This is a genomic window from Bradyrhizobium sp. 1, assembly GCF_023073315.1.
In the GTDB taxonomy this organism is placed as follows: Bacteria; Pseudomonadota; Alphaproteobacteria; order Rhizobiales; family Xanthobacteraceae; genus Bradyrhizobium.
Genome location: NZ_JADPJH010000014.1, coordinates 555,674 through 611,032, shown reverse-complemented (window position 1 = coordinate 611,032; position 55,359 = coordinate 555,674). Strand labels below are relative to the sequence as shown.

The following is a 55,359-nucleotide window of genomic DNA, read 5'->3' as shown; positions in this document are numbered from 1 at the left end:
TTTCGGCTGCCGCGGCTGTCGCCGTGGCCGGCCCGGCTGGTGGTGGCGCTGCCGCCGCTCCGGCTGAAGAGAAGACCGAGTTCACGGTCGTTCTGGCCGCCGCCGGCGACAAGAAGATCGAAGTCATCAAGGAAGTCCGCGCCATCACCGGCCTGGGCCTGAAGGAAGCAAAGGACCTCGTCGAGGGCGCGCCGAAGCCTGTCAAGGAAGGCGTGAACAAGGACGAAGCCGAGAAGCTCAAGGCCCAGCTCGAGAAGGCTGGCGCCAAGGTCGAACTCAAGTAAGCAACGCTTACTGGCGGGATCCCGGGCGAGCCTCAGGCGAAGCCCGGGATCTTGGTCCACCCCTCGAAAGGGCGGGCCGGATGCAAAAGGCGTGCGACGGAACGTACCGACGCAGGCCGAACACAAAAAAGTGTTGGGATTGGAGGGTTTACCCCTCGAATCTGCACTATTGTCGCCCCATATCGGTTCGGCAGCACGAAAGCGCGGTGGGCAGGGATGTCGTATTTCCCTGTAAGCCGTTGGGAGAGCAGGCTATTTCGGGCTTTTGCAGTCCGTGACAACGATCGTAGAGACGGGCGGGCGTGCCCATGCGCCCCGCGCGTCGTTTTGCGTTTTGAAGGTCTGAAGAACAGATTCAGGACATGACGGCCTGAAACTGAGTTTCTGACCCCCAAAGCGGGTTCGAAAAAATTCAACCCGGGGAGCGGCGGCAGCCGCGTTCCGGACGGCGCGCCCGGAGCGGGCGACGAAATGAGAGGCCACGATGGCGCAGCAGACATTCACCGGTCGCAAACGCGTTCGCAAGTTCTTCGGACACATCAAGGAAGTGGCCGAGATGCCGAACCTCATCGAGGTTCAGAAGGCGTCCTATGACCAGTTCCTGATGGTCGACGAACCCCAGGGTGGCCGTCTCGACGAGGGTCTGCAGGCGGTGTTCCGCTCGGTCTTCCCGATCTCCGACTTCTCGGGCACCTCGATGCTGGAATTCGTCCGCTACGAGTTCGAGCAGCCGAAATACGACGTCGACGAGTGCCGCCAGCGCGGCATGACCTTCGCTGCGCCCCTCAAGGTGACGCTGCGCCTCATCGTGTTCGATATCGACGAGGAAACCGGCGCGAAGTCGGTGAAGGACATCAAGGAGCAGGACGTCTACATGGGCGACATCCCGCTCATGACGATGAACGGCACCTTCATCGTCAACGGCACCGAGCGCGTCATCGTTTCGCAGATGCACCGTTCGCCCGGCGTGTTCTTCGACCACGACAAGGGCAAGACCCATTCCTCGGGCAAGCTGCTGTTCGCCGCCCGCGTGATCCCGTATCGCGGCTCCTGGCTCGACATCGAGTTCGACGCCAAGGATATCGTCTATGCGCGTATCGACCGTCGCCGCAAGCTTCCGGTGACGTCGCTGATGTTCGCCCTCGGCCTCGACGGCGAGGCGATCCTGTCCACGTTCTATAAGAAGATCCAGTACAAGCGGACCAAGGAAGGCTGGCGTGTTCCGTTCGACGCCAACCGTTTCCGCGGCTACTCGACCGTCAACGATCTGATCGACGCCGATACCGGCAAGGTCGTGCTCGAGGCCGGCAAGAAGCTCACCGTCCGCGGTGCGCGTCAGATGCAGGAGAAGGGCCTGAAGGCGCTGCGCCTGTCCGATGCGGAACTCGTCGGCAACTACATCGCCGAGGACCTCGTCAATCCGAAGACCGGCGAGATCCACGCCGAGGCCGGCGAAGAGATCACCGACAAGTCCATGAAGGCCCTCAACGAGCAGGGCTACAAGGAATTGCCGATGCTCGACATCGACCACGTCAATGTCGGCCCCTACATCCGCAACACGCTCTCGGCCGACAAGAACATGACGCGTGAAGACGCGCTGTTCGACATCTACCGCGTGATGCGCCCGGGCGAGCCGCCGACGCTGGATTCGGCACAGGCGATGTTCCAGTCGCTGTTCTTCGACGCCGAGCGTTACGACCTGTCCGCAGTCGGCCGCGTCAAGATGAACATGCGCCTCGACCTCGATGCGCCCGACACCCAGCGCACGCTGCGCAAGGAAGACATCCTCTCCGTCATCAAGACGCTGGTGGATCTGCGCGACGGCAAGGGCGAGATCGACGACATCGACCATCTCGGCAACCGCCGTGTGCGTTCGGTCGGCGAGCTCATGGAGAACCAGTACCGCATCGGCCTCCTGCGTATGGAGCGCGCGATCAAGGAGCGCATGTCCTCGGTCGACATCGACACGGTCATGCCGCAGGACCTGATCAACGCCAAGCCGGCGGCTGCCGCCGTGCGCGAGTTCTTCGGCTCCTCGCAGCTCTCGCAGTTCATGGACCAGACCAACCCGCTCAGCGAGATCACCCACAAGCGTCGTCTCTCGGCGCTTGGACCGGGCGGTCTGACCCGCGAGCGCGCCGGCTTCGAAGTCCGCGACGTGCATCCGACCCATTACGGCCGCATCTGCCCGATCGAGACGCCGGAAGGTCCGAACATCGGCCTGATCAACTCGCTCGCGACCTTCGCGCGCGTGAACAAGTACGGCTTCGTCGAGACGCCGTACCGCAAGGTCAAAGACGGCCGCGTCACCGACGAGGTCGTGTACCTCTCGGCGATGGAAGAGGGCCGCTACACGGTCGCGCAGGCCAACGTGCCGCTCGACCCGAAGGGCCGCTTCACCGAAGACCTCGTGGTCTGCCGCCATGCCGGCGAAGTCTTGCCGGTGACGCCGGACAAGGTCGACTACATGGACGTGTCGCCGAAGCAGCTCGTCTCCGTCGCCGCGGCGCTGATCCCGTTCCTCGAGAACGACGACGCCAACCGCGCGCTGATGGGCTCGAACATGCAGCGCCAGGCGGTGCCGCTGGTTCGCGCCGAGGCGCCGTTCGTCGGCACCGGTATGGAAGGCGTCGTTGCCCGTGACTCGGGCGCCGCGATCGCGGCGCGCCGTTCGGGCGTGATCGACCAGATCGACGCGACCCGCGTCGTCATCCGCGCCACGGAAGATCTCGATCCGACCAAGTCGGGCGTCGATATCTACCGCCTCATGAAGTATCAGCGCTCCAACCAGTCGACCTGCATCAACCAGCGTCCGCTGGTGAAGGTCGGCGACATCGTCAAGAAGGGCGACATCATCGCCGACGGTCCGTCGACCGATCTCGGTGAACTCGCGCTCGGCCGCAACGTGCTCGTCGCGTTCATGCCGTGGAACGGCTACAACTTCGAAGACTCGATCCTGCTCTCCGAGCGGATCGTGAAGGAAGACGTCTTCACCTCGATCCATATCGAGGAATTCGAGGTGATGGCCCGCGACACCAAGCTCGGACCTGAGGAAATCACCCGCGACATTCCGAACGTCTCGGAAGAAGCGCTGAAGAACCTCGACGAAGCCGGTATCGTCTACATCGGCGCGGAAGTGCGCGCCGGCGACATCCTGGTCGGCAAGATCACGCCGAAGGGCGAAAGCCCGATGACGCCGGAAGAAAAGCTTCTGCGCGCCATCTTCGGCGAAAAGGCCTCCGACGTTCGCGACACTTCGCTGCGCGTTCCTCCGGGCGTGCAGGGCACGATCGTGGAAGTCCGCGTGTTCAACCGTCACGGCGTCGACAAGGACGAGCGTGCGTTGGCGATCGAGCGGGAAGAGATCGAGCGTCTGGCCAAGGACCGCGACGACGAGCAGGCGATCCTGGACCGCAACGTCTACAACCGTCTTGCCGAGCTGCTCGAAGGGCGGCAGGGCATTGCCGGTCCGAAGGGCTTCAAGAAGGACACCAAGATCACCCGTGCGGTGCTCGAGGAGTACCCGAAGTCGCAGTGGTGGCTGTTCGCTTCGCCGAACGACAAGCTGATGGCCGAGATCGAGGCCATGCGGAAGCAGTACGACGAGTCGAAGAAGGGGCTCGAGCAGCGCTTCCTCGACAAGGTCGAGAAGCTTCAGCGCGGTGACGAATTGCCGCCCGGCGTGATGAAGATGGTCAAGGTCTTCGTCGCGGTGAAGCGCAAGATCCAGCCCGGCGACAAGATGGCCGGCCGCCACGGCAACAAGGGCGTGGTGTCGAAGATCGTGCCGATCGAGGACATGCCGTTCCTCGAAGACGGTACGCACGCCGACATCGTGCTCAATCCGCTGGGCGTGCCCTCGCGCATGAACGTCGGACAGATCCTCGAGACCCATCTCGGCTGGGCATGCGCCGGCCTCGGCAAGCGTATCGGCCAGACGGTCGATGCTTATTTGGCGAAGCAGGACATCAGGCCGCTGAAGGAAACCTTGAAGAAGGTCTACGGCGAGGACGAGACGATCAAGTCGCTCAACGACAACGAGTTGATCGAGCTCGGTCATAACCTCAGCCGCGGCGTGCCGATCGCGACGCCGGTGTTCGACGGCGCGAAGGAAGCCGACATCGAGGAGATGCTGAAGCTTGCCGGTCTCGACGCTTCGGGGCAGTCGACCGTCTATGACGGCCGCACCGGTGATGCGTTCGATCGCAAGGTGACAGTGGGCTACATCTACATGCTCAAGCTGCACCATCTCGTGGACGACAAGATCCACGCGCGTTCGATCGGTCCGTACTCGCTCGTCACCCAGCAGCCGCTGGGCGGCAAGGCGCAGTTCGGCGGCCAGCGCTTCGGCGAAATGGAAGTGTGGGCGCTCGAGGCTTACGGCGCGGCGTACACGCTCCAGGAGATGCTGACCGTGAAGTCGGACGACGTCGCCGGCCGTACCAAGGTGTACGAGGCGATCGTGCGTGGCGACGACACCTTCGAGGCCGGTATTCCGGAATCGTTCAACGTGCTGGTCAAGGAAATGCGCTCGCTCGGCCTCAACGTCGATCTGCACAATTCCAAGGTCGGGCCGGGGACGGCGGAAGCGGCCGAGTAACGCGACCTATCATGCCCGGCCTTGACGGCCGGGCATCGGCGCCCCACCCGAGGCCTTGAGGGCAGGGCGCCCCGCTTAAGTGATTTTCGAATTTGCTGCCGGAGGCGACCGGCACGCGAGGAGAAGACGATGAACCAAGAAATTATGAATCTCTTCAACCCGACGACGCCGGCTCAGGTCTTCGACCAGATCCGGATTTCGATCGCGAGCCCCGAGAAGATTCTGTCCTGGTCGTACGGCGAGATCAAGAAGCCGGAAACCATCAACTACCGTACCTTCAAGCCCGAGCGCGACGGCCTGTTCTGCGCCCGCATCTTCGGGCCGATCAAGGACTACGAGTGCTTGTGCGGCAAGTACAAGCGCATGAAGTACAAGGGCATCATCTGCGAGAAGTGCTCGGTCGAGGTCACGCTGTCGCGCGTCCGGCGCGAGCGCATGGGCCATATCGAGCTCGCCGCCCCCGTCGCCCACATCTGGTTCCTGAAGTCGCTGCCCTCGCGCATCGGCCTTCTGCTGGATATGACGCTGAAGGATCTCGAGCGAATCCTCTACTTCGAATATTACGTCGTTCTCGAGCCGGGCCTGACCGCGCTGAAGGACCGTCAGCTGCTGTCGGAAGACGAGTATCTGAGGGCGCAGGACGAGTACGGCCAGGATTCTTTCACCGCCATGATCGGCGCGGAAGCGATCCGCGAGCTGCTCAAGGGCATGGACCTCGAAAAGCTCGAGCTGACCTTGCGTGCGGAGATGCAGGAGACCGACTCCGACATCAAGCACAAGAAGCTCGCCAAGCGCCTGAAGATCGTGGAAGCGTTCCGCCACTCCGGCAACAAGCCGGAATGGATGATCATGACCGTGGTTCCGGTGATTCCGCCGGACTTGCGTCCGCTGGTGCCGCTGGACGGCGGCCGCTTCGCGACCTCGGATCTCAACGACCTCTACCGCCGCGTCATCAACCGCAACAACCGCTTGAAGCGGCTGATGGAGCTGCGCGCGCCCGACATCATCATCCGCAACGAGAAGCGAATGCTTCAGGAAGCGGTCGATGCGCTGTTCGACAACGGCCGCCGCGGCCGCGTCATCACGGGTGCCAACAAGCGCCCGCTGAAGTCGCTCGCCGACATGCTCAAGGGCAAGCAGGGCCGGTTCCGTCAGAACCTGCTCGGCAAGCGCGTCGACTATTCCGGCCGTTCCGTGATCGTGGTCGGTCCCGAGCTGCGCCTGCATCAGTGCGGCCTGCCGAAGAAGATGGCGCTCGAGCTGTTCAAGCCGTTCATCTATTCGCGGCTTGACGCCAAGGGCCTGTCCACCACCGTGAAGCAGGCCAAGAAGCTGGTCGAGAAGGAGCGGCCCGAGGTCTGGGACATCCTGGACGAGGTGATCCGCGAGCATCCGGTGCTGCTCAACCGCGCACCGACGCTGCATCGTCTCGGCATCCAGGCGTTCGAGCCCGTGCTGATCGAGGGCAAGGCGATCCAGCTCCACCCGCTGGTCTGCGCCGCGTTCAACGCCGACTTCGACGGCGACCAGATGGCCGTGCACGTTCCGCTGTCGCTCGAAGCGCAGCTGGAAGCGCGCGTCCTGATGATGTCGACCAACAACATCCTGCATCCGGCGAACGGCCAGCCGATCATCGTGCCGTCGCAGGACATCGTGCTCGGTCTCTATTACGTCTCGATCATGCGCGAAGGCCTGCCCGGCGAGGGCAAGCTGTTCGGCACGATGGCCGAACTCGAGCACGCCCTGCACGCGAAGGTCATCCACCTCCACACCAAGATCAAGTATCGGTGGCAGGGCATGGATGAGACCGGCAAGGTCTCGACGCGCTGGATCGAGACCACCGCGGGCCGCGTCATGCTCGGCAATCTGCTGCCGAAGAACCCGCGTATCTCGTACGAGATCATCAACAAGCTGATGACCAAGCGCGAGATCTCCGGCGTCATCGACCAAGTCTACCGCCACTGCGGCCAGAAGGAGACGGTGATCTTCTGCGACCGCATCATGGCGCTCGGCTTCTACAACGCGTTCAAGGCCGGCATCTCGTTCGGCAAGGACGACATGGTCGTGCCGCACTCCAAGTGGAAGATCGTCGACACCACCCGTACGCTGGCGAAGGATTTCGAGCAGCAGTACAATGACGGTCTGATCACCCATGGCGAGAAGTACAACAAGGTTGTCGACGCCTGGTCGAAGGCGACCGAAGAAATCGCCAAGGCGATGATGAAGGAAATCTCCGCCACCAAGAGGACGGCGAGCGGAGCGGAAGCCGAGGTCAACTCGATCTACATGATGGCTCACTCCGGTGCCCGCGGTTCGCCGGCCCAGATGCGCCAGCTCGCCGGCATGCGCGGCCTGATGGCCAAGCCGTCGGGCGAGATCATCGAGACCCCGATCATCTCGAACTTCAAGGAAGGCCTCTCGGTGCTCGAGTACTTCAACTCGACCCACGGCGCCCGCAAGGGCCTCGCGGACACCGCGTTGAAGACCGCGAACTCCGGCTACCTGACCCGTCGTCTCGTCGACGTCGCGCAGGACTGCATCATCACGCAGAGCGACTGCGGCACCAAGCTCGGCATCAAGATGCGCGCCATCGTCGATGCCGGCACCGTGGTCGCTTCGCTCGGTTCGCGCATCCTCGGACGCACGGCCTGCGACGACATCCGTGACAGCTCGGGCAAGGTGATTATCAAGCGCGATACGCTGATGGAAGAGAGCCATCTGGATGCCATCCATCAGGGTGGCGTGCAGGAGGTGAAGATCCGCTCGGCACTGACCTGCGAGCTCGTCAACGGCATCTGCGGCATGTGCTACGGCCGCGATCTCGCCCGCGGCACGCCGGTCAACCACGGTGAAGCCGTCGGCGTCATCGCGGCGCAGTCGATCGGCGAGCCGGGCACCCAGCTGACCATGCGCACCTTCCACATCGGCGGTGCGGCGCAGCTCAACGAGCAGTCGTTCGTCGAATCCAACTTCGACGGCAAGATCGTGATCCGGAACAAGGCCATCGCCCGCAACAGCGAAGGCCATCTGGTCGCGATGGTGCGCAACATGGTGATCGCGATCGTCGATGCCGACGGCACCGAGCGTGCGACGCACCGTATCCAGTACGGCTCGCGCCTGCATGTCGACGAGGGCGACACGGTCAAGCGCGGACAGCGCATCGTCGAGTGGGACCCGTACTCCCGTCCGCTTCTCACCGAAGTGGAAGGCACCATCGGCTTCGAGGACCTGATCGAGGGCCTGTCGATCACGGAAACGCTGGACGAAGCCACCGGTATCGCCAAGCGCGTGGTCATCGACTGGCGCTCGACGCGCGGCGGCGGGGACCTGCGTCCCGCCATCGTGGTCAAGGGCAAGGACGGCAAGGTACTCAAGCTCGCCCGTGGCGGCGATGCCCGCTACATGCTGTCGGTCGACGGCATTCTGTCGGTCGACATCGGAGCCAAGGTCCAGGCCGGCGACATCCTCGCCCGCGTCTCGACCGAAAGCGCCAAGACGCGTGACATCACCGGCGGTCTGCCGCGGGTGGCGGAGCTGTTCGAGGCACGGCGTCCGAAGGATGCGGCGATCATCGCCGAAATCTCGGGCACCATCCGGTTCGGGCGCGACTACAAGAACAAGCGTCGCATCGCGATCGAGCCGATGGACAAGACCGAAGAGGCGCGCGAGTACCTCATCCCGAAGGGCAAGCACATCCACCTTCAGGACGGCGACGTCGTCGAAAAGGGCGACTTCATCGTGGAAGGCAACCCGGCGCCGCACGACATCCTTGCGGTCAAGGGCATCGAGGAGCTCGCGGCCTATCTGGTCAACGAGATCCAGGAGGTCTACCGGCTCCAGGGCGTGCTCATCAACGACAAGCACATCGAGGTGATCGTCCGTCAGATGCTCCAGAAGGTGGAAGTCACCGACCAGGGCGACACGGACATGATCTCGGGCGAGCAGATCGACAAGATCGAGTTCGACCAGATCAACGCGAAAGCCAAGGAAGAGGGCAAGAAGATCGCAACGGCGACGCCGGTTCTGCTCGGTATCACCAAGGCGAGCCTCCAGACCCGCTCCTTCTTCTCGGCGGCCTCGTTCCAGGAGACCACCCGCGTCCTCACGGAAGCGGCGGTCAACGGCAAGGTCGATCCGCTCGAAGGCCTCAAGGAGAACGTCATCGTCGGCCGGCTGATCCCGGCGGGCACCGGCGCCTCCATGGCCAAGATCCGCGAAGTCGCCGTGAAGCGCGACAAGATGATCCTCGACGAGCGCGAGAAGCAGTCGGCCGTCGTGTCGCCCGCGCCGGAAGCTGAACTTCCTGCGCTCCCGCCTGCGGAATAATGGTTCATCCGTAGGACTACGAGGGATAACGAAAAGGCCGGCGAAAGCCGGCCTTTTTGCTGCTTTGTTTCCCTGTTGCGGTGCGGGATCAACCTTTGTTCATCTTCCCTTCAGCCGCAAAAGCGCTTCTGCTAGGGGAGCTTAGACCGGTGGATCCCGTGACGGGGGCAGGGCCGGAGACCACGGAACTTACATGCTTGATCTCGCAATCGTAGGCGGCGGCCCCGGCGGGCTGATGAGCGCTTGGTATCTGAAGAAGAAGCTCGGCGATCTCTGCCGCATCACCATCTATGAGGCGTCGGACCGGCTTGGCGGCAAGATCGTCACGCGCAAATTCGATTCGGCGCCCGCGATGTACGAGGCCGGCGTCGCCGAGATCTACGATTACTCGATGACCGGGCCGGATCCGCTGCGCGAGCTGATCCAGCATTTCGGACTTCAGACCATTCCGATGGACGCCGAGCAGGTGCAGTTCGGCGGCGAGCTCCTCAACGACGTCGCCGGCATGCGCCGCAGATACGGCGCCAAGACCGCGGCCGCGATCGAGGCGTTCCGCAAGCGCTGCGCCGAGGCGATGACGCCGATGGAATATTACGAAGGCGTCGGCGCGCACGACAACGAGAACCCCTGGGCCTACAAGACCGCCGAGCAGGTGCTCGACGAGGAGGTCGAGGACGAGACCGCCAAGCGTTTCTTCAAGGTGATGGCGCGCTCGGATATCGCGACCGAGACCCACAACACCAACGGCCTCAACGCGCTCAAGAACTACCTGATGGATGTCGACGGCTATATCGGCCTCTATTCCATCCAGAACGGCAACGAGCAGCTGATCGAGTGCCTCCAGTCGGAGGTCAATGCCGACATCCAGCTCAATCATCGCGTGCTCACCGTCGGCAAGGCGCCGACCGGCCGCTACCAGCTCAAGATGATGAACGGCAAGGGGCCGGAGACGCGCGACTTCGATCTCGTGCTGATGTGCCTGCCGCATTCCTGGCTTGCCACCGTCGGCTGGGAGGGCGAGCAACTCCGCAAGTCGATGGTCAAGCACGTCTCGTATTTCGACCGTCCTGCGCACTATTTGCGGGTCTCGATCCTGTTCGACTCGCCATTCTGGGGCGAGAAGATCGCCGGCGCCTGGTTCATGTCGGAGGCTTTCGGCGGCTGTTGCGTCTACAACGAGGGCGCGCGCCACGACGTCGGCAAGCACGGCGTCCTGAACTGGCTGATTCCCGGCTCCGATGCGCTGGCCTTCGCCAACCTGTTGGACCAGGAGCTGATCGACGCCGCGCTGAAATCGCTGCCGGCCTCGCTCGGCGATGCGCGCGCACATTTCGTGGAAGGCAAGATCCACCGCTGGCTGTCGTCAGTGAACGCGGTTCCGGGCGGCCTGCCCGTGCGCGACGTCATGACCAACCATCGGCCCGAGCCGAAGGAACATCCCGGCATCGTGGTGGTCGGCGACTATCTGTTCGACTCGACGCTGAACGGTCTGCTCGATTCCTCGGATGCGGCAACCGACATCATCCTGACCGAGATGATGCGTCTGCGCCGCGAGCAGGAGGAGGGCAAGCCGGCCTCCGACAAGATCGACCGCGATTATTTCGAGAATTATCGCGGCCTCGGTCCCTACAGCGAGGCGTGGAAGCACTTCACTGACCCCGACTATCTCACCAAGCTGATCGGCATCGTCTGGGGCAAGGCCAAGGGCGCCAAGCTGCTGGTCGCGGGCTCCGCCAGCGGCGAGCTGGTCGGCGCGCTGCGCCAGCGCGGCATCGATGCCTTCGGCATCGAGAACAATCGCGCCATCCACGCCAAGACGCCGAAGGCGCTGAAGAAGTACAACAAGCTCGGCTCGATCACCGACATGCCGTTCAAGGACAGCAGCTTCGACTTCGTGTTCGAGACCAGCCTCTGCCATCTTTCCCCGAAGCAGGTGGTCCGCGCGATCCGCGAGCTCAACCGCGTGGTCAAGACCGGCCTCGTGTTCGGCTCGATCACCTCGGACATGGCATCGGTGGTGATCGACCGCTACGACCTGCTGCGCGGAGTCAAGAAGCTCGGCACCTGGTGGGAATGGTCCGAATTGTTTTTCGGCAACGGCTTCGATCTGTCGATGCACCGCAAGGACTGCACTGATGCGCTCTGGGAGGCGACGCTCGCCGCCAATAAGGGCCCGGGGCAGTGGTATGCCGACGCCGACAGTCTGCGTTATTCGTTCTTCGACAAGGTCGAAGACGAGGACGACGACTAGCCCAGAGGATCGGACCGGCATCGCCAATTGCTTTGCCGAATTCATTCTGATCGCATAGAATCAGTGCAATAGCGGTTACCGCTCTTTCCTGCTCTCTCTGCGGTCATGCCGGCCGTCAGCATCGGTTGGTTTCATGTCGTCCAAGCCTCCTTCTCCCGACAAACAGAAGCTCGCTGCGGAAGAGGCGGCCGAGCGCGACGACAAGCTTGTCTCCGCCAAGCCGGCCCTCGAAGACGACGAGGACGATGAAGACGAGGATGATGACGAGCTGGAGCTCGACGATGATGATGATGAGGAGGATCTCGTCGTCTTTACCGCGCGCGAGGCCGCCGGCGCGCTCGCGACCATCCTGGGTTTCGTCAAACCCTTCCTCGTCAATTACAAGCGGATGCTGTCTTTCGTGGCGTTCGGCGTCGTGGTCGAGACGCTGTTCAACGTCATCATGCCGCTCAGCCTGAAGTATTTGATCGACGACGCGCTCGGCGAGGAAGACTTCCAGGCGCTGTACAAGATCCTCGGCGTGCTTGCGGCCGCCGGCATCTTCACCTCGATCGTCGCGGTCTGGTACGAGCGCTGGGACGCGCGGCTCGCTGCCTGCATCATCTCCGACGTCCGCAAGCGCCTGTTCGAGCACGTCCAGGACCTGCCGACGGCCTATTTCGGCCGCACCAAGCGCGGCGAGATCCTGTCGCGCTTCTCGGTCGACCAGGCTGCCTTCGAGGGCTCGGTCAAGACTTTCGCCAACAGCGCGGCGCTGCCGTTCCTGGAGTTGATCGCCGGCATCATCCTGATGGTGTTCTTGAACTGGCAGCTCGCGGCGGTCGCGCTGCTGGTGTTCCCGATCACGCTGATCGGCCCGCGCATCCTCACCCCGAAGGCGGTGCAGGCCAATTACGAGCAGAAGCAGAACGAAAGCGCGCTGCTCGGCATGGTGCAGGAGAACGTGGCCGCACAGGCGGTGATCAAGGCGTTCAGCCTGCAGCGCAAGATGTTCGGCTTCTTCGCGTTCCGCAACGACGAGACGCGCCGCAAGATCGCGTCAGCCGCGTTCCTCTCGACCATGGTGGAGCGGACGGTCACCATCTCGGTCTTGATGCTGCACCTCGTGGTGCTCGCGATCGGCGCCTATCTGGCGACCAAGGGCCAGATCACCATCGGCACCTTCGTCACCTTCGAGAGCGCGTTCTGGGAGGTCTCCTACAACATCGCCCATGTGATGCACTTCATCCCGGTGTCGATCTCCTCGGCCGCCGCGATCCGCCACATGCAGGAACTGCTGGACGAGCCGACGCGCGGCGCCGACCGTACCGGCGCGCCGGATCTGCCGCGCGTCACCAATGACATCACCTTCGACCATGTCACCTTCCAGTACGAAGGCAGCCAGACGCCGGTGCTGGACAATCTCAGCCTCAAGCTCAATGTCGGCAAGCGCATCGCCATCGTCGGCCCCTCGGGGTCCGGCAAGAGCACGCTGCTCAACCTGATCCTGCGGCTCTACGTGCCCGACGAGGGCCGCGTCACCATCGACGGCGTGGACGTGCGCAAGGTGACGCTGGATTCGCTGCGCCGGAGCATGGCGGTCGTGTTCCAGGAGAACATGCTGTTCAACATGTCGATCCGCGAGAACATCCGGCTCGGCAAGGAAGGCGCGACCGACGCGGAGGTGGAGGAGGCCGCCAAGAAGGCCGAGATCCACCGCTACATCATGAGCCTGCCGCAGCGCTACGACACGCCGGTCGGAGAGCGCGGCGACACGCTCTCCGGCGGCCAGCGCCAGCGCATCGCGATCGCGCGCGCCGTCATCCGTAACCCGTCCGTGCTGCTGCTGGACGAAGCCACCTCGGCGCTGGACCAGACCACGGAAGCCGCGATCAACCGCACGCTGCTCAAGGTCGCCAAGGGCCGCACCATGATCTGGTCGACCCATCGCCTGAGCTCGGTGGTCGAGATGGACGAGATCATCGTGATTTCAGGGGGCAGGGCGATCGAGCGCGGCTCGCACGCCGAGCTGCTGGCCAAGAACGGCACCTACCGCAAGCTGTGGAACGACCAGACTCACCAGCCGCACGGTGCGGTGGCTCAGGCCGACGACGACAGCGACGATGACGACGAGGATGAAGACGACCTCGAGGATGACGAGGATGACGAGGAGGAGTGACCGAGGAAGTTCGGCTCCAGATGGAGCGCTCCTCCAAACGGCCGCAGCAGTCCCTGAACCGACCAGGCGATGAGGCGCGCCCAGCGCTGCGCCGTCCAGTAGGGGGCCGTGCTGATTGAGACTGAGCGGAAGTCGAACGCCTTCGCTGCGGACCATTCGTCGCAATCCCGCTTGACCGGGTCGGCATAGAACGTGGCGAGCTTGTCCGTATCCATCCCGTCGGAAGCGAGCCATTGCGGGATGTAGACGTTGCAGAGCCGCTCGACGTCGGTGAAGACCTTGTCGCAGCCGGTGCCGGCGGCAGGGCAGGAGGTTGAGAAGGCATCGCCCACCAGCACCAGGCCCGGCTGGCCGCTTGCGTCATTCACGTAGAGATCGACCGGGCGGATCTTGAGCTCGCCGGGAATGTCGAATGCACCGGTGATGCGTTTGAGCCGGGGCAGGGCGGCGTTCAGCGTCTCGGCCGGTGCGCGGCGCAAATCGCGCAGCCAGGGATCGTCGAAGCCGCGATAAACGAACAGATTCGCCCGCATCCGCGTCCCGACCGGAAACAGCGTGATGTAGGGGATGCGGTCGCTCGGCCGCTCCGAGAAATAGGTCAGCGCCGGGAAGTCGAACGAATTCCGCCCGGCCGGCACCACGTCGAATCCGATCGAGATCGAATGGCAGGTGCTGACGATTTTTCGCGTGATTCCCAGCTGGTGTCGCAAGCCGACATTGAGGCCGTTGGCGAGCACGACCAGGCGTGCGGAGATCGTCTCCTCATTGGAGAGCACGACCTTCTGCCGCTCCGGGCTGGTCTCGACCGCGACGGCCTTGGCGCAGATGCGTTCGACGGCCTCAGGGATTTCGTCGCGGACGGCGTTCACCAGCGAATCATAGAGGATGTTGAACTGCCTGCTCGGCGCCTTGTCGAGCAAATGGCCGAATCGCGCGATCCAGTTTTCGCCGGCGAAGGTCGCCCGCCGCAGCACCGATTCTCCGATTCCCGTCCTCAGGAATCGCTCGATTTGGGTGTGACCGCTGAGTTTTTCGACTCGAAAGTCCGCCGGATAGCTCTCATGCGGATCGACCAGTACCGTCGAAATGCCGGCGCGGCCGAGCATTGCGGCGGCGGTCGAGCCGGACAATCCCCCGCCGATAATGGCAATGTCGGTGTACCGCATGACGCAAATCTCTGCCGAAGGTGGGCAGATTGACGCATCAACAGGAAAAAAAGCCTTAGTAAGCCTTATAAAAGTATATTTCGTCCGGGTATAAATAGGTCGCTGGGATAGCGGAACAGGCCGGGCGTTGCCATATCGGGAAGGCGCGGCAAGTGCGGTAAACATCGATTTGGGCAGGTGCCAGAAGCGTTTCTGACTGTCGTTTCGCCTTGACTTGATCGACTCTCACTTATAGAAAGCGCCTCACTTACACGACAGGCGGTGAGCATTGCCAACGTCGGAACGGGCCACCCGTTGATCTCGAGGGATTAGATCCCCAAAGGTCGCTAAAGCGGGCACCAACCTCGACGAATGCCGCTCAAACGCTGTCGATTATAGCTAGGCAATGCCAGTGCGATTTTAGATCTCTTGAGCTCGTTCTCATGAGGTCGAATTCGGATGCATGACCTCGGTACGCGAGCCGCAGCCTTACGCTGATTGGCCTCGATATCGCGGTCCTCTGTGGCGTCGTAACGCTTTCCGCTCGGTGATGGAGCGGCTGGCGCAATTTCGCTTTGTGCGGATTGTTCCGTGCGGGCGGCCTCGTCGGGCGGGTGGCTCGAAAGAATTTGCGGTTCCGTCAACGGGGCCGCGGCAAGACAGCGGATCCGAAAGGGTTCGCCGCAGAACAAAGGGTAAGGCCAGGATGCCGACGATCAACCAGCTGATCGCTCAACCGCGTGAAGTGCAGAAGTCGCGCAAGAAGGTGCCGGCGCTGCAGCAGTCGCCGCAGAAGCGTGGTGTTTGCACCCGCGTCTACACGACGACCCCGAAGAAGCCGAACTCGGCGCTTCGTAAGGTCGCCAAGGTGCGCCTGACCAACGGCTTCGAGGTGATCGGCTACATCCCGGGTGAGGGCCATAACCTTCAGGAGCACTCGGTGGTCATGATCCGCGGCGGCCGCGTCAAGGATTTGCCCGGCGTGCGCTACCACATCCTCCGCGGCGTTCTGGATACCCAGGGCGTCAAGAACCGTAAGCAGCGTCGTTCGAAGTACGGCGCGAAGCGTCCGAAGTAAGCGGGAACCAGCTCCATGTCTCGTCGCCACTCAGCGGAAAAGCGCGAAGTTCTCCCGGATCCGAAGTTCGGGAACATCATCGTCACGAAGTTCATGAACTCGGTGATGTACGCCGGCAAGAAGTCGGTCGCCGAAGGCATCGTCTACGGTGCGTTCGGTATCATCGAAGCCAAGACCAAGCAGAGCCCGCTCGGCGTGTTCGAGCAGGCACTCGAGAACGTCATGCCGACGATCGAAGTGCGCTCCCGCCGCGTCGGCGGCGCGACCTACCAGGTCCCGGTCGAAGTTCGCACGGTGCGCCGTCAGGCCCTGGGCATCCGTTGGTTGATCTCGGCTGCGCGCGAGCGCAACGAGAAGACGATGACCGAGCGGCTCTCCGCGGAGCTCCTGGACGCATCGAACAACCGTGGCAACGCCGTCAAGAAGCGTGAAGACGTGCACCGGATGGCGGAAGCCAATCGAGCCTTCTCGCACTATCGCTGGTAACGGCGAAACACGGAATCTAAGGAACACTCCATGCCCCGCGTTCATGCCATAGAGAATTACCGCAACTTCGGTATCATGGCGCATATCGATGCCGGCAAGACCACGACCACCGAGCGCATCCTCTATTACACCGGCAAGAGCCACAAGATCGGCGAAGTGCACGAAGGTGCCGCGACGATGGACTGGATGGAGCAGGAGCAGGAGCGCGGCATCACGATTACGTCGGCCGCGACCACCGCGTTCTGGGAAGGCAAGCGTCTCAACATCATCGACACCCCCGGCCACGTCGACTTCACCATTGAAGTCGAACGCAGCTTGCGCGTGCTCGACGGCGCCGTGTGCGTGCTTGACTCCAACCAGGGCGTCGAGCCCCAGACCGAGACCGTCTGGCGTCAGGGCGACAAGTACAAGGTTCCGCGCATCGTCTTCGCCAACAAGATGGATAAGACCGGCGCCGACTTCTACAAGTGCATGCAGGACATTATCGATCGCCTCGGCGCAAAGCCGATCGCGATCCAGCTTCCGATCGGCTCCGAGAACAATTTCAAGGGCCTGGTCGATCTCGTCCGTATGAAGGGCGTTGTCTGGGAAGAAGAGAAGCTCGACGCCAAGTTCGTCGACATCGATATTCCCGAGGATATGGTCGAGAAGGCCAAGGAATATCGCGAGAAGCTGCTGGAAGCCGCCGTCGAACTCGACGACGAAGTTCTTGCCGCTTATCTCGATGGCAAGGAGCCCGATGAGGCGACGCTGAAGCGCTTGATCCGCAAGGCCGTGCTGACTGGTGCGTTCTTCCCGGTATTGTGCGGCTCGGCCTTCAAGAACAAGGGCGTGCAGCCCTTGCTCGACGCGGTCGTGGATTATCTGCCGTCGCCGGTCGACGTGCCCGCCATCAAGGGCGTCGATGAAGACGGCAACGAGATCGTTCGTCTGCCGGACGACAAGGAGCCGCTGGCTCTGTTGGCGTTCAAGATCATGGACGACCCGTTCGTCGGTACCATCACCTTCTGCCGTATCTACTCCGGCACGCTGCTGTCGGGGACCGGCGTCATCAATTCGACGCGCGACCGCAAGGAGCGCATCGGCCGCATGTTGCTGATGCATGCGAACAACCGCGAAGACATCAAGGAAGCCTATGCCGGCGACATCGTCGCGCTGGCTGGCCTGAAGGAAGCGCGCACCGGTGACACGCTGTGCGATCCCGACAAGGCGGTGATCCTCGAAAAGATGGAATTCCCCGAACCGGTCATCGAGATCGCGATCGAGCCGAAGTCCAAGGCCGACCAGGAAAAGCTGGGTGTGGCGCTGGCGAAGCTCGCCGCGGAGGATCCGTCCTTCCGCGTGTCGACCGACCAGGAGTCCGGCCAGACCATCCTCAAGGGCATGGGCGAGCTCCATCTCGACATCAAGGTCGACATCCTCCGCCGTACCTACAAGGTCGACGCCAACATCGGCGCGCCGCAGGTTGCGTTCCGTGAGCGCGTCACCAAGAGGGCCGAGGTCAAGTACACCCACAAGAAGCAGACCGGCGGTACTGGTCAGTTCGCTGAAGTGTCGATCGTGGTCGAGCCGAACGAGCCCGGCAAGGGCTACGAGTTCGAATCCAAGGTCGTCGGCGGGGCGGTGCCGAAGGAATACATCCCCGGCGTCGAAAAGGGCCTCAACAGCGTCATGGGCGCCGGCGTCGTCGCGGGCTTCCCCGTGGTCGACGTCAAGGTCTCGCTGGTCGACGGCAAGTATCACGACGTCGACTCGTCGGCGCTCGCCTTCGAAATCGCTTCGCGCGCTGCATTCCGCGAAGCCCTTCAGAAGGGCAAGTCCGTCCTGCTCGAGCCGATCATGAAGGTCGAAGTGGTGACCCCGGAAGACTACACCGGCTCGGTCATCGGCGACCTGAATTCCCGGCGCGGTCAGATCCAGGGTCAGGACATGCGCGGCAACGCCAACGTCATCAACGCGATGGTGCCGCTTATGAACATGTTCGGTTACGTGAATAACCTGCGCTCGATGAGCCAGGGTCGCGCGACCTTCACGATGCAGTTCGATCACTACGCAGAAGCGCCGGCGAACGTGTCGGCGGAAGTCCAAAAGAAGTTTGCCTGATTGTCGTCGGTCTCGAACTGACGATTGAACGGAGAGTCAAATGGCCAAAGCAAAGTTTGAACGTAACAAGCCCCACTGCAACATCGGCACCATCGGTCACGTCGACCATGGCAAGACGTCGCTGACCGCAGCGATCACCAAGATCCTCGCCGAAACCGGTGGTGCGACGTTCACGGCGTACGACCAGATCGACAAGGCGCCGGAAGAGAAGGCGCGCGGCATCACCATCTCGACCGCTCACGTCGAGTACGAGACCAAGAACCGCCACTACGCCCACGTCGACTGCCCGGGCCATGCCGACTACGTGAAGAACATGATCACCGGCGCCGCTCAGATGGATGGCGGAATCCTGGTCGTGTCGGCTGCTGACGGCCCGATGCCGCAGACCCGCGAGCACATCCTGCTCGCCCGCCAGGTCGGCGTGCCCGCGCTGGTCGTGTTCCTCAACAAGTGCGACATGGTCGACGATCCGGAGCTGCTCGAACTGGTCGAGCTCGAAGTTCGCGAGCTGCTCTCGAAGTACGAATTCCCGGGCGACAAGATTCCGATCATCAAGGGTTCGGCGCTCGCCGCCCTCGAAGATTCCGACAAGAAGCTCGGCCACGACGCCATCCTCGAGCTGATGAAGGCCGTCGACGAGTACATTCCGCAGCCGGAGCGTCCGATCGACCAGCCCTTCCTGATGCCGGTTGAAGACGTGTTCTCGATCTCGGGCCGCGGCACCGTCGTCACCGGCCGTGTCGAGCGCGGCATCGTCAAGGTCGGCGAGGAAATCGAGATCGTCGGTCTCCGTGCCACCCAGAAGACGACCGTCACCGGCGTCGAAATGTTCCGCAAGCTGCTCGATCAGGGTCAGGCCGGCGACAACATCGGTGCGCTGCTCCGCGGCACCAAGCGCGAGGACGTCGAGCGCGGCCAGGTTCTGGCCAAGCCGGGTTCGGTCAAGCCGCACACCAAGTTCAAGGCTGAGGCCTACATCCTCACCAAGGAAGAGGGCGGCCGCCACACCCCGTTCTTCACCAACTACCGTCCGCAGTTCTACTTCCGCACCACCGACGTGACCGGTGTCGTGCATCTGCCGGAAGGTACCGAGATGGTGATGCCGGGCGACAACATCGCGATGGAAGTGCACCTGATCGTGCCGATCGCGATGGAAGAGAAGCTCCGCTTCGCGATCCGCGAAGGTGGCCGCACCGTCGGCGCCGGCGTCGTCGCCTCGATCATCGAGTAACAAGCGAATAGGGAATGGCGAGTAGCGAGTGGACTAGAAACCATTCGCTATTCGCTACTCGCCACCCACCAAGAAAGACACGGCAATGAACGGCCAAAACATTCGTATCCGTCTCAAGGCGTTCGACCATCGTATCCTCGATACGTCGACCCGCGAGATCGTGAACACGGCGAAGCGCACCGGTGCGCAGGTTCGCGGACCCATTCCGCTGCCCACCCGCATCGAGAAGTTCACCGTCAACCGTTCGCCGCACGTCGACAAGAAGAGCCGCGAGCAGTTCGAGATGCGCACTCACAAGCGCCTGCTCGACATCGTCGATCCGACCCCGCAGACCGTCGATGCTTTGATGAAGCTCGATTTGGCCGCCGGTGTCGACGTCGAGATCAAGCTCTAAGATTTTTGGATCACGTTCGCGACTTGCGGACAGAAAGAACAGGAAGCACGCCGATGCGCTCCGGAGTGATCGCACAAAAGGTCGGGATGACGCGGGTCTTTACAGAGGCCGGCGAACATATCCCCGTGACCGTGCTGAAGCTCGGCAATTGCCAGGTCTTAGGCCACCGCACTGAAGAGAAGAATGGTTACGTCGCGCTCCAGCTTGGTTCTGGCAGCCGCAAGACCGTTTACATGCCCAAGGCGGAGCGCGGCCAGTTCGCGGTCGCCAAGGTCGAGCCGAAGCGGCAGGTCGAGGAATTCCGCGTCTCCGCGGATGCCATGATCCCGGTTGGCGCCGAGATCTTGGCCGACCACTTCGTCGTCGGCCAGTTCGTCGACGTCACCGGCACCTCGGTCGGTAAGGGCTTTGCCGGCGGCATGAAGCGCTGGAACTTCGGCGGTCTGCGCGCCACCCACGGTGTGTCGGTATCGCATCGTTCGATCGGTTCGACCGGTGGCCGTCAGGACCCCGGCAAGACCTGGAAGAACAAGAAGATGCCCGGCCACATGGGTGTCGACCGCATCACCACGCTCAACCTCCGCGTCGTTCAGCTCGATGTCGAGCGCGGGCTGATCCTCGTCGAAGGCGCCGTTCCCGGCTCCAAGGGCGGCTGGATTCGTGTGCGCGACGCGGTCAAGAAGCCGCTGCCGAAGGAAGCTCCGAAGCCCGGCAAGTTCAAGGTTGCTGGCGAAGCGGACGCTGCTCCGGCTGCGCAGGAGGCGTGAGATGGAATTGAAGGTCACCACCCTCGAAGGTAAGGAAGCCGGCTCCGTCCAGCTCTCCGACACCATTTTCGGTCTCGAGCCGCGCCAGGACATCATTGCACGTTGCGTGCAGTGGCAGCTCAACAAGCGCCAGGCCGGTACCCACAAGGCCAAGGGCCGCGCCGAGATCTGGCGCACCGGCAAGAAGATGTACAAGCAGAAGGGCACCGGCGGTGCTCGTCACGGCTCGGCCCGCGTGCCGCAGTTCCGTGGCGGCGGTCGTGCCTTCGGTCCGGTGGTGCGTTCGCACGAAACCGGCCTGCCGAAGAAGGTCCGCGCGCTTGCTCTCAAGCATGCGCTGTCGGCCAAGGCTAAGGACGGCGATCTCATCGTGATCGACAAGGCCGCGCTGGAAGCCGCCAAGACCAAGGCGCTGCTCGGTCACTTCTCGGGCCTCGGCTTGACCAACGCGCTGATCATCGATGGTGCCGAGCTCAACAACGGCTTTGCCGCTGCTGCCCGCAACATCCCGAACATGGACGTGCTGCCGATCCAGGGCATCAACGTCTATGACATCCTGCGCCGTCGGAAGCTTGTTCTGACCAAGGCCGCCATCGATGCGCTGGAGGCGCGCTTCAAATGACGAAGAACATCGAGCCTCGCCACTACGACGTGATCCTGTCGCCGGTCGTGACCGAAAAGGCCACGATCGCCTCGGAGCACAACAAGGTGCTGTTCAAGGTGGCCGCGAAGGCGACCAAGCCGCAGATCAAGGAAGCGATCGAGAAGCTGTTCGACGTCAAGGTCAAGAGCGTCAACACGCTGGTCCGCAAGGGCAAGACCAAGATCTTCCGCGGCAATCTCGGCTCGCAGTCGAACTCCAAGCGCGCGATCGTGACTCTCGAAGAGGGTCACCGGATCGACGTGACCACCGGTCTGTAAGGTCGTACGACGATGGCACTGAAGACATTCAATCCTACGACGCCGGGCCAGCGCCAGCTGGTCATGGTCGATCGTTCGGCGCTCTACAAGGGCAAGCCGGTCAAGGCGCTCACCGAAGGCAAGCATTCCTCGGGCGGTCGCAACAACACCGGTCGCATCACCGTGCGGTTCCGTGGCGGTGGTCACAAGCGGACGCTGCGCACCGTCGATTTCAAGCGTGAGAAGATCGACGTTCCCGCGACCGTCGAGCGGCTGGAATACGATCCGAACCGCAGCGGCTTCATCGCGCTGATCAAGTATCAGGACGGCGAGCAGGCCTACATCCTGGCGCCGCAGCGCCTGGCCGTGGGTGACACCATCGTCGCCGGCAACTACGTCGACGTGAAGCCGGGCAACGTCATGCCGCTCGGCAACATGCCGGTCGGCACGATCATCCACAACATCGAGCTCAAGATCGGGAAGGGCGGCCAGCTCGCCCGTTCCGCGGGTACCTATGCCCAGCTCGTCGGTCGCGACCAGGACTACGTGATCATCCGCCTGAATTCGGGCGAGCAGCGCCTGGTGCACGGCCGTTGCCGTGGCACGATCGGCGCGGTGTCGAACCCGGATCACATGAACACCTCGATCGGCAAGGCCGGCCGCAATCGCTGGCTGGGCCGCAAGCCGCACAACCGCGGCGTTTCGATGAACCCGATCGACCATCCGCACGGCGGTGGTGAAGGTCGGACCTCGGGCGGTCGCCACCCGGTCACTCCGTGGGGCAAGCCGACCAAGGGCAAGAAGACCCGCTCCAACAAGTCGACCAACAAATTCATTCTCCTAAGCCGCCACAAGCGGAAGAAGTAAGGAACGCCGGACATGGTTCGTTCAGTCTGGAAAGGCCCGTTCGTCGAGGGTTCTCTGCTCAAGAAGGCAGATGCCGCGCGTGCGTCCGGCCGTCACGACGTCATCAAGATCTGGAGCCGTCGCTCGACGATCCTGCCGCAGTTCGTCGGCCTGACCTTCGGTGTTTACAACGGTCAGAAGCACGTGCCGGTGGCCGTCAACGAGGAAATGGTCGGTCACAAGTTCGGCGAGTTCTCGCCGACCCGTACCTTCCATGGCCACTCCGGCGACAAGAAAGCCAAGAGGGCTTAAACGATGAGCAAACCTAAGCGCGAACGGAGCCTCGCCGAGAACGAGGCCAAGGCGGTCGCCCGGATGCTTCGGGTGAGCCCGCAGAAGCTCAACCTGGTCGCCCAGCTCATTCGCGGCCGGAAGGCGGCTTCTGCGCTCGCCGACCTGCAGTTTTCGCGCAAGCGGATCGCGGTTGACGTGAAGAAGTGCCTGGAATCGGCTATCGCAAACGCCGAGAACAACCACGACCTCGACGTCGATGATCTCGTCGTGGCGCAGGCCTTCGTCGGCAACGGCCTCGTGATGAAGCGCTTTGCCGCCCGCGGCCGTGGCCGCTCGGGCCGTGTCTACAAACCATTTTCGCAGCTGACGATCATCGTTCGTCAGGTCGAAGCCGAAGCAGCGGCTTAAGGGACGCAGGAGCACACGATGGGTCAAAAGATCAATCCGATCGGTCTGCGTCTTGGCATCAACCGGACCTGGGATTCCCGCTGGTTCGCCGGCAAGCAGGAATACGGCAAGCTGCTGCATGAGGACGTCAAGATCCGCGAGATCCTGCATAAGGAGCTCAAGCAGGCGGCCGTCGCCCGCATCATCATCGAGCGTCCGCACAAGAAGTGCCGCGTCACCATCCACTCGGCTCGTCCGGGCGTGGTGATTGGCAAGAAGGGCGCCGACATCGACAAGTTGCGCAAGAAGGTCGCGGACATCACTTCGTCCGACGTCGTCATCAACATCGTCGAGATCCGCAAGCCGGAGCTCGATTCGACGCTGGTGGCCGAATCGATCGCGCAGCAGCTCGAGCGCCGCGTGGCGTTCCGCCGCGCCATGAAGCGCGCCGTGCAGTCGGCGATGCGTCTCGGCGCGGAAGGCATCCGCATCAACTGCTCGGGTCGTCTGGGCGGTGCGGAAATCGCGCGCATGGAGTGGTATCGCGAAGGTCGCGTGCCGCTGCACACGCTGCGCGCCGACATCGACTACGGCGTTGCGACCGCGTTCACGACTTTCGGCACCTGCGGCGTCAAGGTCTGGATCTTCAAGGGCGAGATCCTCGAGCACGATCCGATGGCCCAGGACAAGAGAATGGCCGAAGGCGAGACCGGTGGCGGTGGCAGTGGTGATCGTGGCGGCCGTCAGCGCCGCGACGCGGCCTGAGCCAGTACAGAGAATTTGAGGGCTTGAAGCCATGATGCAACCTAAGAAAACGAAGTTCCGGAAGGCGCATAAGGGCCGTATCCACGGCGTTGCGTCTTCGGGCGCGACGTTGGCCTTCGGTCAGTTCGGCCTGAAGGCGGCCGAGCCTGATCGCGTCACCGCGCGCCAGATCGAGGCCGCTCGCCGCGCGCTGACCCGCCACATGAAGCGTGCCGGTCGTGTCTGGATCCGCGTGTTCCCCGACGTTCCGGTGTCGAAGAAGCCCGCGGAAGTCCGCATGGGCTCCGGCAAGGGTGCGCCGGAACTGTGGGTCGCGCGCGTCAAGCCGGGTCGGGTGATTTTCGAGATCGACGGTGTCACGGTGCAGACCGCGAAGGAAGCGCTGACGCTCGCGGCCGCCAAGCTGCCGATCAAGACGCGCTTCGTCGAGCGCATTGCGGAGTAATGGCCATGGCACAGATGAAGATTGAAGACATCCGCGCGTTGAGCCCCGATCAGCAGGATGACGCCATCCTGAACCTGAAGAAGGAGCGCTTCAACCTGCGCTTCCAGCGCGCCACCGGGCAGCTCGAGAACACCTCGCGCCTGCGCGAGGCTCGCCGTGACATCGCCCGGATCAAGACCGTCGCCGCGCAAAAGCGCGCGAAGAAGTAAGAGGCTTACGAAGATGCCGAAACGTACTTTGCAGGGCCTGGTCGTCAGCGACAAGCAAGCCAAGACCGTTGTGGTGCGCGTTGATCGCCGCTTCACGCACCCGATCTACAAGAAGACGATCCGCCGTTCTAAGAACTACCACGCGCACGACGAGAGCAACGAGTTCAAGCCGGGCGACATGGTGTGGATCGAGGAATCGAAGCCGATTTCGAAGTTGAAGCGCTGGGTCGTGATCCGGGGCGAACACAAGAAAAGCGCCTGATCTGTCGGCTTTGGCCGACTGACTTCAGGGAAATGTTGAGCGCCGGCTGGGCTGGCGCATAGAGAAGAGGACGAGGTGCATCAATGATTCAGATGCAGACCAACCTCGACGTGGCCGATAATTCTGGCGCACGCCGTGTCATGTGTATCAAGGTGCTCGGGGGCTCCAAGCGCCGCTACGCCACGATCGGCGACATCATCGTCGTCTCGATCAAGGAAGCGATTCCGCGTGGCAAGGTGAAGAAGGGTGACGTGATGAAGGCCGTCGTGGTGCGCGTCCGCAAGGACATCCGCCGCGCCGACGGTTCGGTCATCCGCTTCGACCGCAACGCCGCCGTTCTGATCAACAACCAGTCCGAGCCGGTCGGCACCCGTATCTTCGGGCCCGTGCCGCGCGAGTTGCGCGCGAAGAACCATATGAAGATCATCTCGCTCGCGCCGGAGGTGCTGTAATGGCTGCCAAGATCCGCAAGGGCGACAAGGTCGTCGTGCTGACCGGCCGCGACAAGGGTCGCTCCGGCGAGGTGTTCGAGGTACGTCCCGACGCCGGCACGGCGCTCGTGCGCGGCATCAACATGGTCAAGCGTCACCAGAAGCAGACGCAGGCCCAGGAGGGCGGCATCATCTCGAAGGAGTCGCCGATCCAACTGTCCAACATCGCGTATGTCGGCAAGGATGGAAAGCCGACCCGCGTCGGATTCAAGATTCTGGCGGACGGCAAGAAGGTCCGCATCGCCAAGAGCTCGGGAGCTGAGATCGATGGCTGAGGCCGCTTACACGCCGCGCCTGCGCGCGGAATACGACGCGAAGATCCGGACGGAAATGACCGAGAAGTTCGGTTATGAGAACGTCATGCAGGTTCCGCGGCTGGACAAGATCGTGCTGAACATGGGCGTTGGCGACAGCGTCAACGACCGCAAGAAGGCCGAGAACGCCGCCGCTGAATTGACCCAGATCGCCGGCCAGAAGGCGATCGTGACCTATTCGCGCGTCGCGATCGCGACCTTCAAGCTGCGTGAGAACCAGCCGATCGGCTGCAAGGTCACGCTACGCAAGGCCCGCATGTACGAGTTCATCGATCGCCTGGTGACGGTCGCGCTGCCGCGCGTCCGCGACTTCCGCGGCCTGAACCCGAAGAGCTTCGATGGTCGCGGCAACTACTCGCTCGGCATCAAGGAGCACATCATTTTCCCCGAGATCGACTTCGACAAGGTCACGGATACCCGCGGTATGGACATCACCGTCTGCACCACGGCCAAGACCGACGACGAGGCGCGGGCCCTGTTGACCGCTTTCAATTTCCCGTTCCGGCAGTGAGACGCTGACCTAAAGCCTCTCAAACGCGGATACCCAGGAGCCAAGCATGGCAAAGAAGAGTTCAGTCGAGAAGAACAACCGGCGCAAGCGGATGGCGAAGAACGCCGCCCCGAAGCGCGCGCGGTTGAAGGCGATCATCGCCGACAAGACGCTGCCGATGGAGGAGCGGTTCGCCGCGACCCTGAAGCTTGCGGAAATGCCGCGTAATTCGTCGGCCACCCGCATCCGTCTGCGTTGCGAGCTGTCGGGCCGTTCGCGCTCGAACTATCGCTTGACCAAACTGTCCCGCATCGCGATGCGCGACCTTGGCTCCAAGGGCATGGTCCCGGGCCTCGTGAAGTCCAGCTGGTAAGGAGGGTCGTTTAGATGTCTACGCACGATCCAATCAGCGATCTGATCACCCGTATCCGCAATGCGCAGATGCGCGCCAAGAGCAAGGTCTCCACGCCTGGTTCGAAGATGCGCGAGAACGTGCTCGAGGTCCTGAAGACCGAGGGCTACATCCGCGGTTACGCCACGCTCGAGCATTCCTCGGGCCGCAGCGAGATCGAGATCGAGCTGAAGTATTTCGACGGCGAGCCCGTCATCCGCGAGATCGAACGAGTCTCCAAGCCCGGGCGTCGTGTCTATGCCTCGGTGAAGGCTCTGCCGCGGGTCAACAACGGGCTCGGCATTTCGGTGTTGTCGACGCCGAAGGGGATCATGGCCGACCACAGCGCGCGCGAAGCGAATGTGGGCGGCGAAGTCCTCTTCACCGTGTTCTGAGAAGGATTTTTGATCCATGTCACGTGTTGGCAAAAGGCCTGTGGCGGTTCCGTCCGGTGTGACCGCGACCGTCGATGGGCAGACCGTCAAGATGAAGGGCCCGAAGGGCCAGCTTCAGTTCGTCGTTCATAACGACGTCGAAGTGAAGCTCGAGAGCGGCCAGGTCAAGGTGAACCCGCGGGTCGAGACCAATCGCGCGCGGGCGCTGTATGGTACCGCTCGCGCCCAGGTCGCGAATCTGGTCGAAGGCGTCACCAAGGGCTTCGAGAAGAAGCTCGAAATCACCGGCGTCGGTTACCGCGCCGCGTTGCAGGGCAAGAACCTGCAGCTCGCGCTCGGCTACAGCCACGACGTGGTCTATGCGATCCCGGAAGGGATCACGATCACCGTGCCGAAGCCGACTGAGATCACGGTGACCGGCAGCGACATCCAGCGTGTCGGCCAGGTCGCCGCCGAGATTCGCTCCTATCGTCCGCCGGAGCCCTACAAGGGCAAGGGCGTGAAGTATGTTGGCGAGTTTATCTTCCGCAAGGAAGGCAAGAAGAAGTAACGGAGCCGGTCATGTCGAAAGCCAAGATTACGAATGCCCGGCGCAAGCGGAGTGTGCGGCTGAAGCTGCGTCGCTCCGGTGCCGGCCGTCCGCGTCTGTCTGTGTTCCGCTCGTCGAAGCACATCTACGCCCAGGTCATCGACGACCTGAAGGGCGAGACGCTGGCCTCTGCCTCCTCGCTCGAGAAGTCGATGCGCGACGGCGGCAAGACCGGCGCCGACATCGATGCGGCGAAGGCGGTCGGCAAGCTGCTGGCCGAGCGCGCCGCCGAGAAGGGCGTCAAGGAAGTCGTGTTCGATCGCGGCAGCTACCTCTACCACGGGCGCGTCAAGGCTCTTGCCGACGCGGCGCGTGAGAGCGGGCTGAGCTTCTAACAGAATTTGAAGGTTGAGGCGTAAGCCTCTGAAGGATTGGAAAAATGGCAGAACGCGAACAACGTGGTGGACGCGATCAACGCGGCGGCGGACGTGACCGCCAGCAGCGCGAGGAGCGCGATAGCGAGTTCGTCGACAAGCTCGTCCACATCAACCGCGTGGCCAAGGTCGTCAAGGGCGGCAAGCGCTTCGGTTTCGCAGCACTGGTCGTGATCGGCGACCAGAAGGGCCGCGCCGGCTTCGGTCACGGCAAGGCGCGCGAAGTTCCTGAGGCGATCCGCAAGGCAACCGAGTCCGCCAAGCGCAATTTGACCCGCGTGTCGCTGCGCGAGGGCCGCACGCTGCATCACGACATCGCCGGCCGTCATGGCGCGGGTCGTGTTTACCTGCGTGCAGCTCCGGCTGGTACCGGCATCATCGCCGGCGGCCCGATGCGCGCCGTGTTCGAGACGCTCGGCGTCCAGGACGTGGTCGCAAAGTCGATCGGCTCGTCGAACCCCTACAACATGGTTCGCGCAACCTTCGACGCGCTGAAGCATCAGGATTCGCCGCGTTCGGTCGCTGCCCGCCGCAACATCAAGGTGTCCACCCTCCAGTCGCGCCGTATCGGTGGCGACGCCGAGGCGGCTGCCGAGTAACGGAAGCTTTTCGGAGTAGACCATGATGGCCAAGGCCGCAAAGACGATCAAGCTCGAGCAGACCGGCAGCGCGATCCGCCGCCATCACTCGCAGCGCTCGACGCTGATCGGGCTCAAGCTCAACAAGATCGGCCGTATCAGCGAACTGCCGGACACCCCGGCAGTCCGCGGCATGATCTTGAAGGTTCACCATCTCGTTCGCATCGTCGACGAGAAGTAAGCAAAGGCGCACGACCCCGGAAAGCGGGAACCCGTTTTCGGTGAAGGTCATGCGCAAGAAACAAGGAGCAGGGCGATGAAGCTCAGCGATATCGCCGACAACGCCGGCTCGCGCAAGAAGCGTATGCGTGTCGGCCGCGGCATTGGTTCGGGCAAGGGCAAGCAGGCAGGCCGCGGTGGCAAGGGCCAGACCGCGCGTTCGGGCGTGCGCATCAAGGGTTTCGAAGGCGGTCAGATGCCGTTGCATCGCCGTCTGCCGAAGCGCGGCTTCAACAACATCTTCCGCATCGAGTTCGCCGAGATCAATCTCGACCGGCTCCAGGACGCGGTCGATGCCAAGAAGATCGACGCCGGCAGCGTCGTGAACGTCGAATCCCTGGTCAAGGCTGGCGTGCTGCGCCGCGCCAAGGGCGGCCTGCGGCTGCTCGGTCGCGGCGAGTTCAAGGCCAAGCTTAACATCGAAGTCCACGGTGCCTCGAAGACCGCGATCGCGGCAGTCGAGAAGGCCGGCGGTTCGGTGAAGATCCTCGCCCCTGCCAAGGAAGAAGGCGAGGCGGCGTAACAACTGCGTCATTGGCCCGCGGCTCGCGGGCCTTTACGCACGAGGGACGTGGACTTATCGAAGCCGTAGCCCCAGATAATGTCCGGCGTCCGCTAGAGTAGCCCGGCCGCGGGCATGACAGCGCAATAGGCGGCGGGAGAAAGTCCAAGATGGCCTCTGCAGCGGAACAACTGGCAGCCAACCTCAATTTCGGCGCGTTTGCCAAGGCTGACGAACTGAAGAAGCGCATCTGGTTCACCCTGGGTGCGCTGCTGGTTTATCGGCTCGGGACCTACATCCCGCTGCCCGGCATCGATCCCAACATCTGGGAGCAGGTGTTCCGCTCCCAGGCGGGCGGCATCCTCGGCATGTTCAACATGTTTGCCGGCGGCGGCATCCACCGCATGGCGATCTTCGCGCTGAACATCATGCCGTACATCTCGGCCTCGATCATCATCCAGCTCCTCACCACCGTCTCGCCGCAACTCGAGGCGCTGAAAAAGGAGGGTGAGTCCGGCCGCAAGCTGCTGAACCAGTACACCCGCTATCTCACGGTCATCCTGGCCGCGTTCCAGTCCTACGGCATCGCGGTGGGCCTCGAGGGCGCAGGCAACGTCGTCAGCGACCCCGGCATGTTCTTCCGCCTGTCCACGGCGATCACGCTGACCGGCGGCACCATGTTCCTGATGTGGCTGGGCGAGCAGATCACCTCGCGCGGCATCGGCAACGGCATCTCGCTGATCATTCTCTCCGGCATCGTCGCCGAGCTGCCCGCAGCGCTCGCCAACATGCTCGAGCTCGGCCGTCAGGGCGCGATGTCGACCGGCCTGATCCTGGTCGTCATCATCATGGCGGTCGCCGTGATCGCCTTCATCGTGTTCATGGAGCGCGCCCAGCGCCGGCTGCTGATCCAGTATCCGAAGCGCCAGGTCGGCAACAAGATGTTCGAGGGCCAGTCCTCGCATCTGCCGCTCAAGCTCAACACCTCGGGCGTGATCCCGCCGATCTTCGCATCCTCGCTGTTGCTGCTGCCGACCACGGTTGCGAACTTCAACGCGGGCCGTGGGCCGGAATGGTTCCAGTGGATCACGACCCAGCTCGGCCACGGCCGCCCGCTGTTCCTGATCATGTATCTCGCGCTGATCGTGTTCTTCGCGTTCTTCTACACCGCGATCGTGTTCAACCCGACCGAGACCGCGGACAATCTGAAGAAGCACGGCGGCTTCATCCCTGGCATCCGTCCGGGCGAACGTACCGCGGAATATATCGACTACGTGCTGTCGCGCATCACCGTGCTCGGGGCGATCTATCTGGCGATCGTCTGCTTGATCCCGGAGATCCTGATCTCCTACGCCTCGGTGCCGTTCTACTTCGGCGGCACGTCGCTGCTGATCGTCGTCAGCGTCACCATGGACACGGTGGCGCAGGTGCAGGGCTATCTGCTGGCCCATCAGTACGAAGGCCTGATCCGCAAGTCGAAGCTGCGCGGCCGTCGCAGATAAGCAGACGAGATGAGCAGGGAGCTCGCGCGCCGGATCGCTTTCACGATTGGCGCGCTGCTCCTTTTCAGGCTTGGCACCCAGATCCCGATCGCGGGACTGGATGTTTCGAGCTTCTCGCCAAGGCCGGACTTGATAGCCCGGCTTTCGCCTTTTGCACTCGGCCTCATTCCCTATCTGACGGCGGCGATCCTCATCCGGCTGCTGTCCGTGGTGTGGCGCAGGCTGAATACGATCGAGCGGTCGGGCGAGGGCGGTCGGCGCAGGATCGCGCGTGCCACGCTCGGACTCACTTTGGTTCTTGCTTGCTTTCAGGCCTATGGCATCGCAACCGGACTGATGGGCATTGAGGGTCTTGTCAACAATCTCGACGGCTCGTTCGTGATAACGGCCACGGCCTCGATGGTCGGCGGCGTCTTCGTGCTGGTGTGGTTGAGCGAACAGATCACCCGCTACGGCATCGGCAATGGCTTGGCGCTGATCTTGAGTGTCGGCTTTCTCGTCTCCATTCCGCGCGATGTTGCCGGCATTTTGGAGCTCATGCGAACGGGCGCGGTCTCGAGCAATCTCGTGCTCGCCTATGCCGTGTTCTGGATCGTGACCGTCGCGGTGATCGTGCTTGTCGAAGGCGCGCGGCGAAATGTCCGGGTCGAGTTCGGCGCGCTCACTGTCGGCTCGCGGCAATTGTCGGCGCGCGCTGGCGTGCTGCCGATCAAGCTCAACAGCGCCGGATTCCTGATTCCGGTCACGGTGGCGCCGTGGATCTTCTTTCTGCCGCTCGCCTTTGCGGGCTTCATCCTGGGCGGCGATCACCCGCTGGTCGCTGCGGCGTATCGGCATCTCCAACTGGGGCAGCCGGCGCACATGATCCTCGTGTCGATCGCAGTGTTCGTGCTCGCCTTCGTCTACACGGCCTATGTCGTCGACCCCGAGCACACGGCCAAATCCCTGGTGCAGCGTGATGGCACAATTCCCGGTGTCGCACCGGGCGAGGCGACGGCCGACTATCTCGATCGCGTCGTGTCATTGACGACCGTCGTCGGAGCCGTCTACCTGACTGCGTTGCAGTTGATTCCGGAGGTCTTCGAGCTTTACGGCATCGATCTGCCTTATAGTATGATCGTCGATGGTGGTGCGGCGCTGGTTGTGGTTGGCACTGCTCTTGATATCAAAACACAGGTGCGCGACGTATCGCTCACCAATCCGGGGGGCGTACGCCGATGAGAATTATACTTCTGGGACCGCCGGGGTCGGGCAAGGGGACCCAGGCGCAGCTGCTGGTGCAGCGCTATGGCATCGTCCAGCTCTCGACTGGCGAGATGTTGCGTGCAGCCGTCGCGGCGGGAACGCCGGTCGGTCTGAAGGCCAAGGAGATCATGGCCGGCGGCGGCCTCGTCCCCGACGACGTCGTGGTGGGAATCATCTCCGACCGCATCGACCAGCCGGATGCGAAGAACGGTTTTATCCTCGACGGCTTTCCGCGCACCGTGCCGCAGGCCGAGGCGCTGGATGAGCTGCTCAAGCACAAGCATCTCAAGCTCGACGCCGTGATCGAGCTCCGCGTCAACGAGAGCGCGCTGCTGAGTCGTGTCGAGACCCGCGTCGCCCAGATGCGGGAGCGCGGGGAGGAGGTCCGGGTCGACGACACCCCGGAGGTCCTGACCAAGCGGTTAGCCAGCTACCGCAACCAGACGGAACCGCTGATTCACTACTATTCCGAGCGGCGTAAGCTCTCCACCATCGACGGCATGATGGCCATCGACGAGGTCACCCGGGCCATCCATCGTCAGTTGCTGGCGCTTGGGGCGATCGAACCCAAGAGCCACGCCCGCAGTGCAGCCAAGGCGGCACCCGCCAAGACGGGGACCAAAAAAGCCAAGCCAGCGAAGAAAACCGCCAAAAAGCCGGCGAAAGCAGCCAAAAAGGCCGCTAAATCGGTCAAAACCGCCAAAAAGGCCGCCAAGAAGACCGTGAAGGGCGCCAAGAAGACGCCCAAGAAAACGGCTAAAAAGGGTGTCAAAAAGGCCGCCAAGAAGGCTGTCAAAAAAGGTTCGAAGAAGGGACCAAAAAAGGTCACGAAAAAGCGAGCCAAGCGCTAGCAGCGGTTGACGAAAGCCCCTGGAATCCCCTAATAAGCCCCGCATCCAAGTCGGATAGTTTAAAACGATGCCGGGCCCCAGGAAGACCAGGGGTGGGCGTCGTGTTCGCGTTTGTGAACACCTGCCCGAGAAACCAAGCACTTAAAGCCAGATTCCTGACGAGGGATCGGCGACAGGAGAGAAGGCCGTGGCCCGTATTGCCGGCGTGAACATTCCGACCAACAAGCGCGTGCTGATCGCGCTCCAGTACATCCATGGCATCGGCCAGAAGATCGCTGGTGAAATCATCGAGAAGGTGAAGATCCCCGAGGATCGTCGCGTCAATCAGCTCAGCGACGCTGAAGTGCTCCAGATCCGCGAAGTGATCGACCGCGACTATCTCGTCGAGGGCGACCTGCGTCGTGAGGTTGGCATCAACATCAAGCGTCTGATGGACCTCGGCTGCTATCGCGGCCTGCGTCATCGTCGCGGTCTGCCGGTGCGCGGTCAGCGTACCCACACCAATGCGCGCACGCGCAAGGGCCCGGCCAAGGCCATCGCCGGCAAGAAGAAGTAAGTTTTCGAATCCAATCGCGGCGTGCGGTGAACAGGGGACATCCCGTTCGCCGCGCGCCTTTCGTTCCATCAGGTGTAGCCGCTGGCATTACGGCGGCGTTTGAGATCTTCAGGAAAGGTACTCTATGGGCAAGGAAGCCACCCGCGTTCGTCGTCGTGAGCGCAAGAACATCGCCTCCGGCGTCGCGCACGTGAACTCGTCGTTCAACAACACGACCATCACCATCACCGACGCGCAGGGCAATACGATTGCCTGGTCTTCCGCCGGCACGATGGGCTTCAAGGGCTCGCGCAAGTCGACCCCGTATGCCGCGCAGGTTGCCGCCGAAGACGTGTCGAAGAAGGCGCAGGAACACGGCATGCGCACGCTGGAAGTCGAAGTCGCCGGTCCCGGTTCGGGCCGTGAGTCGGCGCTCCGCGCGCTGCAGGCCGCGGGCTTCACCGTCACCTCGATCCGCGACGTAACCACGATCCCGCACAACGGTTGCCGTCCCCGCAAGCGTCGGCGCGTTTGATACCAAGTTGCGGGCGCATTAGTCGCCCGCGATGACTTTTTCCAAAGCCGCGGGAATGATCTGCGGCCTTTCTCCAACGCCAGTGTCTGCGACAGCAGTTTGACTGGCCTGTATGGGTGAAACAGTGACGATCCAGAAAAATTGGCAAGAACTGATTCGGCCGAACAAGCTCCAGGTCCAGCCCGGCAGCGATCCCTCGCGTTTCGCGACCGTCGTCGCCGAACCGCTCGAGCGCGGCTTCGGCCAGACGCTCGGCAACGCGCTGCGCCGCATCCTGCTCTCCTCGCTTCAGGGCGCGGCGGTGCAGTCGGTGCACATCGACGGCGTGCTGCACGAGTTCTCCTCGATCGCGGGCGTCCGTGAAGACGTCACCGACATCGTGCTGAACATCAAGGATATCGCGATCAGGATGCAGGGCGAAGGCCCCAAGCGCATGGTCGTGAAGAAGCAGGGCCCGGGCACGGTCACCGCCGGCGACATCCAGACGGTCGGCGATGTGGTCGTGCTCAACCCGGATCTCCCGATCTGCACGCTCGACGAGGGCGCGGAGATTCGCATGGAGTTCACGGTCGCCACCGGCAAGGGCTACGTGCCCGCCGAGCGCAACCGTCCCGAGGACGCGCCGATCGGCCTGATCCCGGTCGACAGCCTGTACTCGCCGGTCCGCAAGGTCTCCTACAAGGTCGAGAACACCCGCGAGGGCCAGATCCTCGACTACGACAAGCTGACCATGACGATCGAGACCAACGGCGCGCTGACGCCGGATGATTCCGTGGCCTATGCCGCGCGCATCCTCCAGGATCAGCTCAACGTGTTCGTCAACTTCGAAGAGCCGCGCAAGGAAGTCGCCCAGGAGATCATCCCGGATCTCGCCTTCAACCCGGCCTTCCTCAAGAAGGTGGACGAGCTCGAGCTGTCGGTGCGTTCGGCCAACTGCCTGAAGAACGACAACATCGTCTACATCGGCGACCTCGTGCAGAAGTCGGAAGCCGAAATGCTCCGCACCCCGAATTTCGGCCGCAAGTCGCTGAACGAGATCAAGGAAGTGCTGGCCCAGATGGGTCTGCATCTCGGCATGGAAGTGCCGGGCTGGCCGCCGGAGAACATCGACGAGCTCGCCAAGCGCTTCGAAGATCACTACTGAGTTAGGCGAACGGGGAGTGGCGGGTAGCGAATAGCTGCTCGCCATTCGCTGGTCGTTATCTGGGCGAACGCAGGCAGCCCACCTGAGCAATATGTCCGACGAACCGTCGCGACGAAGTCAAATCAAGGAATAGATCAATGCGTCACGGCAAGGTTCATCGTAAGCTCAACCGCACCGCCGAACACCGCAAGGCGATGTTCGCCAACATGTGCGCCGCGCTGATCAAGCACGAGCAGATCGTCACCACGCTGCCGAAGGCGAAGGAATTGCGCCCGATCGTCGAGAAGCTCATCACCCTCGGCAAGAAGGGTGGTCTCGCTCTGCGCCGCCAGGCGATCTCCGAGATGCGCGACAAGGATCAGGTCAGGAAGCTGTTCGACGTCCTGGGCCCCCGTTACAAGGACCGCCAGGGCGGCTACACCCGCATCATCAAGGCCGGCTTTCGCTACGGCGACAACGCGCCGATGGCCGTGATCGAGTTCGTCGATCGCGACGTCGACGCCAAGGGCCAGGACTCCGGCCCGGTCCAGGAAAAGGAAGCCGAGGCGGCGTAAGCCGACCGGTAGAGAGTTTTCGAAAGCGGCGCCCCTGGGCGCCGCTTTTTTGTATGGCGCGGCGGTATCTCATGCCGCGCATCGTTTTGGTGAGCGCGATTCCGGGCGGGGGCTCTCATGAGGATTGTGTTTGGATTTGCGCTGGCGCTGCTGATGTCGCCGGCCGCGGGCGAGACGCTGGCCGAGCGCGGCGCCTATCTCGTCAACAGCGTGATGGTCTGCCACAACTGCCATACGCCGCGCGGGCCGCAAGGGCTCGATCTCTCGCGTGCGCTCTCGGGTGGCAGCCAGGTTTTTGATGAGCCGGCGTTCAAGGTCACCGGCTCCAATATCACGCCGGACAAGGACACCGGCATCGGCAACTGGAGCGATGCCGAGCTGAAGCGGTTTCTTGTCAGCGGCGCCAGGCCGAACGGTACCAAGGTCGCACCGATCATGCCGACCGAATTCTACACGGTGCTCACGGCGCGTGATCTCGATGCACTCACCGCCTATCTGCGCTCCGTGCCGCCGGTGCGCCATCAGACGCCGGCGCCGGAATACAAGATCGCGCTGAAGCCGGAAACGCCGACCTATGCCGGCAAGCAGGCGAGCGAGCAGGAACTGTCCGATAAGCTCGCGCGCGGCCGTTATCTCCTCACCATCGCCCATTGCCTGGAATGCCACACGCCGGAAGGCCCGTCCGTGGTCCACGATTTCACTGCGGCGAGCGGCAAGGGCGGCCGGACCTTCAAGGGGCCGTGGGGCGAATCTGTCTCTCCCAACATCACCCCCGATCCCGCGGCTGGCCTCGGCCAATGGAGCGACGACGAAATCAAACGTGCGATTACGCAAGGCATCGCGCGCGATGGCCATAAGCTGAAGCCGCCGATGGCGTATGCTGCCTATGCCGGCATGACGCCGCAGGATCTCGATGCCATCGTCGCGTTCGTCCGGACGCTGCCGCCGCGCGACTGAATCCTCACGCGTCGGTGAGGGACGATTGAAGCTGCGCGTGCAGCGCACGATATCTCCGTCAACATCAATGGAGACGACGCATGAAGATCGACCTTTCTGGAAAGACCGCGCTTGTGACCGGCTCGACCGCCGGCATCGGCCACGCCATCGCAAAAGGCCTGGCTGGTTCCGGCGCCAGCGTCGTGATCAACGGCCGCGGCCAGGACAAGGTCGATGCAGCCGTGCGCAAGCTGGAAGCAATGGGGGCCAAGGTGCGCGGCATTGCCGCCGACGTCTCGACTGCGGCGGGCTGCAAGGCGCTGGTGTCTGCGCTGCCCGAGGTCGATATCCTCATCAACAACGCCGGCATCTTCGAGCCCAAAGACTTTTTCGAGATCCCCGACGAGGACTGGAGCCGCTTCTTCGAAGTCAACGTGATGAGCGGCGTGCGGCTGTCGCGTGCCTACATGAAGGGCATGCTCAAGCGCAACTGGGGCCGCATCGTCTTCATCTCGTCGGAGTCCGGCCTCAACATTCCCGTCGAGATGATCCACTACGGCATGAGCAAGACCGCCCAGCTCTCGGTCGCGCGCGGCCTCGCGCAGCTCACCCGCGGCACCGGCGTCACCGTCAATTCCGTGCTGCCGGGGCCGACCATGTCGGAAGGCGTCGAAACCTTCGTGAAAGATCTCGCCAAGCAGAACGGCCAGTCCTTGGACGAAGCCGCGGCCAATTTCGTTAGGGAGCATCGCCCGAGTTCCCTGATCCAGCGCTTCGCCAGCGTCGATGAGATCGCCAACATGGTGGTCTATGTCGCCTCGAAGGAGGCCTCGGCGACCAACGGCGCGGCGCTGCGGGCCGAGGGCGGCATCGTCAACACGATCGCCTGAGGCCGGCCTGTGCCGGCCTATGTGATCTCCGAAGTCGAGGTGCGCGATCAGGCCGCGATGGAGGCCTATCGCGCGCTGGCCGCGCAAACCATTGCGCAATATGGCGGCCGTTACCTCGCGCGCGGCGGTGCCGCTGAAGTGGTGGAGGGCGGCCCGCCGGCGAGGACCGTCATCATCGTGGAGTTTCCCTCGATGGCCCGCGCGCGCGAATGGTACGCCTCGCCGGAATATGCCGAAGCCCTCAAGCTTCGGCAGGCCGCACTGGAGCGGCGGTTGATGTTCGTCGAGGGGGCGGTTTCAGCCTAGCTGATCTGCCTGCTTGGCCCTTCATTTCCGAGCCAGACGGGCTAGAACCGGGCCTTCATGATCTGGCCCCTGTCGACCCGCCACAAACGTCTCTTCAAACTGACATCCGCGCGATGGCAGCGACGGGCCATCTTTCTGCTCGGCGGGATTGCGGTCGGTGCTGCGGCCGTGGCGCTGGCGCACCTTGCCGATCTTGCCCAGCACGCCTTTGCGCTGCTGCTCGCCCAGTCGCGTTACGCCGTTCTGGCGGTCGCGCCGCTCGGCTTCGTGCTGTCGGCCTACCTGACCATCCGCCTGTTCCCGAACGCGCAGGGCAGCGGAATTCCGCAGGCGATCGCCGCGCGGCATTTGACTGATCAGGCGGCGCGCGAACGTTTGGTCTCGATCCGGATCGCAATAGGCAAGATGATCCTCACCCTGTTCGGGCTGCTCTGTGGCGCCTCGGTCGGACGGGAAGGGCCGACCGTTCAGGTCGGTGCTTCCATCATGTTCGCGCTCGGCCGCGTCTCGCCGCGTCGGCAGCCCGGCTTGATCCTGGCCGGTGCTGCCGCCGGCGTTGCAGCAGCCTTCAACACACCGCTGGCGGGGATCGTTTTCGGCATCGAGGAGATGAGTCGGGCGTTCGAGACACGCACGTCCAGCCTCATCATTGGCGCCGTCATCGCCGCCGGTCTGACCTCGCTCGCCTTGGCAGGCAACTACGCCTATTTCGGAAGCAGCGCGATGTCGCTGGCGCGTGGCGCCGACTGGCTGGCCGTTCCGCTTTGCGGCGTGATCGGTGGCCTCGCGGGCGGCCTGTTCAGCCGCATCGTCATTGCGATGGCGTGCGGTTTCAAGAATCCGCTCGGCCGTAAAATCAAGGGCCATCCGCTCTGGTTCGCGTTTGCCTGCGGCCTGGCCGTCGCAATCTGCGGCCTCGTGTCCGGCGATACGATCTACGGCACGGGTTACGAGCAGGTGAAGACGGCGCTGGAGCACGGCACGCCGTTGCCGCAGGATTTCGGCGCGCTCAAGCTCCTTGCCACGACCTTCGCCGCGATCAGCGGGATTCCCGGAGGCATCTTCTCACCGTCGCTTGCCGTCGGTGCCGGTATCGGCAGCAACATCGCCGGTCTCTTCCACGACGCGCCGCTCGGCGCGATCATGCTGCTTGGCATGGTCTCGTATTTTGCGGGAGTCGTGCAGGCGCCCATCACTGCATTCGTGATCGTGACCGAGATGACCGACAATCACGGGATGGTCGTGCCGCTGATGGCGGCTGCGCTGATTGCGCATGCAACCTCGCGCGCGGTTTGCGAGGAGGGCATCTATCACGCTCTTGCCAAGGGCTTTGTCGAGCGGGCGGGCCGTCCGCCGGATGCGAAGGCACCGTCCGCGTCGAGCTAGTGGCTACCACCCCTCCAGCACGATCTTGCCGCGCGACTTGCCGCTCTCGAGTAGCGCATGCGCGCGCTTGAGGTTGGCTGCGTTGATCGTGCCGAAGGTCTGGTCGAGCGTCGTGCGCAGCACGCCCTTGTCGATCAGATCGGCGACGTCGTTGAGCAGATGATGCTGCGCGATCATGTCCGGCGTCTGGAACGATGAGCGCGTGAACATCGATTCCCAATGCACCGAGATCGCCTTGCCCTTGAAAGCGCTCATGGTGAACTCCGGCGGATCGTCGATCAGGCCGAACCGGCCCTGCGGCGCCATGAACTCGGCGATCGCCTTGTAGTGCTGGTCGGTGAAGGTGAGGCTCGCCACCAGCGCGACCGGCGGCAGCTTGAGCTTCTCGATCTGCTCCTTCAACGGCTTGCCGTGGTCGATCACCGCATGCGCGCCGAGATCGAGGCACCATTTTTGTGATTCCGGCCGCGTCGCGGTGGCGAGCACCGTAAGGCCGGTGAGGCGGCGGGCAAGCTGGATCAGGATCGAGCCGACGCCGCCGGCGCCGCCCGTGATCAAGAGCGTACGCGGATCGACGCTCTTGCCCGGCACCGCGCCGAGCCGATCGAACAGCAATTCCCAAGCGGTGATGGAGGTGAGGGGAAGGGCTGCGGCCTGCGCGAACGAGAGCGATTTCGGCTTATTGCCGACGATGCGCTCGTCGACCAGGTGGAACTCGGCGTTGGTGCCCTGACGCAGGATCGAGCCCGCGTAGAACACTTCGTCGCCCGGCTTGAACAGTGTGACGTCAGGACCCACCGCGTCGACCACGCCGGCCGCGTCATAGCCCAGGATCTTGGTCTCGCCCTCGGGCGGGGCGGCGCGCTTGCGCACTTTGTAATCGACCGGATTGGCCGAGATCGCCTTAACCGCGACGCGGATGTCGCGCCCTTTTGGCTCGGGCTTTGCGGTTTCGAAGTCGATCAGCGCGTCCTGATCCTCGATCGGAAGCGATTTTTTGTAGCCGACGGCCTTCATGGTTTGTCTCCATCAGATGGCGTGCTCGCCTGCCGTGCTAACTGTCGCTCTGGCTCCGATTTGGCAAGTACTGTAAATTCGGGGATATAGTCCCTGTTTGGATACTATTGGGAAAACACGCATGAAACGGCGAGATTTTACCCGGCGTCCCGGCTGCTCGGTCGAGGCGACGCTGGATCTGATCGACGGCAAGTGGAAGGGCGTGATCCTCTACCACCTCCAGGACGGCACCCAGCGCTTCGGTGAACTGCGCCGCCGGATGCCCGGCATCACCCAGCGTATGCTGACAAAGCAGCTCCGCGCGCTGGAGGAGGACAAGCTCGTCATCCGCAAGGTCTATGCGGAAGTGCCGCCGCGCGTGGAATATTGCCTCTCCGAGTTAGGTGAGAGCCTGCGGCCGGTGATCGATATCCTGAAGGCCTGGGGCGAGCGCCATCAGCAGCTTCTCTCCTGCGCGCCGCCGCCGGTGGTCGTGAAGAAGAAGCGCGCGGCGTAGATATCCGGGAGCAGCGTGCCGCTCCCGGAACAGATCGCCTCAGAACGCGAACTGCGTGCGCATCGCCACAGCGTCGAAATTCGATCCCGTATTCGCGAATGCCGCGGGCGGGAGTGTCTGCTTGGAGACCGTCCCATGCAGATAGTCGAGCATGAAGCGGACGTTGCCATTGACGTACCAGTTGAGCGCCAGCGTGTAGACGTTCTGGCGTCCACCCGCGACGCCGTTGGCGCTCGCGAGCTGATCGTTGAGGTCGATCGTCGAGAAGCGCCCCGCGATCTCCCAGGCACCCCAGCCGCCGCCATCGAGCGAGAACGGATGCGCCGGCTTGACGCCGTTATAGGCCGCGTTGGCGGCGTTGTAGCTGCGGCCTTCGCCGGTGAGGACGTAGCCGGCTTGCGCGTAACCGCCCTGGAATTTCAGGCTCGACGCGCCGATCAGTGGCACGCTGGTGTTGGCGGTGCGATCGACATTGTACCAGAAGTACTCGCCCTGAACGATGAACGGCCCGTAGGTGGCGGCGGCTTCGACACTGTAGACCTGTGCGCCCGAGGCATTGGCGATCGCGCCCGTCGAGACCAGGGTCGTCGGGTCGAGACGCAACTCCGGACGATCGCTGAGCGTCACGGTCTGAGTGTTGGCAATGAGATTACGTGGCGGCTGGATCAGCCATTGCGCGTCGGCGCCGAGATGCACCGAGTAGTCCTTACCGCTGATCGGGTTGCCGGCGATACGCGCCACGGCGCCATATTGCTCACTCGTGCCCGCCGGAGCCGCGCTCGATGCGGAATGGATCGCACCGGTCGACGGTCCGGTGGCATAGCCGCCGATCCAGAGCTGGTCGTTGAACCAGCGTGCGCCCGCCGCGGAGCGGAAGTCGCCGGCAGCGATGTTGGTCGCGACCACACCGGGCGAGGCGCGTTCCATGAACATGATGTCGTTGGAGCTCGTGGCCTCGTCCAGCGTGTAAGGCAGGTCCATGATGCCGATTTCGGCCGCCAGCTTGCCACCGAACGGCTTCAGGCCGGTATAGCTGAGATAGGCGTTCTCAATGCCGGACGTTCCGCCACCGGGCACCGAGCCAGGCGCCGCGCCACCAAAACCATCCGAGGAGCCGCCGAAGTCATAGACCAAGGCGAAATTCCAGTCGTTGAAGAACTTGCCGGCGAGGCCGATGCGCGCGCGGCGGACATTCTCGCCGCTGTCGAGCTTCTGCGGCACGGTCGCCGCGGTGCTGGGACGATAGTCGTAGCCACCAACATCGTAGTGCACGCGGCCGGTGATCGCGACGCAGTTCGCCTGATCCGCGGTGCAGATGGTCGGCCGGTTGTTCGGCATCGTGACGATCACACCGGATGCCGGTGCTGGACCCTTGAGCGGGATCGCTGCGTTGGCGTTGGCGACGACGGCCTTCGCCTCGGAGCGCGCCTCCGCCTTTGCTTCGGCCTTCGCTTCGACCTTGGCCTTTGCGGTCGCCGCCGTGTTCGCGGCGGTCTGGCTCTGGAGCTTGTCGAGCTTCTGCTCCAGCATCTTCAACTGCTGCTTCAGCAGCGCTATTTCCTGATCGCTGCTGCTTGCCGATTGGGCCTGGGCCTGCGAGGCCGCCAGCGCACCGGCGAGACCAATCGCCGTCGCTGCAAGTCTTGTTCTGCTCACGTTACGCCTCCATCGTTTGACGAACTTCCCCAAGTCGCAACGGGAGAGCCTAGGTATGATCGATGACTGCCCTGCGACGCTGCGGCCGGTTGCGCGGTTCCCACTGATGCAAATTCGCCGCAACCGAATCCGCCATCACCACAATGCAAGATGATGCGCGTCATGCCAATCTGTTGCCCCGGCCGGCTTGCGATTTCGCACGGAGGCTTGCATTCCGGCGACACCCGGAAGGGTGAATAATGCCGCCTGGCGCCCTTCTATTGGGGGGCGAACGCGCCTATATTCCGGCGTCTTTTCCAAGAGGTAGGAATGTTTCGATCGATCTCGACCGCTGTCGTCACGGTATTGTGCATAGCGTTTTCAGCCCACTTCAATTCAGCCGCCGCGCAGGATCGCCGCGTCCCGTCATCGCCGGCCGAGTTGCGGCTGTCCTATGCGCCGATCGTGCAGCGGGTGCAGCCGGCGGTCGTCAACGTCTATGCCGCCAAGGTCGTGCAGAACCGCAATCCGCTGCTGGACGACCCGATCTTCCGCCGCTTCTTCGGGGTGCCGGGCCAGCAGCAGGAGCAGGTCCAGCGCTCGCTCGGCTCGGGCGTGATCGTCGATGCGTCCGGCCTCGTGGTCACCAACGTCCACGTGATCGAGGGCGCCGACCAGGTGAAGGTCTCGCTGTCGGACAAGCGCGAGTTCGAGGCCGAGATCGTGCTGAAGGATTCCCGCAGCGATCTCGCGGTGCTGCGATTGAAGGATACCAAGGAGAAGTTTCCAGCTCTCGAATTCACCAATTCGGACGAGCTGATGGTGGGCGATGTCGTGATGGCGATCGGCAATCCCTTCGGCGTCGGCCAGACCGTGACCCACGGCATCATCTCGGCGCTCGCGCGTACGCAGGTCGGCATCACCGATTACCAGTTCTTCATCCAGACCGATGCGGCGATCAATCCCGGCAATTCCGGCGGTGCGTTGGTCGACATGAATGGCAAGCTCGCCGGCATCAACACCGCGATCTATTCGCGCTCCGGCGGCTCGCAGGGTATCGGCTTTGCCATTCCCGCCAATATGGTGCGCGTCGTCGTCGCCTCCGCCAAGAGCGGCGGCAAGGCGGTAAAGCGTCCCTGGCTCGGGGCAAAATTGCAGGCGGTGACGCCCGAGATCGCCGAGAGCCTCGGCCTGCGTTCGCCGACCGGCGCGCTGGTTGCGAGCGTGGTTGCGAACGGCCCCGCGGCGAAGGCCGGCCTGAAGTCCTCCGATCTCATCACCGGGATCGACGGCCAGACCGTGGATGATCCCAACGCCTTCGACTACCGCTTCGCCACCCGTCCGCTCGGCGGCACCGCGCAGATCGACGTGCAACGCGGCGGCAAGCCGCTCAAGCTGGCGATCGCGCTCGAGATCGCGCCCGACAGCGGCCGCAACGAACTCGTCGTTACCGCACGGTCGCCGTTCCAGGGCGCCAAGTTCTCGACCATCACGCCGGCCGTCGCCGACGAGCTGCATCTGGACGCCGACACCGAAGGCGTCGTGATCACCGATCTCGGCGGCGACAGCACGGCCGCGAGTGTCGGCTTCCAGAAGGGCGACATCATTGTCGCTGTCAACAACCAGAAGATCGGCAAGACCGGCGATCTTGAAAAGGCCGCAGGCGAGCGCCCGCGGATCTGGCGCATCACGCTGGTGCGCGGCGGCCAGCAGATCAACGTCACGCTGGGCGGATGAGTCCGAAGCGACCACAGGAGACGCCAACTCTGTTCGCCGCGGCGGGGCTCGATCACGAAGCTCCGCATCCGCTGCCGGACCGGCTGCGTCCGCGTGTGCTGTCGGAGGTCGTTGGCCAGGATCACATCCTCGGTCCCGACGGCGCGCTGACGCGCATGCTGGAGACGCGCACGCTGGGTTCGCTGGTGTTCTGGGGCCCGCCCGGCACCGGCAAGACCACGGTAGCGCGGCTGCTGGCGGATGCGACGGATCTGCATTTCGAGCAGATCTCAGCTGTGTTCTCCGGCGTCGCCGATCTCAAGAAAGCTTTCGATGCCGCACGCGCCCGCCGCGAGATGGGCAAGGGCACGCTTCTGTTCGTCGACGAGGTACATCGCTTCAACCGCGCCCAGCAGGATTCGTTTCTGCCCGTGATGGAAGACGGCACGGTGGTGATGGTCGGCGCCACCACCGAGAACCCGTCCTTCGAGCTCAACGCGGCGCTTCTGTCGCGTGCGCGCGTGCTGGTGTTTCGCTCGCTCGACGCCGCGGCAATCGAAAAGCTGTTCGCGCATGCCGAGGAGGTCGAAGGCAAGAAGCTGCCGCTTGATGACGAGGCGCGCGCGGTTCTGGTGCGCATGGCCGACGGCGATGGCCGCGCCTCGCTGACGCTCGCCGAAGAGGTCTGGCGTTCGGCGCGGGCGGACGAGATTTTCAATGCCGCGCAATTGCAGGACATCCTGCAACGCCGCGCCCCGATCTACGACAAGTCGGCTGACGGCCATTACAATTTGATCTCGGCGCTGCATAAATCGGTGCGCGGCTCCGATCCCGATGCCGCGCTGTATTATCTCGCGCGCATGCTCGATGCCGGCGAGGACCCGCTGTTCCTGGCCCGCCGCGTCGTGCGCATGGCGGTCGAGGATATCGGTCTTGCCGATCCGCAGGCGCTCGTCATTGCCAACGCCGCCAAGGACGCCTTCGACTTCCTCGGCCATCCCGAAGGCGAGCTCGCCATCGCGCAGGCCGTTGTTTACCTCGCCACTGCGCCGAAATCGAACGCCGTCTATACCGCCTTCAAGGCTGCGATGCAGACCGCAAAGCAGGCCGGCTCGCTACTGCCGCCAAAGCACATCCTGAATTCCCCGACCAAGCTGATGAAGTCGGAAGGCTACGGCGCGTCTTACGAATACGACCACGACACCCCGGACGCCTTCTCGGGGCAGGACTACTTTCCGGAAGCCTTGGGCCGCCAGACCTTCTACGACCCGCCCGAGCGCGGTTTCGAGCGCGAGATCCGCAAGCGGCTGGAATATTGGGCCAAGCTGCGGAAGGAGCGGGGCGGGAAGTAGGCTCTGCCGCATGGGAAAGAGCTTGCATTTGCGTGTCAAAAATGGCACACGATCCCGATCGAATGATCGATCGAACGAAGAAGCTTCCAGCGAGATTCTATGTCAGCTCGACAGGTCGAAATCCTGTTCGTGAGTGGATATTGGAATTACCTCCCGAGGATCGACGAACTGTCGGGAAGGACATCCAGAAAGTCGAATTCGGCTGGCCGATAGGACGCCCGCATTGTGCCCCGTTGGGGGACGGATTGTGGGAGGTTCGGAGTGATCTCGACAGTAACCGGATTGCGCGAGTGATCTTCTGTCTGGAAGGCGGGCAGATGATCCTGCTTCACGGCTTCATCAAGAAGACGCAGAAGGCGCCAAAGCAGGATATCGACCTTGCGCTGAAGCGCAGACGAGAGGTGATGTGATGGCGAAGAGAAAAACGCGCGTGAGCGAAGAGACGTTCGACGAGTTTCTTGCCGAGCAAGGCATACTTGGAGCTTGTGAGGAGCGCGCCATCAAGGAGCTCATCGCCGAGCAACTGACGGAAGCAATGAAGACGCAGGGAATTACGAAAACGGCTATGGCGGAACGTATGAAGACGAGTCGTCGTCAACTTGACCGGCTTCTTGATCCGACGACGCCATCAGTGACTCTTGATACGTTGCAGCGCGCCGCCAGCGCCGTGGGGCGGACGCTGAGGGTTGAGTTGGTATGAAGTTGCTCGAATCCCTGCGGCTGGCGGAGAAAGAGGTAGGCGCGCAAGTTGCGTCGCTGCCCCGCCGCGCCAACGCGCACTCGACACGAAAGCTTGGAAAAACCGCATGAGCCGCCGCATCAAGAGAATGAATCCGAAACCTCGCGAGCGCGACGAGCGCAAGGAGGCGCGTCCGTTCAAGGCGGGCGGTGCGAAGAAGGCCGGCCCGCGTCCCGGCGGCAAGCCGGGTGGGCGGCCGCCGCGCTTTGCGGCCGAGCGCGCCGAACGCCGTGTGTCGGCGCCTGCGGTGGAACAGGCTGCGCCGGCAAAGCCCGTCGTCGAAGCGCTGCTGCCGACCAAGGTGGAGACCGTCAAGGTAACGGCCGACGAGAACAACATGCGCGTTGATCGTTTCCTCGAAGCGCGCTTTCCCGGTCTGTCGTTCTCCCACATCCAGCGCGTCGTGCGCAAAGGCGAGCTGCGCGTCGACGGCAAGCGCGTCGACAGCAAGGATCGGCTGGAGGAGGGGCAGAGCGTCCGCATTCCGCCGCTGAAGCTCGACACGCCGAAGGCGGCCAACCCGGAATCGGAAGCCGCGCAAAAGACGTTGGCCGCGCTGAAGGAGATGACGATCTACGAGGACGACGACGTTCTCGTGCTGAACAAGCCGTTGGGCCTTGCCGTGCAGGGCGGCTCGGGCATGACGCGGCACATCGACCAGATGCTGGAGGTGATGCGCGATTCCAAGGGCCAGAAGCCGCGCCTCGTGCACCGCATCGACAGGGAGACGTCGGGCTGTCTCCTGATCGCCAAGACGCGCTTTGCCGCCTCGTATCTGACCGGCGCATTCCGCGAGCGGTCTGCGCGGAAAACCTATTGGGCGCTGGTGCCGGGGCTCCCGAAGCCGAAGCAGGGCCGCATCTCGACCTTCCTCGCAAAGGAGGAGAGCGAGGACGACACTATCATGCGCATCGCCCAGCACGGCGACGAGGGCGCCAGCCACGCGGTGACCTATTACGCGGTGGTCGAGACCGCCGGCAACAAGCTGACCTGGGTCTCGCTGAAGCCGGTCACGGGCCGTACCCACCAACTCCGCGCCCACATGGAGCATATCGGCCATCCCATCGTCGGCGATCCCAAATATTTCAACATCGAGAACTGGCAGTTGCCGGGCGGTTTGCAAAACCGCCTGCATCTGCTCGCGCGCCGCATCGTCATTCCGCATCCCCGCGGCGGCGTGATCGACGCCACCGCGCCGTTGCCGCCGCACATGCAGCAATCGTGGAATTTGCTCGGGCTCGATGCGAGCCGGTTTGATCCGATCGAGAACGCGCCGGAGGAATAGGGGCTGGGCCCCGTTGCTAGCCTCGTCATTGCGAGGAGCTCTTGCGACGAAGCAATCCAGAGCTCGCTATGACGGAAACCCCTCAATTCCGAAACTGCTCCAGAAACATCCGCAGACTGTCATGCGGGCTCTCGACATCCGTGATCAGCCAGCCCTCGGGCCCGTTGACCAGAACGAAGTTCAGCGCCACCCGGCGGCCGTGATTGTCGAAATTCGCTGCAACATAGGTCTTGTCGTATTGCCGGCGCACGACCGCGATCGTCACTGGGCCGAGCTTCCAGCTCGGGCTCTGCACCAGGAAATCATAGGGCTCGAGCCTCGGCGTGCTCCAGGCCTTGCGCAGGGAGGGGTCGAAGAATTGCCGGGCGGTCATGGCATCGCGCGGCAGGCCTTTTGACAGCTCGGGTGCACCCTGGCCGTAATAGGCGTAGACATTCCGGACCAGCGATTCCGGGGTGCGAAAGCCGGCCTCGGCTGCTGCCAGCCAAAGCCCGCCGAACAGGGCCACAATGCCCGCAAGTTCCCTCATCGCGCCGCTCGCTTTATCAGCTGCCGGTCTTACCTTAAAAGCCTAATATTCAGCGGCGGAGACCGAAAACTCAAGATGCGCGAATTGTTCGACGAGATGGCGGGGCGATCCCCGCTCGATCCGCAGGAGGCGGTCCGCCAGGCCTCGCGCGTGCCGCTGCGCAAGCGCTTCTACCAGGAGGCGGGCGTGGCCGAGGTTGAGGGCGGATTTGCCATCATGCTCGACGGCAAGCCGATCCGCACGCCGTCCAAGCGCCAGGTGGTCATCCCTTCGCGCGCGCTCGCCGATGCGGTGGCCGCGGAATGGGCGGCGCAGGGGGAGACGATCAACCCCATGACCATGCCGTTGACGCGGGTCGCCAACAGCGTGGTCGAGGGCGTGGTCGACCGCGTCGAGCTCGTCGCCGAGGACCTCGCCAAATATTTCGAGTCCGATCTGCTGTTCTATCGCGCCGGCCATCCGGAAGGGCTGGTCGCCCGCGAGGCCGCCCATTGGGACCCCGTGCTGTTCTGGGCCGCGGAGACGCTTGGGGCGCATTTCATCCTGTCCGAGGGCGTCATGCACGTGAAGCAGCCGGACGAGGCCATTCAGGCTGCTCGCGCTGCGCTGCCCGGCGACGCCTGGTCGGTCGCGGCACTTCATGTGGTGACGACCCTGACCGGCTCGGCGCTGCTGGCGCTGGCGCTGGCCCATGGCGCACGCGATGCCGGCCAGGTCTGGGACGCCGCCCATGTCGATGAGGACTGGAACGCCGAGAAATGGGGCGTGGACGAGGAGGCCGCCGCCCGCAGGGCCGCTCGCCTGAGGGATTTTCATGCCGCCGTGACGGTTTTGGCGGCCGTGAGGCCGCAAGCGGCCGAAGGTCCTTAACGAGAGGTTTACGAGGCCGGCCTTAGGGTGGGACCAGAATTCCCGGGCCCCCTTGAGATGCCGACGCCGATAAGCTCGATCGTTCCCGTCAGTTCCGCCAGCCCTGTGGCTGATGCGGCGACGCCCGATCTTGTGCTTCAGGCCGGCAGCGTCGTCGACGCCAGGGTCGTCAGCGTGCTCGCCGACAATCTGGTGCGGATCGCGATCGCGAACCTCTCGATGGACGTGATGTCGGAGGTGTCGCTGACGCCCGGGCAAAATCTCCAGCTTGCGGTGTCGCAGAATGACGGCACCATCCGGCTCGCCGTCGTGGGCGGGACAGGCCAGGCGTCGACCGATCAGGTCACGCTGACGCCGGGGGCCACGTCGCTGGTGGACAGTCCGTCGCTGGCACCGTCCGCGAACGCGGCACGCAACACGCTGACGCCGTTGGAGCAGGTCGCCGTCACCGTCGCCTCGGCCGAGGCCGTCACAAAACAGGGCAGCCAGGCGCCGTTGTTCGCCAATCTGGCCTCCGTCGTCACCGGCAGCGATCTGCCGGCGGGACTGAAGCAGGCGGTGCTGGACGTGCTGGCGCAGCAGACGCCACTCAACACCGCCCTCGGTGGCGGCAATATCGAATCCGCCTTCCAGAAATCCGGCCTGTTCCTCGAGGCTTCGCTGGCCGCAGGCGCGACACCGTCCTCCGGCAATGTGCCGGATCTGAAAGCGGCGCTGCTGGTGTTGCGCCAGACACTGGCCACGCTCGAGACCGCCGCACCGCAGGCGCAACGTGCGGCGATCCCGACGAACGCCACTGCGACATCGCAGGTCGCCGCCGCGCCGGCTCCGGCAGCAGGTGAGGCTGTGCAGGCCACACTATCTTCAACGGGAGCTGATATCTCCCAAGCGCCGCGTAGCAATCTCGCGGCCGCCGTGCTGGCTGACATCGCTGGCGGTGCTCCGCAGGCCGCGGTGCCGCGAACCATGTCCGCCGGCCTTGCCGCGAGCCTCCTGCAAGAGGTCACGCAAAACCTGCCGCGCCTGATTGGGAACGTCCCGGGCTCCAACAAGGCCGTGCCGGACGGTCACGCCTTCGAGGCCGCCGCGCGCACGACGCCGCCGCCGTTCCGCGGCGCATTGCCGGCTGCGCAGGCTATCGCCTCGCCATCGCTCGCGCCGGATACACCGCTCGCTGCAACCATGCATCGCCTGCTCGACGACACCGATGCAGCGATAGCGCGGCAGACATTGCTGCAGGTCGCATCACTCCCTGATCGCACTGACGCCAGCGGCCACCGCATCGATCCGACCGCGCCGCAGTGGAATTTCGAGATTCCGTTTGCGACGCCGCAGGGCACCGCGATGGCGCAGTTCGAGATCTCGCGCGATGGCGGCAACGAATCCGCCGATCCCGCCAAACGCGCCTGGCGCGCGCGCTTCACGCTCAATGTCGAACCGGCCGGTCCGGTGCATGCGCTGATCACGCTCAACGGCGACAAGACCTTTGTGCGGATGTGGGCGGAGCGGCCGGCGACCGCGCAACAGCTTCGCGCCGGGATCGGCGAGCTCAGCCAGGCGATGACCAGAGCCGAGCTCAAGCCCGGCGATATCGTTGTACGCGACGGTACGCCGCCGCAGCCCGCACCGGCCCGCGCCGGCCACTTCCTGGACCGCGCCACATGAGCGATCCATCCAAGCTCGCAATTGCGCTGCATTACGAGAAGGGCAGCAACGCGCCAATCGTCGTAGCCAAGGGCAGGGGCACGATCGGCGAAAAAATCGTCGAGATCGCCAAAGCCAACGACATTCCGATCGAGGAGAACGAGATCTTGGCGGGCGCGCTGTCCAAGGTCGAGCTCGGCGAGGAGATCCCGCCCGATCTCTACAAGGCCGTCGCCGAAGTGCTGGTGTTCGTGCTGCGGCTGTCGGGGCGGCGCTGAGCGCTGTCATCGTTTCACCATGATAGCGGCTGCATGGTCGCGCCGGCTTTCATTGCTCAACGGATACCGCTCTTGATCACCCGCCGTTTCACCCTTGGCCTTCTCGCCGCAACAGCAGTCCTGCCGTCGCGCGCGTTCGCCCATGTCGCGCCGCCGCGTAATGAGATTCGTGAGAGCCTGGCAAAGCGTTTCACCGACCTCGGCACGTCAGGCACCTTCGTCGGCTACAAGGTCGAGGATTATCTGATCGTCGCGAGCGACAAGGAACGCTCCGGCGAAGCCAAGCTGCCGGCTTCGACCTTCAAGATTCCGAACTCGCTGATAGCGCTTGAGACCGGCGTTGTCGCCGACCCAGACAAGGACGTGTTTCCCTGGGACGGCGTGAAGCGGCCGATCGAGGCGTGGAACAAGGACCACACGCTGCGCAGTGCGATCGCGGTGAGTGCCGTGCCGGTCTATCAGGAGATTGCGCGGCGGATCGGGCAAGAGCGCATGCAGAAATATGTCGATCTGCTCGACTACGGCAATCACGACATCGGCGGTGGCATCGATCAGTTCTGGCTCACCGGCGCCTTGCGCATCGACCCTATCGAGCAGATCGATTTCATCGACCGGCTGCGCCGACGCGCGTTGCCGATCAGCAAGCGCAGCCAGGATCTCGTCGCCGACATCCTGCCGGTGACCAAGGTCGGCGACAGTGTCATCCGTGCCAAGTCCGGATTGCTGGGGGCCGAGCGGGGCGCGCCGTCGCTGGGCTGGATGGTCGGCTGGGCCGAGAAGGGCGAGGCGCATACGGTGTTTGCGCTCAACATGGACTGTACCGAGCCGCGTCTCGTCGGTGAGCGCATGCCGCTGACGCAAGCCTGCCTTACCGAGATTGGCGCGGTCTAGCTGGCGCGCGCGAACCTGCTCGATTAGCATCATCCCGACCAAGCAAGAAAAAAGGTCGGGAGGATAACGATGAACTCAACGCCACTCTGGCTGTCGTCGCTCACGCTTGCCGCCGCGGGCGGCTGGCTCGCCGCCACGATGTTTGCTGGCCCCGCCACCAGCAAGGAGCCGCGCTTTCCGCAGCTCACCATGGACCAGCTCGACGCCAGGCAGAAGTCGCTCGGCGAGCAGATCATGAAGGTGTCGAGCGTCGGCATCGGCGGGCCCTACAATCCGATGATCCGCAGCCCCGTGCTCGGCCAGCGCCTGTTCGATCTGTTCTACTATCTGCGCTGGGAGACGTCGGTCCCGACCAAGCTGAATGAGTTCGCGATCCTGATCATCGGCCGGCAGTGGCGCTCGCAGGTGGAATGGTTCGCGCACGCGCCGCTGGCGGCCAAGGCGGGCCTGTCGGCGGATATCATCGCGGAGCTGAAGGCGAACAAGCGGCCCTCGAAGATGGCCGAGGACGAGGCCGTGGTCTACGACTTCGTCACCGAGATCACCACGACGAAGAAGGTTTCCGATGAGACCTACGCGCGTGCGAAAAAGATGTTCAACGATCAGCAGATCGTCGATCTCACGGCGGTGTCCGGCAATTACGTGATGGTCGCGATGCTGCTGGCGATGGCGGAAGAGACGGTACCGCCCGACAAGCAGGAGCCGTTCAAGCCGGGCGAGCCGTAGGCCTCGCTCTCTCGACCCGTCATTGCGAGGAGCCCTTGCGACGAAGCAATCCAGACTATCTCCGCGGAAAGATCCTGGATTGCTTCACTACGCTCGCAATGACGGAGTATGTGGCTCCTATCCCAGCTTGAACAGCGCCTGCAGGAAATCCACCACGGCTTTGCGCGACTCTTCCGCCGTCACGGGATTGCCGCCGACATGCGGATTGAGCTCGATGCAGGAATCTTTGTAGGTGAAGGGCGCCTTGGTGTCGTCGTTCATCAAGACGCCGCCGTCGCCTTCCCTAATGTGGCAGTTGCGCGCGGTCTGCGCCCCCGTGGACACGGCCACCGTGTTGACGCCGAGCAGGCCGCTGTCGAAGCCGTGCGCGCTGTCGGGATATTCGGTCAGCACCACGTCGCGGCCGGCGGTCTTGAGCCGCTCGACAAACGCCTTGCAGCTCTTCACCGGATTGTAGTCATCAGGCGTGCCGTGGAAGATGCGGATCGGGCGCGCGGCGACGTCGCTGTCGCCAACGTACGTCGTCGAGCAATCCGGATAGAACGGGATGTAGGCGGCGAACTGGATGCCGGACTTGTTCCAGAGCTTGTTGAAGCGCTCGAGGCTCGCATAGAGCGCAGCCTGTCCGCCGCGCGAAAAACCCATCAGCACGATGCGGTCGGGGTCGACGCGGGGATGCTTCGCCAGAATGTCCAGCGAGCGGTAGATGTCGACGATCAGATTGAGCCGGCCGAGCAGGGCCTGGTTCGGCCCGACCACGGTCAGCCCGCGGCCGGTAAAACCATCGATCACGAAGGTCGAGATGCCCATGGCGTTGAAGGCGTGCACCCAGGCTTCGGTGGTGGCGCCGACGCCGCTGGAGCCGTGCATCAGCACCACGACGGGAAGTTTGCCGGTACCCTGCGCAACGCGGAATTCACCCGCGACCGTCACGGGCTTGGCGGCCGCTGCATCGCCGCTGAGGAATTGCTGGTCGGAGAGGGTGAGCGACGGGATCGGGAAGATCTCGGTCCGGGGCGCTGCGTCCCTGGGCAGGGACTGTGCGCTGGCGAGCACGGTTGAAACGGTGAGTGCGATGAGCGTAGCAGCGACGCGAAATGCCGTCGGCATGGTGATCCCCCGTGTTATTTTTCCAGAGTAGAACAACCGGCCGGCGCGCTGTCAATTTCGTCCGCGTCCGCCTCAGGCGGCGTCCGTCTTCTTCACCGTCAGCGCCTGGTCGATGGCGAAGCCGCCGATCTCGCTCATCGCCTGCGAGATCACGTCGCCCTTCCGCGCAAAGCCGGCGGAGAGGAAATCGAACTGGGTGCGCGCCAGCCGCAGCACCTCGATCGGCACGGAAACCACGGTCTCGTTAAAGCTGTCGACGGAGGCATGCAGCGTGTCGAGTTCGGTGGTGAGCTTGCCGATATGGCTCTCCGCGTGCTGCATCAGGCCGAGCAGCTTGTCGCGCTCGCTATCGAACGCTGCACGCTCGGCGGCGGCTGCCGCGGTGACCTCGGCAAGCTGCGTCCGCAGCGCCTCGATCTGGCCGACCATGGCGTCGGAGGCGAGCTCTGCGGCCTCGCGCAGCTCGGTGCTGCGCGTGCTGTCTTCCTGCGCCTGGTGATAGAGCCGTTCGGCCGTCATCGCCCGCTGGCTCAGCGACTCGATCAGCGCCGCGGCGCGCAGCAGCATCTCGCCGTTCCGCCCCGACACCATGCTGGCCATGCGCCGCAGGAAGTCGACGGTTTCGGACGAAGAGTTCGGCGGCAGGGGGACGACGGTAGCGGACATGCGTGATGCTTGCAGCCAGACGTGATGGACCGCCGCCGTACCGACTGGGCTCACGCAACATTCGGCGCCTGATCGTAAGCCTGGAGCAAGCCTGAATCGGCAGGCCGGGTCAACTGGCTGGCGCGGCAAATACGGTTTCGTTGCCCGGATGGAGCGGGGCCGCCGGGCGTCAGGCGTCCTTCTGCCGCCCGATCCGGCCGAGATGTGTGAAGCCGAATCCGGCCGAATATTTCAACCCGTAGCCCAGCGCCCGGTCGAAGCCGATATGGGCGAGCCAGATCATGGCGATGGACAGGGTCAAGGGCGAGGCGAGACCAAAACCAACTGTCAGCAACGCCACCGGCGCCATGTAGCTGTGGGCGGCGTTGTAGACCAGCGCGCCGAATTTGGCGTCGGCGAGGTAGGCCAGGAAGCTCAGATCGGGCACGAAGAACAGCAGGGCGAACACCAGCCAGGAGCCGTCCCAGGCCCAGTAGAGCATCACCATCCCTGCGAACAGGGTCAGGCCCTCCAGCCGCAGCAGGATCTTGACGCCGCCTGTCGCAGCACCCGTCTCGGCCGTTCCTTGGTCCATCGTCGCCTCCCAGGCAAAACTTTGTAATTCCTTGCGCTTTGGCGCTGCGGCAAGGCAGCCCTGCGGCGCCGAAAGCCGCTTCCCGGCCCGCAAAATGCCGTGTTAGAACCCCCGGCAATCGCATTAGGCTAAGAACTGGCGGGAGCAAATGAAGAATATTTTGGACGCCCTTGAAGACCGTCGTGCCGGCGCAAAGCTCGGCGGCGGGGAGAAGCGCATCGAGGCGCAGCACGCGCGCGGCAAGCTGACCGCCCGCGAGCGCATCGAGCTCTTGCTCGACAAGGGATCGTTCGAGGAATTCGACATGTTCGTCGAGCACCGCTCCACCGAGTTCGGCATGGAGAAGAACAAGGTGCCCGGCGACGGCGTCGTCACCGGCTGGGGCACCATCAACGGCCGCAAGACCTTTGTCTTTGCCAAGGACTTCACGGTGTTCGGCGGCTCGCTGTCCGAAACGCACGCGCTGAAAATTACAAAACTTCAGGACATGGCGATGAAGGCGAGGGCGCCCATCATCGGCCTCTATGACGCGGGCGGCGCCCGCATCCAGGAGGGCGTCGCCGCGCTGGCCGGCTATTCCTACGTGTTCCGCCGCAACGTGCTCGCCTCGGGC

General features: G+C 63.5%; 60 protein-coding genes (1 of these 60 running past the window's edge). 53 read left to right on the top strand and 7 right to left on the bottom strand.

Going from position 1 to position 55,359, the window contains the following annotated elements; translation table 11 throughout:
- The 5 genes from rplL to IVB29_RS11640 form a co-directional block, all read left to right on the top strand.
- Positions 1 to 284, top strand: the 3' portion of a protein-coding gene (gene rplL, locus IVB29_RS11660; protein WP_007602994.1) for a 50S ribosomal protein L7/L12. 94 nt of this gene lie to the left of the window's left edge; the window shows 284 of its 378 coding nt (coding positions 95-378); the start codon falls outside the window, past its left edge; its stop codon occupies positions 282 to 284.
- A 484-nt stretch (positions 285 to 768) separates the two neighbouring features.
- Entirely contained in the window at positions 769 to 4,884 is a 4,116-nt protein-coding gene (rpoB, locus tag IVB29_RS11655; protein WP_247503506.1) for a DNA-directed RNA polymerase subunit beta, read from the top strand.
- Between the two features lie 129 nt (positions 4,885 to 5,013).
- Positions 5,014 to 9,210, top strand: coding sequence for a DNA-directed RNA polymerase subunit beta' (gene rpoC / locus IVB29_RS11650; protein ID WP_247503505.1), 4,197 nt, complete (start codon positions 5,014 to 5,016; stop codon positions 9,208 to 9,210).
- A 193-nt stretch (positions 9,211 to 9,403) separates the two neighbouring features.
- Complete coding sequence (locus tag IVB29_RS11645) at positions 9,404 to 11,461, top strand: FAD-dependent oxidoreductase (RefSeq protein ID WP_247503504.1); 2,058 nt, start codon at positions 9,404 to 9,406, stop codon at positions 11,459 to 11,461.
- Positions 11,462 to 11,594: 133 nt separating this feature from the next.
- Complete coding sequence (locus tag IVB29_RS11640) at positions 11,595 to 13,619, top strand: ABC transporter ATP-binding protein (RefSeq protein WP_247503503.1); 2,025 nt, start codon at positions 11,595 to 11,597, stop codon at positions 13,617 to 13,619.
- On the opposite strand, the gene IVB29_RS11635 is transcribed toward IVB29_RS11640, so the two are convergent.
- Positions 13,541 to 14,785 carry an NAD(P)/FAD-dependent oxidoreductase gene (locus IVB29_RS11635; protein ID WP_247503502.1) on the bottom strand — a complete coding sequence of 415 codons (1,245 nt, stop codon included), beginning with the start codon at positions 14,783 to 14,785 and terminating at the stop codon, positions 13,541 to 13,543. The genes IVB29_RS11640 and IVB29_RS11635 overlap by 79 nt on opposite strands.
- A gap of 685 nt (positions 14,786 to 15,470) precedes the next feature.
- Here IVB29_RS11635 and rpsL point away from each other — a divergent pair.
- The 36 genes from rpsL (at position 15,471) to IVB29_RS11455 (ending at position 39,218) form a co-directional block, all read left to right on the top strand.
- Entirely contained in the window at positions 15,471 to 15,842 is a 372-nt protein-coding gene (rpsL, locus tag IVB29_RS11630; RefSeq protein WP_007603006.1) for a 30S ribosomal protein S12, read from the top strand.
- A 15-nt stretch (positions 15,843 to 15,857) separates the two neighbouring features.
- Positions 15,858 to 16,328 carry a 30S ribosomal protein S7 gene (gene rpsG / locus IVB29_RS11625; RefSeq protein ID WP_247503501.1) on the top strand — a complete coding sequence of 157 codons (471 nt, stop codon included), beginning with the start codon at positions 15,858 to 15,860 and terminating at the stop codon, positions 16,326 to 16,328.
- 30 nt (positions 16,329 to 16,358) lie between these two features.
- Positions 16,359 to 18,431 (top strand): elongation factor G, encoded by a 2,073-nt coding sequence (gene fusA, locus IVB29_RS11620; protein ID WP_247503500.1) that lies wholly within the window; start codon positions 16,359 to 16,361, stop codon positions 18,429 to 18,431.
- Positions 18,432 to 18,471: 40 nt separating this feature from the next.
- Complete coding sequence (gene tuf, locus IVB29_RS11615; protein WP_092034890.1) at positions 18,472 to 19,662, top strand: elongation factor Tu; 1,191 nt, start codon at positions 18,472 to 18,474, stop codon at positions 19,660 to 19,662.
- 85 nt (positions 19,663 to 19,747) lie between these two features.
- On the top strand, positions 19,748 to 20,056 hold the full coding sequence (rpsJ, locus tag IVB29_RS11610; protein ID WP_002712302.1) for a 30S ribosomal protein S10: 309 nt from the start codon (positions 19,748 to 19,750) through the stop codon (positions 20,054 to 20,056).
- Between the two features lie 53 nt (positions 20,057 to 20,109).
- Positions 20,110 to 20,823 (top strand): 50S ribosomal protein L3, encoded by a 714-nt coding sequence (gene rplC / locus IVB29_RS11605; protein WP_247503499.1) that lies wholly within the window; start codon positions 20,110 to 20,112, stop codon positions 20,821 to 20,823.
- Position 20,824: 1 nt separating this feature from the next.
- Positions 20,825 to 21,445 (top strand): 50S ribosomal protein L4, encoded by a 621-nt coding sequence (gene rplD, locus IVB29_RS11600; RefSeq protein ID WP_247503498.1) that lies wholly within the window; start codon positions 20,825 to 20,827, stop codon positions 21,443 to 21,445.
- Entirely contained in the window at positions 21,442 to 21,744 is a 303-nt protein-coding gene (locus IVB29_RS11595; protein ID WP_007603019.1) for a 50S ribosomal protein L23, read from the top strand. Before rplD ends, IVB29_RS11595 begins: the two co-directional genes overlap by 4 nt.
- A gap of 12 nt (positions 21,745 to 21,756) precedes the next feature.
- Complete coding sequence (gene rplB / locus IVB29_RS11590) at positions 21,757 to 22,590, top strand: 50S ribosomal protein L2 (protein ID WP_247503497.1); 834 nt, start codon at positions 21,757 to 21,759, stop codon at positions 22,588 to 22,590.
- Positions 22,591 to 22,602: 12 nt separating this feature from the next.
- Positions 22,603 to 22,881, top strand: a complete 279-nt coding sequence (rpsS, locus tag IVB29_RS11585; protein WP_074116739.1) for a 30S ribosomal protein S19 — start codon at positions 22,603 to 22,605, stop codon at positions 22,879 to 22,881.
- A gap of 3 nt (positions 22,882 to 22,884) precedes the next feature.
- Entirely contained in the window at positions 22,885 to 23,271 is a 387-nt protein-coding gene (rplV, locus tag IVB29_RS11580; RefSeq protein ID WP_092034894.1) for a 50S ribosomal protein L22, read from the top strand.
- Between the two features lie 18 nt (positions 23,272 to 23,289).
- Positions 23,290 to 24,015: a 30S ribosomal protein S3 gene (rpsC, locus tag IVB29_RS11575; protein WP_247503496.1), complete on the top strand. Its 726-nt coding sequence runs from the start codon at positions 23,290 to 23,292 to the stop codon at positions 24,013 to 24,015.
- 31 nt (positions 24,016 to 24,046) lie between these two features.
- Entirely contained in the window at positions 24,047 to 24,460 is a 414-nt protein-coding gene (gene rplP, locus IVB29_RS11570) for a 50S ribosomal protein L16 (RefSeq protein WP_092034896.1), read from the top strand.
- A 5-nt stretch (positions 24,461 to 24,465) separates the two neighbouring features.
- Positions 24,466 to 24,669, top strand: a complete 204-nt coding sequence (rpmC, locus tag IVB29_RS11565; RefSeq protein ID WP_092034947.1) for a 50S ribosomal protein L29 — start codon at positions 24,466 to 24,468, stop codon at positions 24,667 to 24,669.
- Between the two features lie 13 nt (positions 24,670 to 24,682).
- A complete protein-coding gene (gene rpsQ / locus IVB29_RS11560; RefSeq protein ID WP_247503495.1) occupies positions 24,683 to 24,931 on the top strand; it encodes a 30S ribosomal protein S17 in 249 nt (82 codons plus the stop codon).
- Between the two features lie 83 nt (positions 24,932 to 25,014).
- Complete coding sequence (rplN, locus tag IVB29_RS11555; protein WP_007603030.1) at positions 25,015 to 25,383, top strand: 50S ribosomal protein L14; 369 nt, start codon at positions 25,015 to 25,017, stop codon at positions 25,381 to 25,383.
- A complete protein-coding gene (rplX, locus tag IVB29_RS11550; RefSeq protein WP_247503494.1) occupies positions 25,383 to 25,697 on the top strand; it encodes a 50S ribosomal protein L24 in 315 nt (104 codons plus the stop codon). Before rplN ends, rplX begins: the two co-directional genes overlap by 1 nt.
- Complete coding sequence (gene rplE, locus IVB29_RS11545) at positions 25,690 to 26,247, top strand: 50S ribosomal protein L5 (protein WP_092034899.1); 558 nt, start codon at positions 25,690 to 25,692, stop codon at positions 26,245 to 26,247. The genes rplX and rplE overlap by 8 nt, the downstream gene beginning before the upstream one ends.
- 46 nt (positions 26,248 to 26,293) lie before the next feature.
- Positions 26,294 to 26,599, top strand: coding sequence for a 30S ribosomal protein S14 (gene rpsN / locus IVB29_RS11540; protein ID WP_092034900.1), 306 nt, complete (start codon positions 26,294 to 26,296; stop codon positions 26,597 to 26,599).
- Positions 26,600 to 26,613: 14 nt separating this feature from the next.
- Positions 26,614 to 27,012 carry a 30S ribosomal protein S8 gene (rpsH, locus tag IVB29_RS11535; RefSeq protein ID WP_092034901.1) on the top strand — a complete coding sequence of 133 codons (399 nt, stop codon included), beginning with the start codon at positions 26,614 to 26,616 and terminating at the stop codon, positions 27,010 to 27,012.
- 16 nt (positions 27,013 to 27,028) lie between these two features.
- Positions 27,029 to 27,562, top strand: coding sequence for a 50S ribosomal protein L6 (rplF, locus tag IVB29_RS11530; RefSeq protein ID WP_247503493.1), 534 nt, complete (start codon positions 27,029 to 27,031; stop codon positions 27,560 to 27,562).
- 11 nt (positions 27,563 to 27,573) lie between these two features.
- On the top strand, positions 27,574 to 27,936 hold the full coding sequence (gene rplR, locus IVB29_RS11525; RefSeq protein WP_092034903.1) for a 50S ribosomal protein L18: 363 nt from the start codon (positions 27,574 to 27,576) through the stop codon (positions 27,934 to 27,936).
- A 44-nt stretch (positions 27,937 to 27,980) separates the two neighbouring features.
- Entirely contained in the window at positions 27,981 to 28,574 is a 594-nt protein-coding gene (rpsE, locus tag IVB29_RS11520) for a 30S ribosomal protein S5 (RefSeq protein ID WP_092034904.1), read from the top strand.
- 25 nt (positions 28,575 to 28,599) lie between these two features.
- Positions 28,600 to 28,794: a 50S ribosomal protein L30 gene (gene rpmD / locus IVB29_RS11515; RefSeq protein ID WP_092034948.1), complete on the top strand. Its 195-nt coding sequence runs from the start codon at positions 28,600 to 28,602 to the stop codon at positions 28,792 to 28,794.
- 75 nt (positions 28,795 to 28,869) lie between these two features.
- Positions 28,870 to 29,355, top strand: a complete 486-nt coding sequence (gene rplO / locus IVB29_RS11510) for a 50S ribosomal protein L15 (protein WP_007611602.1) — start codon at positions 28,870 to 28,872, stop codon at positions 29,353 to 29,355.
- A gap of 149 nt (positions 29,356 to 29,504) precedes the next feature.
- Complete coding sequence (secY, locus tag IVB29_RS11505) at positions 29,505 to 30,836, top strand: preprotein translocase subunit SecY (protein WP_247503492.1); 1,332 nt, start codon at positions 29,505 to 29,507, stop codon at positions 30,834 to 30,836.
- Positions 30,837 to 30,845: 9 nt separating this feature from the next.
- Positions 30,846 to 32,057, top strand: coding sequence for a preprotein translocase subunit SecY (locus IVB29_RS11500; protein WP_247503491.1), 1,212 nt, complete (start codon positions 30,846 to 30,848; stop codon positions 32,055 to 32,057).
- Complete coding sequence (locus IVB29_RS11495) at positions 32,054 to 32,932, top strand: adenylate kinase (RefSeq protein ID WP_247503490.1); 879 nt, start codon at positions 32,054 to 32,056, stop codon at positions 32,930 to 32,932. Before IVB29_RS11500 ends, IVB29_RS11495 begins: the two co-directional genes overlap by 4 nt.
- A 187-nt stretch (positions 32,933 to 33,119) precedes the next feature.
- Entirely contained in the window at positions 33,120 to 33,488 is a 369-nt protein-coding gene (rpsM, locus tag IVB29_RS11490; RefSeq protein ID WP_092034909.1) for a 30S ribosomal protein S13, read from the top strand.
- A gap of 124 nt (positions 33,489 to 33,612) precedes the next feature.
- Entirely contained in the window at positions 33,613 to 34,002 is a 390-nt protein-coding gene (gene rpsK / locus IVB29_RS11485; RefSeq protein WP_007603045.1) for a 30S ribosomal protein S11, read from the top strand.
- Between the two features lie 112 nt (positions 34,003 to 34,114).
- Complete coding sequence (locus tag IVB29_RS11480; RefSeq protein ID WP_247503489.1) at positions 34,115 to 35,146, top strand: DNA-directed RNA polymerase subunit alpha; 1,032 nt, start codon at positions 34,115 to 34,117, stop codon at positions 35,144 to 35,146.
- Positions 35,147 to 35,283: 137 nt separating this feature from the next.
- On the top strand, positions 35,284 to 35,700 hold the full coding sequence (gene rplQ, locus IVB29_RS11475) for a 50S ribosomal protein L17 (RefSeq protein WP_092034911.1): 417 nt from the start codon (positions 35,284 to 35,286) through the stop codon (positions 35,698 to 35,700).
- A gap of 117 nt (positions 35,701 to 35,817) precedes the next feature.
- A complete protein-coding gene (locus tag IVB29_RS11470; RefSeq protein WP_247503488.1) occupies positions 35,818 to 36,657 on the top strand; it encodes a cytochrome c in 840 nt (279 codons plus the stop codon).
- An 80-nt stretch (positions 36,658 to 36,737) separates the two neighbouring features.
- A complete protein-coding gene (locus IVB29_RS11465) occupies positions 36,738 to 37,526 on the top strand; it encodes an SDR family oxidoreductase (RefSeq protein ID WP_247503487.1) in 789 nt (262 codons plus the stop codon).
- A gap of 9 nt (positions 37,527 to 37,535) precedes the next feature.
- Positions 37,536 to 37,832, top strand: a complete 297-nt coding sequence (locus IVB29_RS11460; protein ID WP_247503486.1) for a DUF1330 domain-containing protein — start codon at positions 37,536 to 37,538, stop codon at positions 37,830 to 37,832.
- Positions 37,833 to 37,889: 57 nt separating this feature from the next.
- Positions 37,890 to 39,218, top strand: a complete 1,329-nt coding sequence (locus IVB29_RS11455) for a chloride channel protein (RefSeq protein ID WP_247503485.1) — start codon at positions 37,890 to 37,892, stop codon at positions 39,216 to 39,218.
- Between the two features lie 3 nt (positions 39,219 to 39,221).
- Here IVB29_RS11455 and IVB29_RS11450 read toward each other — a convergent pair whose 3' ends face one another.
- Complete coding sequence (locus IVB29_RS11450) at positions 39,222 to 40,235, bottom strand: zinc-binding alcohol dehydrogenase family protein (RefSeq protein WP_247503484.1); 1,014 nt, start codon at positions 40,233 to 40,235, stop codon at positions 39,222 to 39,224.
- 121 nt (positions 40,236 to 40,356) lie between these two features.
- Between IVB29_RS11450 and IVB29_RS11445 the strand changes: the two genes are divergently transcribed.
- Entirely contained in the window at positions 40,357 to 40,731 is a 375-nt protein-coding gene (locus tag IVB29_RS11445; protein WP_247503483.1) for a helix-turn-helix domain-containing protein, read from the top strand.
- A gap of 39 nt (positions 40,732 to 40,770) precedes the next feature.
- Here IVB29_RS11445 and IVB29_RS11440 read toward each other — a convergent pair whose 3' ends face one another.
- Positions 40,771 to 42,387: an OprO/OprP family phosphate-selective porin gene (locus tag IVB29_RS11440; RefSeq protein WP_247503482.1), complete on the bottom strand. Its 1,617-nt coding sequence runs from the start codon at positions 42,385 to 42,387 to the stop codon at positions 40,771 to 40,773.
- A gap of 309 nt (positions 42,388 to 42,696) precedes the next feature.
- Between IVB29_RS11440 and IVB29_RS11435 the strand changes: the two genes are divergently transcribed.
- From IVB29_RS11435 to IVB29_RS11415, 5 genes are all read left to right on the top strand, one after another.
- Entirely contained in the window at positions 42,697 to 44,103 is a 1,407-nt protein-coding gene (locus IVB29_RS11435; protein ID WP_247503481.1) for a DegQ family serine endoprotease, read from the top strand.
- Positions 44,100 to 45,434, top strand: coding sequence for a replication-associated recombination protein A (locus tag IVB29_RS11430; protein WP_247503480.1), 1,335 nt, complete (start codon positions 44,100 to 44,102; stop codon positions 45,432 to 45,434). The genes IVB29_RS11435 and IVB29_RS11430 overlap by 4 nt, the downstream gene beginning before the upstream one ends.
- A gap of 41 nt (positions 45,435 to 45,475) precedes the next feature.
- Positions 45,476 to 45,844 carry a type II toxin-antitoxin system RelE/ParE family toxin gene (locus IVB29_RS11425; RefSeq protein ID WP_346731276.1) on the top strand — a complete coding sequence of 123 codons (369 nt, stop codon included), beginning with the start codon at positions 45,476 to 45,478 and terminating at the stop codon, positions 45,842 to 45,844.
- Positions 45,844 to 46,134, top strand: a complete 291-nt coding sequence (locus tag IVB29_RS11420; RefSeq protein ID WP_247503478.1) for a helix-turn-helix domain-containing protein — start codon at positions 45,844 to 45,846, stop codon at positions 46,132 to 46,134. Before IVB29_RS11425 ends, IVB29_RS11420 begins: the two co-directional genes overlap by 1 nt.
- Before the next feature lie 106 nt (positions 46,135 to 46,240).
- Positions 46,241 to 47,458 (top strand): RluA family pseudouridine synthase, encoded by a 1,218-nt coding sequence (locus IVB29_RS11415; RefSeq protein ID WP_247503477.1) that lies wholly within the window; start codon positions 46,241 to 46,243, stop codon positions 47,456 to 47,458.
- An 82-nt stretch (positions 47,459 to 47,540) separates the two neighbouring features.
- Here the strand turns inward: IVB29_RS11415 and IVB29_RS11410 are convergent, their stop codons facing one another.
- Positions 47,541 to 47,987 carry a hypothetical protein gene (locus IVB29_RS11410; RefSeq protein WP_247503476.1) on the bottom strand — a complete coding sequence of 149 codons (447 nt, stop codon included), beginning with the start codon at positions 47,985 to 47,987 and terminating at the stop codon, positions 47,541 to 47,543.
- Positions 47,988 to 48,062: 75 nt separating this feature from the next.
- Here IVB29_RS11410 and IVB29_RS11405 point away from each other — a divergent pair, with 75 nt between their 5' ends.
- From IVB29_RS11405 to IVB29_RS11385, 5 genes are all read left to right on the top strand, one after another.
- On the top strand, positions 48,063 to 48,857 hold the full coding sequence (locus tag IVB29_RS11405; RefSeq protein ID WP_247503475.1) for an ATP12 family protein: 795 nt from the start codon (positions 48,063 to 48,065) through the stop codon (positions 48,855 to 48,857).
- A gap of 57 nt (positions 48,858 to 48,914) precedes the next feature.
- On the top strand, positions 48,915 to 50,522 hold the full coding sequence (locus IVB29_RS11400; RefSeq protein ID WP_247503474.1) for a flagellar hook-length control protein FliK: 1,608 nt from the start codon (positions 48,915 to 48,917) through the stop codon (positions 50,520 to 50,522).
- Complete coding sequence (locus IVB29_RS11395) at positions 50,519 to 50,779, top strand: EscU/YscU/HrcU family type III secretion system export apparatus switch protein (RefSeq protein ID WP_247503473.1); 261 nt, start codon at positions 50,519 to 50,521, stop codon at positions 50,777 to 50,779. Before IVB29_RS11400 ends, IVB29_RS11395 begins: the two co-directional genes overlap by 4 nt.
- A 72-nt stretch (positions 50,780 to 50,851) precedes the next feature.
- Entirely contained in the window at positions 50,852 to 51,670 is an 819-nt protein-coding gene (locus tag IVB29_RS11390; RefSeq protein ID WP_247503472.1) for a penicillin-binding transpeptidase domain-containing protein, read from the top strand.
- 69 nt (positions 51,671 to 51,739) lie between these two features.
- Positions 51,740 to 52,396, top strand: coding sequence for a carboxymuconolactone decarboxylase family protein (locus IVB29_RS11385; RefSeq protein WP_247503471.1), 657 nt, complete (start codon positions 51,740 to 51,742; stop codon positions 52,394 to 52,396).
- A 117-nt stretch (positions 52,397 to 52,513) separates the two neighbouring features.
- Here the strand turns inward: IVB29_RS11385 and IVB29_RS11380 are convergent, their stop codons facing one another.
- The 3 genes from IVB29_RS11380 to IVB29_RS11370 all read right to left on the bottom strand — a co-directional run bounded on the left by IVB29_RS11380 (position 52,514) and on the right by IVB29_RS11370 (position 54,746).
- Positions 52,514 to 53,506: a dienelactone hydrolase family protein gene (locus tag IVB29_RS11380; protein WP_247503470.1), complete on the bottom strand. Its 993-nt coding sequence runs from the start codon at positions 53,504 to 53,506 to the stop codon at positions 52,514 to 52,516.
- Between the two features lie 72 nt (positions 53,507 to 53,578).
- Entirely contained in the window at positions 53,579 to 54,172 is a 594-nt protein-coding gene (locus IVB29_RS11375) for a hypothetical protein (RefSeq protein WP_247503469.1), read from the bottom strand.
- 169 nt (positions 54,173 to 54,341) lie between these two features.
- Positions 54,342 to 54,746, bottom strand: coding sequence for a DUF4260 domain-containing protein (locus IVB29_RS11370; RefSeq protein WP_247503468.1), 405 nt, complete (start codon positions 54,744 to 54,746; stop codon positions 54,342 to 54,344).
- A gap of 148 nt (positions 54,747 to 54,894) precedes the next feature.
- On the opposite strand from IVB29_RS11370, the gene IVB29_RS11365 reads away from it, so the two are divergent.
- A partial coding sequence (locus tag IVB29_RS11365) for a carboxyl transferase domain-containing protein (RefSeq protein ID WP_276576852.1) occupies positions 54,895 to 55,359 on the top strand: 465 nt, incomplete at its 3' end.

Excerpts from the sequence above, each read along its gene's own strand:
- IVB29_RS11645 (WP_247503504.1), top strand. The coding sequence starts at position 9,404 with ATGCTTGATCTCGCAATCGTAGGCGGCGGCCCCGGCGGGCTGATGAGC.
- IVB29_RS11385 (WP_247503471.1), top strand. The coding sequence starts at position 51,740 with ATGAACTCAACGCCACTCTGGCTGTCGTCGCTCACGCTTGCCGCCGCG.
- IVB29_RS11595 (WP_007603019.1), top strand. The coding sequence starts at position 21,442 with ATGACGAAGAACATCGAGCCTCGCCACTACGACGTGATCCTGTCGCCG.
- rplB (WP_247503497.1), top strand. The coding sequence starts at position 21,757 with ATGGCACTGAAGACATTCAATCCTACGACGCCGGGCCAGCGCCAGCTG.
- IVB29_RS11445 (WP_247503483.1), top strand. The coding sequence starts at position 40,357 with ATGAAACGGCGAGATTTTACCCGGCGTCCCGGCTGCTCGGTCGAGGCG.
- rpsJ (WP_002712302.1), top strand. The coding sequence starts at position 19,748 with ATGAACGGCCAAAACATTCGTATCCGTCTCAAGGCGTTCGACCATCGT.
- IVB29_RS11415 (WP_247503477.1), top strand. The coding sequence starts at position 46,241 with ATGAGCCGCCGCATCAAGAGAATGAATCCGAAACCTCGCGAGCGCGAC.
- rpsK (WP_007603045.1), top strand. The coding sequence starts at position 33,613 with ATGGGCAAGGAAGCCACCCGCGTTCGTCGTCGTGAGCGCAAGAACATC.
- IVB29_RS11370 (WP_247503468.1), bottom strand. The coding sequence starts at position 54,746 with ATGGACCAAGGAACGGCCGAGACGGGTGCTGCGACAGGCGGCGTCAAG.
- rplX (WP_247503494.1), top strand. The coding sequence starts at position 25,383 with ATGGCTGCCAAGATCCGCAAGGGCGACAAGGTCGTCGTGCTGACCGGC.
- tuf (WP_092034890.1), top strand. The coding sequence starts at position 18,472 with ATGGCCAAAGCAAAGTTTGAACGTAACAAGCCCCACTGCAACATCGGC.
- rpsH (WP_092034901.1), top strand. The coding sequence starts at position 26,614 with ATGTCTACGCACGATCCAATCAGCGATCTGATCACCCGTATCCGCAAT.
- IVB29_RS11420 (WP_247503478.1), top strand. The coding sequence starts at position 45,844 with ATGGCGAAGAGAAAAACGCGCGTGAGCGAAGAGACGTTCGACGAGTTT.
- rpsN (WP_092034900.1), top strand. The coding sequence starts at position 26,294 with ATGGCAAAGAAGAGTTCAGTCGAGAAGAACAACCGGCGCAAGCGGATG.
- IVB29_RS11400 (WP_247503474.1), top strand. The coding sequence starts at position 48,915 with ATGCCGACGCCGATAAGCTCGATCGTTCCCGTCAGTTCCGCCAGCCCT.
- rplN (WP_007603030.1), top strand. The coding sequence starts at position 25,015 with ATGATTCAGATGCAGACCAACCTCGACGTGGCCGATAATTCTGGCGCA.
- secY (WP_247503492.1), top strand. The coding sequence starts at position 29,505 with ATGGCCTCTGCAGCGGAACAACTGGCAGCCAACCTCAATTTCGGCGCG.
- rplP (WP_092034896.1), top strand. The coding sequence starts at position 24,047 with ATGATGCAACCTAAGAAAACGAAGTTCCGGAAGGCGCATAAGGGCCGT.
- IVB29_RS11465 (WP_247503487.1), top strand. The coding sequence starts at position 36,738 with ATGAAGATCGACCTTTCTGGAAAGACCGCGCTTGTGACCGGCTCGACC.
- IVB29_RS11375 (WP_247503469.1), bottom strand. The coding sequence starts at position 54,172 with ATGTCCGCTACCGTCGTCCCCCTGCCGCCGAACTCTTCGTCCGAAACC.
- rpsE (WP_092034904.1), top strand. The coding sequence starts at position 27,981 with ATGGCAGAACGCGAACAACGTGGTGGACGCGATCAACGCGGCGGCGGA.
- IVB29_RS11405 (WP_247503475.1), top strand. The coding sequence starts at position 48,063 with ATGCGCGAATTGTTCGACGAGATGGCGGGGCGATCCCCGCTCGATCCG.
- IVB29_RS11480 (WP_247503489.1), top strand. The coding sequence starts at position 34,115 with ATGGGTGAAACAGTGACGATCCAGAAAAATTGGCAAGAACTGATTCGG.
- rplE (WP_092034899.1), top strand. The coding sequence starts at position 25,690 with ATGGCTGAGGCCGCTTACACGCCGCGCCTGCGCGCGGAATACGACGCG.
- IVB29_RS11635 (WP_247503502.1), bottom strand. The coding sequence starts at position 14,785 with ATGCGGTACACCGACATTGCCATTATCGGCGGGGGATTGTCCGGCTCG.
- rpmC (WP_092034947.1), top strand. The coding sequence starts at position 24,466 with ATGGCACAGATGAAGATTGAAGACATCCGCGCGTTGAGCCCCGATCAG.
- IVB29_RS11435 (WP_247503481.1), top strand. The coding sequence starts at position 42,697 with ATGTTTCGATCGATCTCGACCGCTGTCGTCACGGTATTGTGCATAGCG.
- rplO (WP_007611602.1), top strand. The coding sequence starts at position 28,870 with ATGAAGCTCAGCGATATCGCCGACAACGCCGGCTCGCGCAAGAAGCGT.
- IVB29_RS11500 (WP_247503491.1), top strand. The coding sequence starts at position 30,846 with ATGAGCAGGGAGCTCGCGCGCCGGATCGCTTTCACGATTGGCGCGCTG.
- rplF (WP_247503493.1), top strand. The coding sequence starts at position 27,029 with ATGTCACGTGTTGGCAAAAGGCCTGTGGCGGTTCCGTCCGGTGTGACC.
- IVB29_RS11450 (WP_247503484.1), bottom strand. The coding sequence starts at position 40,235 with ATGAAGGCCGTCGGCTACAAAAAATCGCTTCCGATCGAGGATCAGGAC.
- IVB29_RS11470 (WP_247503488.1), top strand. The coding sequence starts at position 35,818 with ATGAGGATTGTGTTTGGATTTGCGCTGGCGCTGCTGATGTCGCCGGCC.
- rpsL (WP_007603006.1), top strand. The coding sequence starts at position 15,471 with ATGCCGACGATCAACCAGCTGATCGCTCAACCGCGTGAAGTGCAGAAG.
- fusA (WP_247503500.1), top strand. The coding sequence starts at position 16,359 with ATGCCCCGCGTTCATGCCATAGAGAATTACCGCAACTTCGGTATCATG.
- IVB29_RS11410 (WP_247503476.1), bottom strand. The coding sequence starts at position 47,987 with ATGAGGGAACTTGCGGGCATTGTGGCCCTGTTCGGCGGGCTTTGGCTG.
- IVB29_RS11640 (WP_247503503.1), top strand. The coding sequence starts at position 11,595 with ATGTCGTCCAAGCCTCCTTCTCCCGACAAACAGAAGCTCGCTGCGGAA.
- IVB29_RS11455 (WP_247503485.1), top strand. The coding sequence starts at position 37,890 with ATGATCTGGCCCCTGTCGACCCGCCACAAACGTCTCTTCAAACTGACA.
- rpmD (WP_092034948.1), top strand. The coding sequence starts at position 28,600 with ATGGCCAAGGCCGCAAAGACGATCAAGCTCGAGCAGACCGGCAGCGCG.
- rplQ (WP_092034911.1), top strand. The coding sequence starts at position 35,284 with ATGCGTCACGGCAAGGTTCATCGTAAGCTCAACCGCACCGCCGAACAC.
- rpsS (WP_074116739.1), top strand. The coding sequence starts at position 22,603 with ATGGTTCGTTCAGTCTGGAAAGGCCCGTTCGTCGAGGGTTCTCTGCTC.
- IVB29_RS11495 (WP_247503490.1), top strand. The coding sequence starts at position 32,054 with ATGAGAATTATACTTCTGGGACCGCCGGGGTCGGGCAAGGGGACCCAG.
- rpsG (WP_247503501.1), top strand. The coding sequence starts at position 15,858 with ATGTCTCGTCGCCACTCAGCGGAAAAGCGCGAAGTTCTCCCGGATCCG.
- IVB29_RS11425 (WP_346731276.1), top strand. The coding sequence starts at position 45,476 with ATGGCACACGATCCCGATCGAATGATCGATCGAACGAAGAAGCTTCCA.
- rplV (WP_092034894.1), top strand. The coding sequence starts at position 22,885 with ATGAGCAAACCTAAGCGCGAACGGAGCCTCGCCGAGAACGAGGCCAAG.
- rplD (WP_247503498.1), top strand. The coding sequence starts at position 20,825 with ATGGAATTGAAGGTCACCACCCTCGAAGGTAAGGAAGCCGGCTCCGTC.
- rpsC (WP_247503496.1), top strand. The coding sequence starts at position 23,290 with ATGGGTCAAAAGATCAATCCGATCGGTCTGCGTCTTGGCATCAACCGG.
- IVB29_RS11380 (WP_247503470.1), bottom strand. The coding sequence starts at position 53,506 with ATGCCGACGGCATTTCGCGTCGCTGCTACGCTCATCGCACTCACCGTT.
- IVB29_RS11395 (WP_247503473.1), top strand. The coding sequence starts at position 50,519 with ATGAGCGATCCATCCAAGCTCGCAATTGCGCTGCATTACGAGAAGGGC.
- rpsQ (WP_247503495.1), top strand. The coding sequence starts at position 24,683 with ATGCCGAAACGTACTTTGCAGGGCCTGGTCGTCAGCGACAAGCAAGCC.
- rplR (WP_092034903.1), top strand. The coding sequence starts at position 27,574 with ATGTCGAAAGCCAAGATTACGAATGCCCGGCGCAAGCGGAGTGTGCGG.
- IVB29_RS11430 (WP_247503480.1), top strand. The coding sequence starts at position 44,100 with ATGAGTCCGAAGCGACCACAGGAGACGCCAACTCTGTTCGCCGCGGCG.
- rpoC (WP_247503505.1), top strand. The coding sequence starts at position 5,014 with ATGAACCAAGAAATTATGAATCTCTTCAACCCGACGACGCCGGCTCAG.
- rpoB (WP_247503506.1), top strand. The coding sequence starts at position 769 with ATGGCGCAGCAGACATTCACCGGTCGCAAACGCGTTCGCAAGTTCTTC.
- rplC (WP_247503499.1), top strand. The coding sequence starts at position 20,110 with ATGCGCTCCGGAGTGATCGCACAAAAGGTCGGGATGACGCGGGTCTTT.